A 57,487-nucleotide genomic window follows, 5' to 3' on the forward strand; every position below is an offset into this window, starting at 1 on the left:
CCGCTCGCTGCGGCGAAAGAGCTGGCGAGGGCGGCCGCCGAGGCTCCAGCGGAACTCGTCCGGACCATCAAGGCGACGATGCGGGCGACCGATGCAATGCACGACCACGCGGAGGCGGTCGAGACGGAACTGCGGCCACAGGTCGCTTCGATCGACACTCCAGAGTTCGCTGCGAGGCTTGCCGCGATGAAGGCTCGGATCAGCGGGCGGTAAGTGTTACCTTGGGTAACAGGTATCGAGGGTGACGTCTGCCGCATTCAGGTATCCGCTGGTGGTGGTGTGCTTACCGTTGAGTTAAGGACCCGTTGCGGCAGATGGGACAGTTCGTCTCGCCTGGTGGTACACGGCCCGTCTCGCAGGCGGTCCTGGCGACTACCCTCGTGGTGGGGCACGGCCACCCTTGGAGAGAGGTATCGGCGTAGGAATGAGCACTGAGACTCGCAAGCTGGATCGCGTTGTGATCCGCTTCGCCGGCGACTCCGGTGACGGCATGCAGCTCACCGGAGACCGGTTCACGTCGGAAGCGGCGGCGTTCGGCAACGACCTCGCCACCCAGCCCAACTTCCCCGCCGAGATCCGCGCACCACAGGGCACGCTGCCCGGTGTCTCGTCGTTCCAGCTGCACTTCGCCGACTACGACATCCTGACGCCCGGCGACCGTCCCGACGTTCTCGTCGCGATGAACCCCGCCGCGCTCAAGGCGAACGTCGTCGACCTGCCGGACGGCGGCATCCTGATCGTCAACACCGACGAGTTCTCGAAGCGGAACCTGACGAAGGTCGGGTACGACTCGAACCCGCTGGAAGACGACTCGCTCGAACGGTTCCAGGTCCACAAGGTCGCCATGGCGACGCTGACCATCGGCGCCCTCGAGGAGACCGGCCTCGGCAAGAAGGACGCCGAACGCGCGAAGAACATGTTCGCGCTCGGCCTGCTGTCCTGGATGTACCACCGGCCGACCGAAGGCACCGAACGGTTCCTGCGCGAGAAGTTCGCGAAGAAGCCGGACATCGCCGAGGCCAACGTCCTGGCGTTCCGCGCCGGCTTCTACTACGGCGAGACGACCGAGGCCTTCGCCGTCACCTACGAGGTGGCGCCCGCGAAGCTCAACGTCGGCACGTACCGCCAGATCACCGGCAACACGGCGACGGCGTACGGCATCGTCGCGGCGGCCCAGCTCTCGAAGCTGCCCGTCGTGCTCGGCACGTACCCGATCACGCCGGCGTCGGACATCCTGCACGAGCTGAGCAAGCACAAGAACTTCGACATCACCACGGTGCAGGCCGAGGACGAGATCGCGGGCATCGGCATCGCCCTCGGCGCGTCCTACGGCGGCGCGATCGGCGTGACGTCGACGTCCGGTCCCGGTATCGCGCTGAAGTCCGAGACCATCGGCCTCGGCGTGATGACCGAACTGCCGCTGCTCGTGATCGACGTGCAGCGCGGTGGCCCGTCCACCGGTCTGCCGACGAAGACCGAGCAGGCCGACCTGCTGCAGGCGATGTTCGGTCGCAACGGCGAGTCGCCGGTGCCGATCGTGGCGCCGCAGTCCCCCTCGGACTGCTTCGACGCCGTGGTCGACGCGACCAGGATCGCGCTGAAGTACCGCACGCCGGTGCTCTTCCTGTCCGACGGCGCGATCGCGAACGGCTCCGAGCCGTGGATGATCCCGGACGTCGAGACGCTGCCGGACCTCACGGTCGAGTTCGCGACGGACCCGGAGAACTTCCAGCCGTACTCGCGCGACCCGGAGACGCTCGCGCGTCCGTGGGCCGTGCCCGGCACTCCTGGCCTGCAGCACCGCATCGGCGGCCTGGAGAAGCAGGACATCACCGGCAACATCTCGTACGACCCGGAGAACCACGACAAGATGGTTCGCCTGCGCCAGGCCAAGATCGACGGCATCGAGGTGCCGGACGTCGTGGTCGAGGACCCGAGCGGCGAGGCCAAGGTCCTCGTCGTGGGCTGGGGTTCGTCCTACGGCCCGATCGGCGCGGCGGCACGCAGGGTCCGCAAGCTCGGCCTCCCGGTCGCGCACGCGCACCTGCGGCACCTCAACCCGTTCCCCAAGAACCTGGGTGACGTGCTGAAGTCGTACGAGAAGGTCATCGTGCCGGAAATGAACCTGGGGCAGCTGGCGTTGCTGCTGAGGGCGAAGTACCTGGTGGACGCTGTGTCGTACACCAAGGTGCAGGGCCTTCCCTTCAAGGCCGAAGAGCTTCAGGACGTGCTCGCTGACGTGATCAAGGGGGTGTCGGCGTGACCGCTATCGACATCGGACTCCCCGGCTTGACCGGGGTTCCCACGACCGACGAGAAGCAGTCGGCCAGGGACTACAAGTCGGACCAGGAAGTCCGCTGGTGCCCCGGCTGCGGTGACTACATCGTGCTCAACGCCGTGCAGTCGTTCCTGCCGACGCTGGGCCTCAAGCGCGAGAACATCGTGTTCGTCTCGGGCATCGGGTGTTCGTCCCGCTTCCCGTACTACATGAACACGTACGGCATGCACTCCATCCACGGCCGTGCGCCGGCCATCGCCACAGGTCTCGCCGTGGCACGGCCGGACCTGAGCGTGTGGGTGGTGACCGGTGACGGCGACGCGCTGTCCATCGGCGGCAACCACCTGATCCACACGTTGCGGCGCAACGTGAACCTCAAGATCCTGCTGTTCAACAACAGGATCTACGGCCTCACCAAGGGCCAGTACTCGCCGACGTCGGAACCGGGCAAGGTCACCAAGTCGACGCCGATCGGCTCGGTCGACCACCCGTTCAACCCGGTGTCGCTGGCACTGGGCGCGGAGGCCTCGTTCGTCGGTCGCGCGATGGACTCGGACAAGGCCGGGCTGACCTCGGTGCTGCGCCAGGCCGCGGAACACCGCGGTTCGGCACTCGTGGAGATCTACCAGAACTGCCCGATCTTCAACGACGGTGCGTTCGACGTGCTGAAGGACCCGGACGAGGCAGAGCGGCGGATCATCCACGTCGTCGACGGCGAGCCGATCCGGTTCGGCCGTGAGGGCGAGTACTGCGTGGTGCGCGAGGGCTTCGGGCTCGCGGTCGCGAAGTCCGCGGACGTGGACGCCGGCGAGATCGTCGTGCACGACGCGTCGGACCTGAACCTGTCGTTCGCGCTCTCGCGGCTCTCGACGCAGGACCTCACGCACACCGTCACGGGCGTTTTCCGGCGTGCGGACCGCACGACGTACGACGACGGCGTGCGCGCGCAGGTCAACGAGGCCAAGGCCTCGAAGGCAGCGAACCTGAGCAAGCTGTTGCACGGCAAGGACACCTGGACCGTGGTGGGCTAAAGACCCGGGACACGAAGAAGGCCCCCACCGAACGCGGTGGGGGCCTTCTTCGTGTGCGATCGATCAGGGTGCCGGGCGGAAGCCCGCCTTCTCCGCGTCGGCCTCGGTGCGGAACCACACGTCGGCACGCGTGTCACCGAAGTTCGCGGAGCCCTCGGAGTAGTAACGACGGCCGGTCAGCGTGGCCTTCACCGAGAAGTCCTCGGCCGGCGCGTGGCCGTCCGACTTCGGCAGCACCGAGCCGGGACCGAACGGCGAACGCGGGTTGAAGCCCTCCGGCTGCTGGAACCGCGCCGAGGACGGTGCGGCCGCGGGCGTGCCGTTCGGGCGGCCACCGGTGGACGGCGAGAAGCCGACCGGGCGTGGACGCTGCGGGAGCGCTGCGGCCGCCGCGGGCTGGGGCTCCTGCTTCGGGGACTCGAACGCCGAGAACGCCGGGAAGCTCTGCTGGCGCTGCGCTGTCGTGCGACGGGCCTCGCGGATCGGCAGGCCCGCCTCGGTCTGCCGCGGCGGCAGGTCGACGGGTTCGGGCTCGGGCTCCGGAGGGGCGGCGAGCAGGGGCTCGTCGCTCGGCACGAACTTCGGCACGAACGGCTGGTCGTTGCTCGTGTCCGGCAGCGTGCGGGTCTGCCCGAGGGCGGGCAACGGCTCGTCGGCCTCCAGCAGCGGCTCGAACAACGAGCGCCGCGTGTCCGCCACAGGCGCGGCAGGGGCAGCGGGAGCAGCGAGGGGGACCTCGATCCCGTGGGAGAAGGCAGCGCCGACGGTACGTGGCGTGCGCTCCGGCGTCTCCTCGGTCTCGACCCTCGGCTCGAACGCCGAGAACGGCGCGGGCGGCGGTGCACCGGGAGCCGTGAACGGCTGGGAGAACATCCCGGTGTACTCGGGCTCGACGAACTCCTCGTAGACCTGTTCGGGCTCGTAGGCCTGTTCAGGCTCGTAGGTCTGCTCGGCTTCCGCCTGCGCGGGCTGAGGTTCGACCTCGGGCTCCGCGAACAGCTCAGGCTCTTCGGCCAGCGTCGACTCGAAGACCCCGTTGCGCACGCTCGGCGCGTCCAGGTCGACCGGTTCGACGATCGGCTCGATCAGCCCGGTCTGCTCGGCCGGGGACTCCGGCTCCACCTCGGACGACGGCGCGGTGAACCCGTCGAGCTGACCGGAGATCTCGTCACGCAGGCCGGGGTACTCACCGGTGAGGTCGTTGTCCGGCCAGCTGCTCTCCTCGACGGCGATGAACGTCGTCTGCTCGGAGCGCGTGCCGGTGGGCTCGTCCTCCTGCTCGGCGGCCTCGTCGAGGTAGGTCTCCGGCTCGTCCTGCGACCAGACCTCACGCGGCTGGTAGATGAAGTCGTCGGCCTGCTCGTCGACCTCGGGGCCCGCGGTCGGCACGCGCGCCGGCGCACCGGGCTCGGCGACCGGTTCGACCGTGGGCACGTACGACGTCTGCTCGGCCGGGAGCTCCGGCTCGTCGTCGAAGTCCGCGGCCTCCAGGCCGGAGTTCGACAGGACCGTCGTCTGCTCGGCCGGGCTCTCCGGAGGGACCTCGCCGGGGCCGAGACGCTCGAACAGCGAACGCGGGCGGTCGTCCTCGGCGTCGGCCAGTGCCTTCTGCTCGGCCAGCTGCTCCTCGAAGCGGCGCTGGGCCTCCTCGGGCTCGAGGTACTGGCGAACCGGCGCGGCCGGCTCCTCCTCCACCTCGGGCTGGGCCTCGAACGTCGTCGTCTCGAACGACGACTGCTCGTGCTGAGCCTGGTCGTACGGCTCCTGCTCGTCCTGGAGCTGGCCGTACGACGACTGCTCGTACCGGGCGGGCTCGGGCTCCTCCACGACGGGAGGCGGCACCGGCACGACCGGGAGCGGCGGCGGCACGGGGGCCGGCGCGGGCTCACCGAAGTACGCGGGCGGCTCGACGTACGGCGCGGGTGCCGGCGGCAGCGCCGGAACGGGCGTGGGCGGCGTCAGCACCTCGTCGCTCAGCGACCGCGGTGGCGCGGCGTCCCACTCGTCCACCTCGAACTCGGCGGCGACAGCCGTCGCCCCGACCGGCGCGGCGGAACGACGCGCGTCGAGAAGTTGATCATCCAGGTCGGCGATCTGCTTTCGCGCGGGGCGCACCATCACCAACCAGGTGAGCAGCACTCCCGCAACGAAGGACAGCAGGCTCCACAGCCAGACCTGCCCGAAGATGTTCACGGGTAAGCCCCTTCTACGACCACACTCCGACCCCACTCACTCGGAAGGGTGAGCATGGCCAAACTACAGTGCCTTTGATGATGCTCCGTCACTACGCCGTTCAGCGCAAATAACGGGTGGAAAGCCCAGCGTAGAGTGGGATTTTGTGCCCCCTCTGACAACCTCGGCCATCACTTCGCCAGAAGTTCACACCCAGAGGCGAGGGATCACCTACGGCGCACTCGCCTACGTCCTTTGGGGCTTGTTCCCGGCGTACTGGCCACTCCTCGTACCCGCCCAGCCGATCGAGGTGCTGGCGCACCGGATCGTCTGGTCGTTCGTCACGCTCGCAATCGTCGTCATGATCCTCCGACGATGGCGACCTTTCCTCGAACTATCCGGAAAAGGCTGGCTGATCGTTACCGCAGCGGCCGTCTTGATCACGGTCAACTGGGGCACCTACATCTACGCGGTGAACAGCCACCACGTGGTCGAGTCGGCGCTCGGCTACTTCATCACGCCACTGGTGAGCGTGGCGCTCGGGATGATCTTCCTGAAGGAACGCGTGCGGCTGCCGCAGACCGTAGCGATCGCCGTGGTCGTCGTCGCTGTGATCGTGCTCACCGTCGACTACGGCAGGCTGCCGATCATCTCGCTGGTCCTCGGCTTCTCGTTCGGCGTCTACGGCCTGCTCAAGAAGAAGGTGCCGCTGGACTCCATCACCAGCCTCACCGCCGAGAGCGCCGTGATCGTCCCGTTCGCCGCGATCTACCTGTTCGTGCTCGGCAGTGCGAACACGTTCACCACCGAGGGCACCGGTCACACGTTGCTGATCCTGAGCACCGGCATCGTCACGGCGATCCCGCTGGTGCTCTTCGGGGCCGGCGCGCAACGGATCCCGCTGATCACGATGGGCATGCTGCAGTACCTCGCTCCGGTGCTGCAGTTCGCCTGGGGCGTGTTCGTGGTGCACGAACCGATGCCGGCCAGCAGGTGGATCGGGTTCGCCCTGGTCTGGCTGGCCCTGGCGATCTTCACGGTCGACGCGCTCAGGTCCCGGCGCAAGCAGCAGCTCGCGCCGGTCGGCTGAAACTCAGCGAGAACGCTCCACGACGTACGTGGCGAGCTCTTCGAGAGCGTCCCGTGCGGCGCACTCGGGCAGCTTGCCCAGCTCCGTGCGGGCGCGGTCCGCGTAGTCGTCCAGCGTCTCGCGGGCCTTGTCCATGCCGGACGACTTGCGCAGCAGGAGCAGTGCCTCCTCCACCAGGTCGTCGTCGGTGATCGGTCCCGCCAGCAGTTCAGCGAGCCGGGTCTCGGACGGGTCGGCCAGCGCGTAGAGCATCGGCAGCGTCTTCACGCCCTCGCGCAGGTCGGTGCCGGGGGTCTTGCCCGACTCGATCGACGGCGACGCGATGTCGATCACGTCGTCCGAGATCTGGAACGCGGCACCGATGACCTCGGCATAACGGCGCAGCGCGTCCGTCTGGTCGTCGGTCGCGTCGGAGAACATGCCACCGAACCTGGCCGCGGTGGCGATCAGGACGCCGGTCTTCTCCTCGATCACCCTGAGGTAGTGGGAGATCACGTCCTCGCCGGGCTGCGGGCCGACGGTCTCGCGCATCTGGCCGGTCACCAGGACCGAGAAGGTCTCCGCGATGATCCGGGCCGCGTCCGTCCCCAGGTCGGCGGTCAGCCGGGACGCGTGGGCGAACAGGAAGTCGCCCGTCAGGATCGCGATGCTGTTGTCCCACTTGACGTTCGCGGAGACCGCTCCGCGCCGCATGGTCGCCTCGTCCATGACGTCGTCGTGGTAGAGCGTCGCGAGGTGGGTGAGCTCGACCACAGTGGCCGCCTTGATGACCTTCTCCCGGTCCCAGTCGGCGCCGAACTGCGATGCGAGCAGTGTGAAGAGCGGGCGGATCCGCTTCCCGCCCGCCTCCACAAGGTGAAGCGAGGTTTCCGTGACCGGGTGGAACTCGCTCTGCACGACATCGTGCAGACAGCGCTCCACCTCGGCCAGGCCGTCCTGGACTACCTCGCTGAGCACGGGGTCCACCAACGCGAACCCCGGTCCCAAATGCTCGCTACTGGTCACACCAGCAGACTACGTACACCTAGCTGAGGAAGGTGCCGGTACCCGCCCAATCGAGCACGAACGTGGGCCACAAACCCAGCACCAACGTCACCACGGCACCCAACGTGATCGCGATCGTGGTGAACGCGCCGGGCACCGTCACGGTCGGGCCGTCCGGAGCCGGGTCGCTGAAGTACATCAGCACGATCACCCGCAGGTAGAAGAACGCCGCCACGGCCGAGGCCACGAGAGCGATCACCACGAGCGGCGTGAGACCGGCGTCGATCGCCGCGCTGAACACGACGAACTTGCCGATGAAGCCGGACGTCAGCGGGATGCCGGCCAGGGCCAGCAGCAGGAACGTGAAGGTGGCCGCCACGATCGGCGACCGCTTCGCGAGTCCCGCCCACTGCGACAGGTGCGTCGCCTCGCCGTCCGAGTTGCGGACCAGCGACACGATGCCGAACGCGGCGATCGTGGTGAAGCCGTACGCCAGCAGGTAGAACATGGTCGCGCTCACGCCCGGAGCGTCGCCTTCCGGCGTCAGGGCGATCGAGCCGATCAGCAGGAAGCCCGCGTGCGCCACCGAGGAGTACGCGATCATGCGCTTCACGTCGGTCTGGGTGAGGCCGAGGATCGCGCCGATCACCATCGAGACGACCGCGACGCCGTAGAGCACACCACGCCATTCCCACTGCGTGTTCTCGAACGCCACCGTGAGCACGCGCAGGATGCCGCCGAACGCGGCGACCTTCGTGCACGCGGCCATGAACGCCGTCACCGGCGTCGGCGCGCCCTGGTACACGTCCGGGGTCCACGCGTGGAACGGACCGACGGCGGCCTTGAACAGCAAGCCCACCACCAGCAGGCCGAAGCCCGCGAACAGCAGCGTGTCGGAACGGTCCGTGCCACCGGCAGCAGTCGCGATGGCCGAGAGCTTCACCGAACCGGCGTAGCCGTACAGCAGGGCCACGCCGTAGAGGAAGAACGCGGAGGCGAAAGCGCCGAGCAGGAAGTACTTCACAGCCGCTTCCTGCGAGAGCAGGCGACGGCGGCGAGCCAGGCCGCACAGCAGGTACAGCGGCAGCGACAGGACTTCCAGCGCGATGAACATCGTCAGCAGGTCGTTCGCCGCGACGAACGTCATCATGCCGCCGAGCGCGAACAGCGTGAGCGGGAAGACCTCGGTCTGCATGCCGGTCTTCGTCGCCTGTGCGCGGTCCTGCACGGTGCCGGGACGGATCGCGGCCTGCGCCACGAACGCGCCACCGGGCTCCACCGAGCGGTCGGCGATCAGCAGCACCGAGCCGAAGCCCAGCACCAGCAACGTGGCCCACAGGAAGAGCGACGGCGAGTCGACCGCGATCGCTCCCGCCAGCGTCGCCACGCCCTGCTCAGGACGGTCCGACGTCGCGTAGAGGATCAGCGTGCCGACGGCGGCGACCATCGACACGAGCGTCAGGACGAGCTGCACCGCCCACCGCTGGTGCTTGGGCAGCAACGCTTCCAGCAGCACGCTGATGCACGCGGCACCGAGCACGATCAGCAGCGGCGCGATGGCGCCGTAATCGATCTCCGGCGCCTCGATCGTCTGCGCCTGAGCGACGAGAAGGTTCACGTCACTTGCCTTCCTGCACGGTGACCGGGTCGGTCACGCCGACCTCGGTCAGCGTCGCCCCGACAGTCGGGGTGATGACGTCGAGCACCGGCTGCGGGTAGAACCCGAGGGCCAGCACGATGACAACGAGCGGTGCCAGCACGGCGATCTCGCGCTTGTCGAGGTCTCCGATGGTGGTCTTCTTCTCCGGGTCGCCCACGGCTCCCGGACCGGCTGCCGCCCCGATGAGCGCGTCGCCGCGCAGCGGGCCGGTCATGATCCGCTGGTAGAGCCACAGCACGTAGAGCGCCGCGAGCACCATGCCGACCGTCGCGATGATCGTGAACACCGGGCGGGTCGGGAACGAGCCGATCAGCACGAGGAACTCGGAGACGAACGAGTTCGTGCCCGGCAGCGACAGCGTGGTGAGACCCGACAGCAGCAGCATGCCCGCGAGCAGCGGGGCCACCTTCGACATGCCGCCGTAGTCGGAGATCAGCGACGAGCCACCGCGCGCGATCACCATGCCGACCACGAGGATCAGCATGCCGGTCGAGATCGAGTGGTTGAGCATGTACGACACCGAGCCCACGCCTGCCTGCGACGTGAACGAGAAAATGCCGAGCGCGATGAACCCGAAGTGGGCGATCGAGACGTAGGCGAGGAACCGCTTCATGTCCCGCTGTCCCGTGGCGAGCAGCGATCCATAAAGGACACCGGCCACGGCGAGCACCAGGACGTACGGCGCCAGGTTCTTCGACGCCTCCGGGAACATCGGCAGCAGGTAGCGCAGCATGCCGAACGTGCCGACCTTGTCCAGGATGCCGACGACGATCACCGTGACGCCGATGGGCGCCTCGGCGGCCGCGTCGGGCAGCCAGGTGTGGAACGGCACGAGCGGCGCCTTGATCGCGAACGCCAGGAAGAAGCCGAGGAACAGCCAGGTCTGCGTCGTCGAGTCGGCGTCGCTGACCACCTTCACCAGCGTGGCCCAGTCGAACGTGCCCTTGCCCAGCTCGTCCGACGCCATCGCGTACGCGCCGATGGCGGAGGCCAGCATGATCAGGCCGCCGAGGAACGAGTACAGGAAGAACTTGACCGCCGCGTACTGCCTGCGCGCGCCGCCGTAGCCGCCGATCAGGAAGTACATCGGGATCAGCATGACTTCGAAGAGCACGTAGAACAGGAAGACGTCGGTGGCGGCGAACACCGCGACCGTCACGGCCTCCTGGATCAGGATCAGCGAGAGGTAACCGCCCTGCGAACGACCGGCGGGCAGCTTCTCCGTCCAGCCGGCACCGATCACCAGCGGGATCAGCAGCGCGATGACCGCGATCATCACCAGCGCGATGCCGTCGATGCCGAACTGCAGCCGCACGCCGAACGCCGGGATCCAGTCCACGCCCGAGGCGAGCTGGATGCGGTCGCCGTCCGGGTCGTAGGCGAACCACAGCAGGGCGGCGAGCACGAGCTCGACGAGCGAGAACGCCAGCGCGACGAGCTTGGCCTTCTTGTCGTCCTTGCGCAGGAACGCCACCACCAGCGCGCCGACCAGCGGCACCACCAGCAGTGCGATCAGAACCCAGGTCACGAGAACCTCACCACCAGGAGCGCCCCGAGCACGAAGATCGAGCCCAGCAGCATGGACAGTGCGTAGGAGCGGACGAACCCGGTCTGCAGCCTGCGCAACCGGCCGGAGCTACCGCCGAGCAGCGCCGCGGTCCCGTTGACCAGACCGTCGACGCCCTTCAGGTCGAAGAACACCAGCGCGCGGGTGAGCCAGGTGCCCGGACGCGCGAAGAGTGCCTCGTTCAGTGCGTTGCCGTAGAGGTCCGCACGGGCCGCGCGCACCGGGAACGACACGCGCTCCGGCCGCTCGACCGGCTGCTTGCCGCGGGCGAAGAGCAGGAACGCGAGTCCGGCGCCGACGAGCGCGAGCACGACGGTCAGGATCCCGACCATGCCGTGCGAGATCACGCCGTGCTCCTCCTTCAGCTCGCCCAGCGAGGGCTCGAGCCACCCGGCGAGACGTCCGCCGGAGGAGAGGAACCAGCCGCCACCGATCGAGCCGACCGCCAGGATGATCATCGGAACGGTCATCGTGAGCGGGGACTCGTGCGGGTGGTACTCGCGGCCGTCCTCGGACTTCAGTTCCTTCCAGCGGGGCTTGCCCAGGAAGACGAGGATCAGCAGGCGCGTCATGTAGAACGCGGTCAGCGCGGCACCGAGCAGAGCGACGCCACCGAAGACCCACGGCCGCCAGCCCTCACCGGTGAACGCCGCCGCGATGATGGCGTCCTTCGAGAAGTAGCCGGCGAACGGCGGGATGCCGATCAGCGCGAGGTAGCCGAGCGTCCAGGTGACGAACGTGATCGGCAGGAACTTCGCGAGCCCGCCCATGCGGCGGATGTTGCCCTCGTCGTTCATGCCGTGCATGACCGAACCGGCACCGAGGAAGAGCCCGGCCTTGAAGAAGCCGTGCGTCAGCAGGTGCATGATGCCCAGCGCGTAGCCGATCGGGCCGAGGCCCACCGCGAGGATCATGTAGCCGATCTGCGAGACCGTCGAGTACGCCAGGACCTTCTTGAAGTCGTCGTAGGCGCAACCGATGATGCAGCCGATCAGCAGCGTGACCGCACCGATGATCATGACGACCAGGCGGCCGTCCTCGCTCAGGTTGTAGAGCGGGTTGGAGCGGGCGATGAGGTACACGCCCGCGGTGACCATCGTCGCCGCGTGGATCAGGGCGGACACCGGGGTCGGGCCGGCCATCGCGTCCGGCAACCAGGCCTGGAGCGGGAACTGACCCGACTTGCCGCAGGCGCCCAGGAGCAGCAGCAGCGTGATCGCGAGGACCTCGGCCGAGGAGAACTCGCTGACGCGGCTGAAGACCTCGGTGTACTGCGTCGTCCCGAGCCTGTTGAACATCAGGAAGATCGCGATCGCGAGGCCCAGGTCGCCGACGCGGTTCATCAGGAAGGCCTTCTTGGCCGCCGATGCCGCTTCCGGCTTGTACTGGTACCAGCCGATCAGCAGGTACGAGGCGAGACCGACGCCCTCCCAGCCGAAGTACAGGGTCACGAAACCGTTGCCCAGCACCAGCAGGAGCATCGCCGAGACGAAGAGGTTGAGGTAGGCGAAGAACTTCCGCCTGCCTTCCTCGTGCGCCATGTAGCCGATCGAGTAGATGTGGATCAGCGAGCCCACACCGGTGATCAGCAGCACGAACGTGAGCGACAGCGGGTCGATCCGCAGTCCGAACTCGACGGTCAGGGCGTTGACGTCGATCCAGTCCCACAGCTTCAGGTTCTGGACGCGTTCCTCGGGGTTCGAGACACCGAGGGTCGTGAAGAACAGCGCGAGCGCGTAGCCGAACGACGCCAGCAGCGTGGCGCTGCCGAGCAGGTGGCCCCACTTGTCAGCACGCCTGCCACTGACCAACAGCACCGCCGCACCGAACGCGGGCAGCGCGAGCAACAACCAGGCGAAGCTCGCGACCCCGCTGGCGACAACAGGTTCCGTCACCGGTGACCCCTCAGTACTTCAGCAGGTTCGAGTCGTCGACCGAGGCCGAGCGACGCGTCCGGAAGATAGACATGATGATCGCGAGGCCGACGACGACCTCCGCCGCGGCGACGACCATCACGAAGAACGCCATCACCTGACCGTCGAGCGAGCCGTTGATGCGCGCGAACGTCACGAGGCTCAGGTTGACCGCGTTGAGCATGAGCTCGACGCACATGAAGACCACGATGGCGTTGCGGCGCACCAGGACGCCGACGGCGCCGATGCTGAACAGCAGTGCCGACAGCAGCAGGTAGTAGGTGGGAGTCACGACTCACTTCCCTTGAGCGCGTGCGCGTCGGGCTCGTGCGCGGTGCCGGCCACCTCGGCGACGTCGTCCGAGAGCGTGGACCTGTCGGTCGCCTCGATGACGTCGAACAGAGACTCCTCCGCGACCGTGCCGTCGGGCAGCAGTGCGGGGGTGGCCACCGAGTTGGCGGTGGCGAAGACGCCGGGGCCGGGCAGCGAGCCGACCCGCTTGCCGTCCTGGAAGCGCTCTTCGACGAGTTCCTTCTGCGTCTTCTTGGCGGGCTTCCCGTCGCGGCCGACGAAGGCCAGGATCATCGCGCCGAGGGCGGCGGTGATCAGCAGGGCCGACGTGAGCTCGAACGCGAACAGGTACTCCGTGAAGAGCTTCGTGCCGATGTTGCCGACGTTGCCACCGTTGGTGGCGTTCGCCTCGGCGAGACCGGCGGGCTCGACGGAGGTCAGCGCGCGGCCGATGGAGCCGACCAGCAGCACGGCGAACCCGATGCCGAGCAACGCGGCCGCGAGTCGCTGGCCGCGGATGACCTCGACGACGGAGTCCGAACTGTCCCTGCCGACCATCATCAGCACGAACAGGAACAGCATCATGATCGCGCCGGTGTAGACGATGATCTGCACGAAGCCGAGGAACGGCGCCTGCTGGACCATGTACAGCACGCCGAGGCTGAGCATCGTCACGACGAGCCACAGCGCGGAGTGCACCGCGTTGCGCGCGAAGAGCATGCCGAGCGCGCCGGCCAGCGCGAGCGGGCCGAGGATCCAGAACGTGATCGCCTCGCCCGTGGTGACGGTGTCGACCACCTTCTGCACGGGTTCCGGCTGCTGGGCCAGGAAGCTGACGAGAAGGCTCACTTCTCGGCCCCCCTGCCCTCTTGGGCCGCCTTCTCCAGCTGCGGCCCGTTCACGTAGTAGTCCTGCTCGTTGTTCCCCAGCCGCATCGGGTGCGGCGGCTGCTCCATGCCGGGCAGCAGCGGGGCGAGCAGGTCCTCCTTGGTGAAGATCAGGTCCTGACGGTTGTCGTCGGCCAGCTCGTACTCGTTCGTCATCGTGAGCGAACGGGTCGGGCAGGCCTCGATGCACAGACCGCAGCCGATGCAGCGCAGGTAGTTGATCTGGTAGTCGGCACCGAAGCGCTCACCGGGCGAGAAGCGTGCCTCGTCGGTGTTGTCGCCGCCTTCGACGAAGATCGCGTCCGCGGGGCAGGCCCACGCGCACAGCTCGCAGCCGACGCACTTCTCCAGCCCGTCCGGGTGCCGGTTGAGCTGGTGACGGCCGTGGAACCGCGGCGCGGTCACCTTCTTGACCTCGGGGTACTCCTCCGTCACCACCTTCTTGAACATGGTGCCGAAGGTGACTCCGAAGCCTTTCAGGGACTCGAACATCCCTACTCAGCCTCCTTACCGGTGGTGACGGCTGCCTTGTCCGCGGGGATGTTGGCGACCTTGACCTTGCGCTTGGGCGCTGACTTGGGGACGACGAGGTCGAGCGGCGGCACGGGGAAGCCGGAGCCCGCGAGCGGAACGCCCTTGGTGTCCTGGACCTTCTTGTCCGGCAGCAGGAACGAGACCAGCAGCACGAGGCCGACGACCACGCCCAGTGCGATGAGCCGCTGCGCCGTGGAGAGCTGCTGGATCGCGCCGGTGCGGATGACCGCGACGGCCATGATCCAGACGAGGCTGGTCGGGACCAGCACCTTCCAGCCCAGCTTCATGAACTGGTCGTAGCGCAGGCGAGGAAGCGTGCCGCGCAGCCAGATGAAGAGGAACAGGAAGCTCAGCGTCTTGCCGACGAACCAGAGCAGGCCCCACCAGCCGGTGTTCATGAACTCGCCGCTCCACGGGGCGTGGTAGCCGCCGAGGAAGAGCGTGGTCGCGAGCGCCGAGACGGTCACCATGTTCACGTACTCGGCGAGGAAGAACAGCGCGAACTTCAGGGAGCTGTACTCCGTGTGGAAACCACCGACGAGCTCCGACTCGGCCTCGGGGAGGTCGAACGGGGCGCGGTTGGTCTCGCCGACCATCGACACGACGTAGATCGCGAAGCTGGGGAAGAGCAGGAGACCGAACCAGCCGGGCGCGAACCCGAGCACGGTGCTCGCCTGGGCGCCGACGATGTCACCGGTCGACATCGAGCCGGTGAACATGATCACCGCGACGATCGACAGGCCCATCGCGATCTCGTAGGAGATCACCTGTGCCGCAGCGCGCAGCGAGCTGAGCAGCGGGTAGGGCGAGCCGGAGGCCCAGCCGGACAGCACGATGCCGTAGACGCCGATCGAGGAGCAGGCGAGCACCACCAGCACGCCGACCGGGAGGTCGACGAGCTGCAGCGCGGTCTGCTCTCCGAACAGGTTGACCTCACCCGCGAGCGGGATCACCGAGAACGCGAGGAACGCGGGGATGCACGAGATCACCGGCGCGAGGAAGAAGACCCACTTGTCCGCGAGGACCGGGCGGATGTCCTCCTTGAACGCGAGCTTCAGACCGTCCGCGAGCGACTGCAACCAGCCGTTCGGGCCCACGCGGTTGGGGCCGGGACGCTGCTGCATCCGCCCCACGACCTTGCGCTCCCAGTTGATCATGAACAGAGTCATGACCACGAGGAACGCGAAGATCGCGACGACCTTGATCAGGATCAGCCAGAACGGGTCGTCCGCGAGCAGCTTCGCGGTCTCGCCGATCTCAGCCGCGTAGATGTGCTGGGTCATTACTTCACCCCACTGACGGAGACGATCGAACCGTGGTCCGCGCCGAGCGTGCGACGCACGGTCACGTCACCCGAGTTGGTGGGCAGCCAGATGACGCCCTCGGGCAGGTCGTCGGTCTCGACCGGGAGCGTGATCGCGCCGCGGTCGGTGGAGACCGTGACGGACCCGCCGGAGGTCAGGCCGAACTGCTGCGCGGTGGTCTCCGCGATCTTCGCGACGACCGGGCGGGCCGTCCCGGCGAGGTTCGGCTCGTCGACCTGCAGCGAGCCGTTGCCGATCAGGCGGTGCCAGGTGGCGAGCACGGCCTTGCCGGCACCGGCCGGGGACACCAGCGGCGCGGCGACGTTGAGCGACGAACCGCTCGGCGTGCCTTCACCGAGGCGGGCCAGGTCGGCGGCCGAGGCGGCGGGCGTCTGCGTGAACAGGTCCGCGTCCATCTCCACCGCGAGGGTGTCGAGCACGCGGCAGTCCGGCAGCGAGCCGGTGCCCTCGAGCGTGGTGCCGAACTCGCGGCGGCGGCCCTCCCAGTTGAGGTAGCTGCCGGCCTTCTCGACCGCCGGGGCGATCGGGAGCACGACGTCGGCGTACGCGGTGACCGCGCTCGGACGCAGCTCCAGGCTCACGATGAAACCGGCCCCCGCCAGCGCCTTCTCCGCGAGCCGCGGGTCGGGCAGGTCGAACGGGTCGACGCCGCCGACCACCAGGCCGGACAGCTCACCGTTCGCGGCGGCCTCGAGGATGCCCGTGGTGTCGCGGCCGGGCGTCGCGGGCAGCGAGCCCTCCTCGACGCCCCAGGTGCGCTCGACCTCGGTGCGCGCGGCGGCGTTCGCGACGTGGCGACCGCCGGGCAGCAGGTTCGGCGTGGCACCGACCGCGAGCGCGCCGCGCTCACCGGCACGGCGGGGAATCCACGCGACCTGGGCACCCGTGCGCTCGGCCAGCCGGGCGACCGCGGTGAACGCGCCGGGGATCACGGCGGCACGTTCGCCGACCAGGATCACCGCACCGGGCTTGCTCAGCAGCTCGACGACGTCGGAAGCGTGCTCCGGCAACGCGTTGATGGCGTTCGCCTCGGCACCGGGCACGCAGGCGAGCAGCGTGCCCAACGTCTTCTCCACGGCCGGGGTCGTGAACTGGCCGAGGTGGAAGACCTTCGTGCCCTTGCGGGCCGCCTTGCGCAGGCGCAGGAAGACGATCGGCGCCTCTTCCTCGGGCTCGAACGCGACCAGCAACGCGGCCGGTGACTTCTCGATGCCCTGGAAGGTGACGCCGTTGTCCGGGTTCGTGAACACCGTGGTGCCGGACAGGAACTCCAGCTCCTCGGCGCTGTGCGGCCGGGCGCGGAAGTCGATGTCGTTGGTGTGCAACGCGATGCGGGCGAACTTCGAGTACGCGTAGGCGTCCTCGACGGTCAGCCGGCCACCGGTGAGGACACCGACGCCGTTCGCTTCACGAGCCGCCGTCAGACCTGCGGCCGCGACCTGCAGGGCCTCGGTCCAGGACGACTCGCGCAGCTCGCCGCTCTCCTTGTCACGGACCAGAGGCCGCTTGATGCGGTCCCCGGTCGTGGCGTAGCGGAAGGCGAACCGGCCCTTGTCGCAGATCCACTCCTCGTTGACCTGCGGGTCGTCGCCGGCGAGCTTGCGCTGCACCTTGCCGCGCCGCCAGTCGGTGCGCTCGGCACAACCGGAGGAGCAGTGCTCGCAGACGCTCGGCGTCGACACGAGGTCGAACGGTCGGGCGCGGAAGCGGTAGGCCGCCGACGTGAGTGCGCCGACCGGGCAGATCTGGATGGTGTTGCCGGAGAAGTACGACTGGAACGGCTTGTCCTGCGCCACACCGATCTGCTGCTGCGAGCCACGCTCCAGCAGTTCGATGAACGGGTCGCCGGCGATCTGCGCGGAGAACCGCGTGCAGCGCTGGCAGAGCACACAACGCTCGCGGTCGAGCAACACCTGCGTGGAGATGTTGATCGGCTTCGGGAACGTCCGCTTGTGCTCGTGGAAGCGGGAGTCGCTGCGGCCGTGGGCGATCGCCTGGTTCTGCAGCGGGCACTCACCGCCCTTGTCGCAGATCGGGCAGTCCAGCGGGTGGTTGATGAGCAACAGCTCCATCACACCCTGCTGGGCCTTGTCCGCGACCGGCGAGGTCAGCTGGGTCTTCACGACCATGCCGTCCGCGACCGTCATCGTGCAGGAGGCCTGCGGCTTCGGCATCGGCCGGCCGCCCATCTCGACCTCGACGAGGCACTGGCGGCAGGCGCCCGCGGGCTCCAGCAGCGGGTGGTCGCAGAAGCGCGGGATGACCGTGCCGAGGCGCTCGGCCGTGCGGATCAGCAGCTCACCCTTGGGCGCGATGACCGTTTCGCCATCGATGACGAGCTTGACGTGACCTTCCGGTACGACAACCTCGGCTGCGATGGGCTTGTCAGGCGCGATGGTCATGCGTTCGCTCCAGCCAGGACCTTGGAGTTCTTGTCGCACAACGCGAGGAACTCGTCCTTGAAGTACTTGATGCCACTGGTGATCGGGCTGACCGCACCGTCACCCAGCGCGCAGAACGAGCGGCCGAGGATGTTGTCGCAGACGTCGAGCAACGTGTCGATGTCGCTCGCCGTGCCGTTGCCCGCCACCATCCGCTGCAGGATCTGCACGAGCCAGTACGTGCCCTCGCGGCACGGCGTGCACTTGCCGCACGACTCGTGCTTGTAGAACTCCGTCCACTTCATGACGGCCCACGGCACGGACACGGTCTCGTTGAAGATCTGCAGGGCGGTGGTGCCCAGCATCGAACCGGCCTCGGCGGCACCCTCGAAGTCCAGCGGCACGTCGAGGTGCTCCGCGGTGAACAGCGGGGTGGACGAGCCACCCGGCGTCCAGAACTTGATCGGGATGCCGTCCTTCATGCCGCCGGCCATGTCGAGGAGCTGCCGGAGCGTGGTGCCCATCGGCGCCTCGTACTGGCCGGGCCGCGTGACGTGGCCGGACAGCGAGTAGATCTTCGGACCGGGCGACCGGTCGCGACCCATCTCGCGGAACCAGTCCGCGCCACCGTTGACGATGAAGGGAACCGACGCGATGGTCTCGACGTTGTTCACCACGGTGGGCGACGCGTAGAGGCCCGAGGTCGCGGGGAACGGCGGCTTGAGTCGCGGCTGGCCACGACGGCCCTCCAGCGAGTCGAGCAGCGCGGTCTCCTCGCCGCAGATGTACGCGCCGGCGCCGGCGTGGATCACGACGTCGAGGTCGAACCCGCTGCCGAGGATGTTCTTGCCCAGGTAGCCCTTGGCGTACGCCTCGCGCACCGCCGCGTTGAGGCGGCGGATGCAGTGCAGGACCTCACCGCGGACGTAGATCGCCGCGAAGTTCGCGCGGATGGCGAACGACGTGATGATCACGCCCTCGATCAGCGAGTGCGGGTCCGCCATCATCGTGGGGATGTCCTTGCAGGTGCCCGGCTCGCCCTCGTCGGCGTTGATGACGAGGTAGTGCGGCTTGCCGTCGCCCTGCGGGATGAAGCCCCACTTCATGCCGGTGGGGAACCCCGCGCCGCCACGGCCGCGCAGTCCGGAGTCCTTGCACTGCTGGATGAGCTGGTCCGGGTGGGCCTTGAGCGCCTTGGGCAGGGCGGTGTAACCACCGGTGCGCTCGTAGGTCTCGATCGTCCAGGACCTGGGCTCGGTCCAGCGCTTGGTGAGAACGGGAGTCAGCGGGTCGACCATTGGTGATCCCCTACTTCTTTTCCGGCAGGGCGGGGAACTCGGCGTTGGCCGGCATGGCCGGCGCGTCCCAGCCGCGTTCCTGGGCGATCTGCGCACCGGCCAGCGTCTCCGGCGCCGCCGACGGGCCGTCGAGGTCGGCGTCGCGACCCTCGAAGAACCCGGCGAGCTGGAGCTCGGCCTGCTTGAAGTCGGTGAGCGGGGCACCGCGCGTCGGGGCGGGCTTCTCCCCCGACTGCAACGCCTTCACGAGTCCCAGGGCCTTGTTCTCGTCCTGGTTGTCGTAGAACTCGTAGTTGACCTGGAGCACCGGGCCGAGGTCGCACGCGGCGAGGCACTCGGCGTGCTCCAGCGTGATCGAACCCGGCGTGCCCGGCTCGCCCGCGGTCTCCTCGTGGCCCACACCGAGGTGGTCCTTGAGGGTCTTGTAGATCGCGTCGCCACCGAGCGCCGCGCACAGCGTGTTCGTGCACACGCTGACGAGGTGCTCGCCGCACGGCTTGCGCTTGTACATCGTGTAGAAGGTCGCGACGGCGCTGACCTCGGCCTCGGCCAGGTCGAGCTGTCCGGCGCAGAACCGGATGCCCTCCTGGGAGACGTAGCCCTCGACCGACTGCACGAGGTGCAGCATCGGCAGCAGCGCACTGCGGGCCTGCGGGTAGCGGGCGATGATCGCCTGCGCGCGGTCCACAGTGGACTGGTCGAAGGTCTGTTCTGGAGCCTGGGTCATCGGTCACACCCACCCATCACCGGGTCGATCGAGGCGACGGACGCGATGACGTCGGCGACCATGCCGCCCTCGCACATCGCGGGCATCGACTGGAGGTTCACGAAACTCGGTTCGCGCAGGTGCACGCGCATCGGCCTGGTGCCACCGTCGGAGACGACGTGGTAGCCCAGCTCGCCGCGCGGTGACTCGACCGGCACGTAGACCTGGCCCGCCGGAACCTTGAAGCCCTCGGTCACCAGCTTGAAGTGGTGGATGAGGGACTCCATGGACTGGCCCATGATCTTGCGGACGTGCTCGAGCGAGTTGCCCATGCCGTCGCTGCCGATCGTGAGCTGCGCCGGCCACGCGATCTTGGCGTCCTCGACCATGACCGGACCGGTCGGCAGGCTCTTCACGACCTGCTTGATGATCCGCAGCGACTGGTGCATCTCCTCGAGCCGCAGCAGGTACCGCGCGAAGCAGTCCGCCGCGTTCGAGGTGGGCACGTCGAACTGGTAGTTCTCGTAGCCGCTGTACGGCTCGATCTTGCGCAGGTCCCAGGCGAGGCCGGCGGAGCGCAGGATCGGGCCGGTGATGCCGAGCGCGAGGCACGCGTCGACGGGCAGGTAGCCCACTCCCGCGAGGCGGTTGCGCCAGATCGGCTGGCCGGTGAGCAGCTTGTCGTAGTCCGGCAGCCGCTTTTCCATGACCTTGACGAACGCGGTGATCTTCTCGACCGCGTCGTCCGGCAGGTCCTGCGCGAGACCGCCGGGACGGATGAACGCGTGGTTCATCCGGAGACCGGTGAGGTGCTCCAGCAGGTGCAGGGCCTCCTCGCGCTCGCGGAAGCCGGAGGTCATGCCGGTGAGGGCGCCGAGCTCCATGCCGCCGGTGGCGAGTGCGACGAGGTGCGAGCTGATCCGGTTGAGCTCCATCAGGAGGACGCGGATCGCCTCGGCCTTGTCCGGCACCTTGATGCCGAGCAGCTTCTCGACGCTCATGCAGTACGCCGCTTCGTGGTGCAGCGGCGCCAGGTAGTCGGTGCGCGTGATGAACGTGACGCCCTGCACCCAGTTCCGGTACTCGAGGTTCTTCTCGATGCCGGTGTGCAGGTAGCCGATCACGCTGCGGGCGTGGGTGACCGTCTCGCCCTCGAGCTCCAGGACCAGGCGGAGCACGCCGTGGGTCGAGGGGTGCTGCGGGCCGAGGTTCATGACGATGCGCTCGTCGTGCACCGCGTCCGCGAGCACCTCGTCCCAGTCGCCGCCGGTCACCGTGTAGACGGTGCCCTCGGTGGTCTTGCGGGAGTCCGCGACCTCGGGGGTCTCGGTGCGCGTGGTGACGTCGTCCGTGCTGTCGCTACCGGTCGCGCTGGTGTTCGTCCCGGTGGTGACGTCCGAAAGCCGCTCGGTCATGAGTACGACCGCCTCTGGTCCGGCGGAGGAATCTCCGCGCCCTTGTACTCGACCGGAATGCCGCCCAGCGGGTAGTCCTTGCGCTGAGGGTGGCCGTCCCAGTCGTCCGGCATGAGGATGCGGGTCAGTCCGGGGTGACCGTCGTAGATGATCCCGAACATGTCCCAGGTCTCGCGCTCCTGCCAGTCCGCCGTCGGGTAGACCTCGACGAGGCTCGGCACGTGCGGGTGCTCGACGTCGACGGCGACTTCCAGCCGCACGCGGCGGCGGTACGTCATCGACGTGAGGTGCGTGACCGAGTGCAGGCGCTGCGGCACGTCGGCGCCGTAGTCGACACCGGACACCGAGCTGCAGAGCTCGAAGCGCAGCGACGGGGTGTCGCGGAAGATCCGCGCGACCTCCAGCAGCGTCTCCGGCCTGAGGTAGAAGGTGATCTCGCCGCGGTCGACCGTCACCTGCTGCACCGTGTCGGCGGGCAGGTCCTTGTCGCCGATGGCGGCGAACAGCTCGTCCGCGACCTCGTCGAACCAGCCACCGAACGGGCGCTCGGCCGGAGCAGCCACGTGGGCGGGCAGGCGCAGGCCACCGAAGCCGGACGTGTCACCGGAGCCGGTGACGCCGAACAGACCCTGGCGCTCCTTGCCCGCGTGGATCGGCGCCTTGGCCTTGGCGTCTGTCGGGTTGGTCTTCTCGAGGTCCTCTCCCGCGCGGTTGACGCTGGAGTGCTCTCCCCCTGGCTCGGTCACTTCTTCCTCGCAAAACGCTCGGACGACGGGATGAGATCGGTGCGGTAGCCCGAGTCGGCGAGCGCCTTGGCGCGCACGGCGTTGAGCGGCTCGTCCATGATCTTGGCGTGGATCTTGAGGATCGCGTCGATGAGCATCTCCGGCCTGGGCGGGCAGCCCGGCAGGTACATGTCGACCGGCACGACGTGGTCGACGCCCTGCACCACCGCGTAGTTGTTGAACATGCCGCCACTGCTGGCGCACACGCCCATGGCCAGCACCCAGCGCGGCTCGGGCATCTGGTCGTAGATCTGCCGCAGCACCGGCGCCATCTTGTTGGTGACGCGGCCGGCCACGATCATCAGGTCCGCCTGGCGCGGTGAGGCGCGGAAGACCTCCATGCCGAAGCGGGCCAGGTCGTACCGCGGCGCACCCGTCGTCATCATCTCGATGGCGCAGCAGGCCAGGCCGAAGGTGGCAGGCCAGAGCGAGGACTTGCGGGTCCAGTTGACCAGCTTCTCGACGCTGACCAGCAGGATGCCGTTCGGGAGCTTCTCCTCGAGACCCATGACTTCCTCAGTTCCAGTCGAGGCCGCCGCGACGCCACACGTAGACGTACGCGAAGCCGACCGTGGCGACGAACAGGACGATCTCCACCAGCCCGAACAGGCCGAGCTTGTCGGCCGCTACGGCGAACGGGTAGAGGAAGACCATTTCGATGTCGAACAAGATGAACAGCATCGCCGTCAGGTAGTACGCGACGGGCATGCGCCCACCACCCACCACCGGCTGCGGGCTCGGCTCGATGCCGCACTCGTACGCGTCGAGCTTCGCCTTGTTGTAGCGGCGGGGTCCGATGTACGGCGCTGCGGTCACCGAGAACAGTGCGAACGCCCCGGCGAGCGCGAACATCAATACGAGGGGGAGGTAAGGGTCCAGCACGCTCCGTCGTCCTTTCCTCGCGGTCGACCGCACCCTAAGGGTGTTGTTCTGCGACCTATTTGTTAGGCGACCCTAACAAACGCTTGTGAAACAGTTCACAAGCTTGTGCACACTGTTGTGAAGTGATTCACAAGGTCGCTCGCCAGTGTAGAACGCCTGTAAATGACCTAGATCACAGGGTCTGACCTGGGGGTTTAACTTGGCTGACACATGCGAAACGGCACCGGCTCGTATTGAGCCGGTGCCGTCACCTATTCGGAGTAATTTACGCGCTGGGAGCGAGCTTCGTGGCGGCCACGATCAGCTTGTCCATTGAGTCGCCGTCCTTGGGGTCGTAGAGGCCCGCAAGCAGCTTGAGCACCAGTTTCATCAGGCGTTTCCGCGGCATTCCGTACTTCGTTGCGGTCCGCATGATCGCCGGATTACCGATGAGCTTCGAGAAGACGTTCCCGAGCCGGTAGTAACTGCCGAGGGCCTCTTCGATGCGGACCGGGTAGCCGTGCAGCGCACGTTCACGGTTGACGCCCGTCCGCGCAAGCGCTTGGACGATGGATTCGGACGCGATCTTGGCCGACTCCATGGCGTAGCCGATGCCCTCGCCGTTGAAGGGGTTGACCATGCCGCCGGCGTCCCCGACGAGCACCATCCCCGCGCGGTAGTGCGGCTTGCGGTTGAGACCCATGGGCAACGCCGCACCGCCGATCCGGCTGGTCGCGTTCTCCTCGCGGAAGCCCCACTCCTCCGGCGTCCCGTCGAGCCAGCTGCGGAGGAGCTGACGGTAGTCCGTCGTCCCGTAGGCCTTGGACGTGCTGAGAATGCCCAGGCCGACGTTCACGCTGCCGTCGCCCATGCCGAAGATCCAGCCGTAACCGGGCAGCAACTGCCCGTCCGGCGCCCAGAGTTCGAGGTGGCTTTCGAGGTAGTCGTCCTTGGTGCGCGGGCTGTTGTAGTACCGGCGGACCGCGACGCCCATGGGCTTGTCGTCGTCCTTCTGCAGCCCGATGCTGAGGGCCAGCCGCGCTGACACACCGTCACAACCGACGACGATGGGGGCTTTGTAGGTGACCGGGTTCTTTTCCGGTCCCTGCTTGGCCTCCACGCCCACCACACGGCCGTTCTCGACGATCGCCTTGGTGACGGTGGTGTGCTCGTGCATGCGCGCACCGGCGGCCTTCGCGGCGTTCGCGAGCATCTCGTCGAAGTCCATGCGAGGACGGACCACGCCGTAGTTCGGGAAGGTGGCCAGATCCGGCCAGTCCAGTTCCATCGTCACGCCGCCACCGACCACGCGGAGACCCTTGTTGTGGAGCCAGCCGTTGCTCTCGCGGGTGTCGATGCCCAGGTCGATGAGTTGCTTGACACCTCGCGGGGTGAGGCCGTCGCCGCAGACCTTCTCCCGCGGGAAGGTGCTCTTCTCCAGGAGGAGGACGTCGAGGCCCGCCCTGGCGAGGTAGGTGGCGGCGGTGGAACCCGCCGGTCCCGCGCCCACGACGATGACGTCGGCGTCCTCGTTGATCCCGCGCCTGCTCATCCAGACTCCCTGCGTGTACCGGTCACAGCTTCTGCTGGCGACTCTAACCGGAGATTGCTGAGGGTTCCGGGGGGTCTGGGGTCGCGCGGGTCGGCTTGAGTTCGTTCGTCGCGTTCCAGCGGGGTTGGTCGCGTTCGGTTGGGTCGGTCGCCTTGCGAGGGTGGTCCCGCAGGTCCAGACGTATCAAGGGCTGGCGATTGGGGCTTGACCTCGAGCCTCTGGCGGGATGCATGACGGCCGGAAAAGGCCGGGCTGAAAAGCGCCCGGCCGTGCCCGAGAAGGTGGCATCCCGCCCACTCAAGGTAAAGCCCCAATCGCCAAGAGCGGGGTGTATCGCTACCCAGAGCACGAGGTTCACACGGCTCGCTGCGCATCGCCACGCCAGGCCCGTAGGTGGCTGGCCTGCGTTTGTGGCTGTCCGGTTGGCACCGCGCGCCGAGCCGCGGCCTTGCGTTCGCGAGTGCCGTCGGCGCTGGGTGTTCTCACGCCTCGGCGGGCTCGTCCGCCTTCGGCTTCGGCTTCGTCGCGCGGTGCAGCGCGACCATGCCGCCGGTCAGGTTGAACCAGGCCACGTCCTCCCAGCCCGCCTGCGAGATGAGCTCGCCGAGCGTGCGCTGGTCCGGCCAGCTGGCCATGGATTCGGACAGGTAGGAGTACGCGGCGGGGTTGCTCGACACGAACTTCGCGATCAGCGGGAGGAGCTTCAGGAGGTAGCGCATGTAGACGAAGCGGAACGGCTTGAAGACCGGCGTGGAGACCTCGCAGATGACCATGCGGCCACCTGGTTTGGTGACGCGCGCCATCTCGCGGAGGGCCACGACGGTGTCGTTGAAGTTCCGGATGCCGAAGGACACCGTCACGGCGTCGAACGAGTTGTCCCTGAAGGGGAGGCGCAGGGCGTCTGCCGCGACCTTGGGGACTCTGCGGTGGGCTCCTGAGGCGAGCATGCCCACGGAGAAGTCGGCTGCCACGCACCAGGCACCTGACGCGGCGTACTCGACGGTGGAGACCGCGGTGCCCGCGGCGAGGTCCAGGACCTTCTCACCGGGGCGCGCGTCGAGGACTCGCCTGCTCCACTCCCGCCAGCGGCGGTCGAAGCCCAGCGTCATGACCGAGTTCGTGCGGTCGTAGCCCTTGGCCACGCCGTCGAACATCTCGGCTACCTCGCGGGGGTTCTTGTCCAGGCCGGCTCGCGACATGTCTAGAGACTAGGTCAGGGGTGCTGAGATCTTCTTCAGGGCACCTTCAGCGCGGTGAGCATGCCGCCCACCGCCGCGTGCCACGGGTACTGCTCGGCTCGGGCCCTCGCGGCCTCCCGTGAGCCCGACTCCAGCAGGTGCTGAGCAGCACGCGCGAAGGCCTCGGCGTGGTCCGGGACCGCCGCTCCGCAGGACGGCTGGACGATCTCCTTCAGGGCGCTGCTCCGGCTGACCACGACCGGGGTGCCGCTGGCCAGTGCCTCCAGGGCCGCCAGGCCGAACGTCTCGTGCGGGCCCGGTGCCAGGGAGAGGTCCGCCGAGGCCAGGAGCGCGGCAACGTCCAAACGCGACTTCACGAAGCCCAGGAACGTCACGGGCAGGTTCGCCGCCCGCTTCTCCAGGGAGGTGCGTCTCGGGCCGTCGCCCGCGATGACCAGGCGGGCGGAGTGGCCCTGTTCGTGGAGTTCGGCGAGGGTGTCCACGGAGCGTTCGACGTGTTTCTCGGGCGAGAGGCGTCCACAGTGGATCAGCAGGTTCTCCTTGCCCTGCAACAGGTCACGTCTCAGGTCTGCCGAGTGACGGCTCGGCGTGAAGGTGGCGAGGTCCACGCCGAGGGGTACCTGGGCCACGTTCGTCGCGCCGATCCGGTCGAACTCCTCGCGGGCGAACGCCGTCGTGCAGACGACGGTGTCGTAGGAGGCGGCCATGCGGCGGTTCGCCCAGTCCGCGCCCCGTTCGGCTGGAGTGCTGGGGAGCACGAACCGGAGCAGGCGGTCCAGGCGTTCGTGGGAGATGACGACGTTCGGGATGTCGCGTTCGCTCGCCCAGGCGCCCATGCCCCGCAGCGTGAGGCGGTCGGACACCTCCAGGCGATCGGGCTTCAGCTGCTCCACCAACGATTTCACGCGCCACGGGTCGACCACCCGATAGCCGCCGGTGTACGGGATCTTGAGCGCGGGCAATGTGATCCGGCGGACACCACCCGGTAGTTCCTCGTCCGCGCGGTGGGCGCCCGGTACGACGAGCACCACCTCGTGGCCCAGCTGTGCGTAGCCGGTGCCCAGGTGGTGCAGCGCCGTGCGGAGACCGCCGGACTTGGGGCCGTAGAAGTTGGCCAGTTGCACGATCCTCAAGCGGCCGCCTGGTGCGTTAGTCCGATGACCGCGGCGTAGTGGCCCATCAGTTCGTCGCAGATCGCGGGCCAGGTGCGGGTCAGGACGGACTTGCGCGCGGCCAGGCCGAAGCGCTTGCGCAGCAGCGGGTCGCGCAGGAGGTCCACGTACTGCGCGATGTCGTCCTCGAAGAGGTAGCCGGTGCGGCCGTGGCGGACCAGGTCGCGGGGGCCGCCCGCGTTCGGGGCGAGCACCGGCAGGCCGGTGGCGAGGGCTTCCTGGACGGCCTGGCAGAACGTCTCGTGCGGGCCGGTGTGGACGAAGACGTCGAGGGAGGCGTAGGCCTCGGCCAGTTCCTGGCCGGTGCGGAAGCCCAGGAACTCGGCGTCGGGCATGTCCTTCTCGAGCTGCTCGCGGTCCGGGCCGTCGCCGACGATGCGGAGCTTCACGCCGGGCAGGTCGTGGAGTTCACGGAGTCGGGAGACCTGCTTCTCCGGGGCCAGGCGGCCGACGTAGCCGATGGTGAGCTCGTCGTTGTGCCCGGGGCGCGGGTGGAAGAGGTCGATGTCGACGCCTCTGCCCCACCTGTGCACGCGCGGGACGCCGTGGTGTTCCAGCGCCTGCACCGCTGAGCTGGACGGGGCGAGGGTGCGGTCCGCCAGCGAGTGGAGGCGTCTGGTCCAGCGCCACGCGGCTCGTTTGGTGAGGCCCAGGCCGTAGCTGCCGGCGAACCCGGCCACGTCGGTCTGGTAGACCGCGACGGTCGGGACGTCGAGCTTGCGGGCCGCTCTGAGGCCGTAGGCGCCGAGCACGAACGGCGAGGCGAGGTGCACAACGTCCGGCTGGAAGTCGGCCAGCGCGTGCAGCACTCTCGGGCTCGGCACGCCGATGGGGAGACTCGTCACCCTGGGCACGTCGACCGTCGACACTCTGACGACCGGCGTGCCGTGGTGCTCGTCGGCACCCGCGCCCGGCGCAACGACCATCGCCTGATGTCCGTTGCGGCGCAGGTGCTCCAGGACCCGGAGCACCGAGTTGGTGACTCCGTTGACCTGGGGCAGGAAGCTCTCGGTCACGATCGCTACGCGCACAGGGACACCATGGGGTGCCCGCATGAAGTCCGCGTGACCTCAGATTTGACGCGGACGGAACACCTCACGTCGTGGCCAGGTGATCGTCGATTCGTCATCTGCGCTTCGGTTTCCGGACACACGGCGCGGTGAAACTAGGCCAGCATGACCGTCTTGTCGTCCCGCCCCGCGCAGCCGGTAGACCCCGGACTGGTGTCCATCGCGCTGGAAGTCGCCGGCCGCCTGGCGAACGACGCCTCGGACGTCATCATGGCCACCGCCGGCCGCGGCGTGCGTCCCGACTCCGGCGAGTCCCCGTTCGACTGGGTCACCGACACCGACCGCACCCTCGAACGCCACACCCGGCGCGTGCTCACCGCCGAGTTCCCCTCGATCCCCGTGTTCTGCGAGAACTCCGACGACGGGGACACCCCGAGCGACTCCGAGTTCCGCTGGGTCGTCGACCCCGTCGACGGCACCGCGAACTACACCGCGGGCATGCCGTGGTGCGCCTACAGCCTGGCGTTGGTGGACCGCTGGGGCCCCGTCGTCGGTGTCGTCGCCGATCCGTACCGCTCGCAGATCTACGCCGCCGCTCGTGGCCGTGGCATGCGCGCGAACGGCACGCCGGTTCGTCTGACCGAACGCCAAGGCGACTCTCTTGTCGTGTGCACCGAGATGACGCGCACCGGGCCGTGGCCTGGCATGGGCGAGTTCATCTCCAAGGCCGCGATAGCCGGTACGGGCGTTCGCGTGCTCGGCTCGAAGTGTCTCGCCGTCGCACAAGTGGCGCTGGGACACGTTGCAGCTGCTGTCCTGCACGGCTACCACGAGTGGGACGTCGCTGGTGCGGTGTCACTGGCCGTGGAGTCGGGAGCGGTCGTGCTCGACCGACGCGGCGAGGGCGCCCAACTGCCCGTGGACGGACTTCTGGTGGCCGCTCCCGAAGCAGCGGACGAGGTGCTGGGCTGGTGGCAGTCGGCGCTTCAGGTCGACAGCTGAGGAAGCTGGTTCTCCAGCATCTCGAGGTGCGTGCGGGCCTCGTCCAACTCCGGGTGGTCGAACATCTGCAGCGCCACCCGTCCGACCTCGTTCTCGAACGCGTGGAAGTCGTGCGTGGCCTTGAGCAGCCGCTGGTAGACGGGGTGCTGCCGGTCGACGGCCCCCAGCGCCCTGCCGAGCTGGGCGATGCCGCGCACGTCGTCGAGCTCCGCGGCGAGCTGCCCGCTGATGCGCTGCAGCCAGTCCTTGGCGGGTGAGTTCGGCACGGTCTGGACCGCCGCGGCGACCCTGCGTGTCGACTCGGAACAGCGTTCGACCAGGTCGGACCACATGTCGAAGGGCTGCTGCGGGAACGGCGGGTGCATCGGCAGCGGCTGCCGGCGCGGCCGCTGGACCGAGCTGCGGATGGCGCCCACGACGGTGCCGACGACGGTTCCCGGGATGCCGCCCAGCAGGACGGCGACGAAGGCGATCGCGAAGAAGGTGATGACGGGCGAGGACGGCGGCTTGTCACTGGGGACGGACGCGTCCATGACCGCGGTGAGGACGCCCATGAGCAGGGTGCCGATCAGGGCACCCCAGAGAGCCGAACGGACGACCACCATGACGTCGATCGTGCCATGTTCATCGGCCGTTCGTGCGGAAACTCAGGCGTCGAAGTCAACCGTGACGCACTCGCTGGTCGGCAGGGCCTGACAGGTCAGCACGAACCCGGCAGCCACCTCCGACTCGTCGAGGGCGTAGTTGCGCCGCATCTCGACGGTGCCCTCGGTGACGAGCGCCCGGCACGTGCCGCAGACCCCGCCCTTGCAGGCGAACGGCAGGTCGGCGCGGACGCGTTGGGCGGCGTCCAGGATCGGCTCGTCGGCGGGCAGCGGCAGGGTGGTCGTCTTGCCGTCCAGCACGACCGTGACGGAGGCTGCCGCGTCGATGACGGCTTCCGTGCGGCGCGGAGGGGGCGGCGGCTCGTCCACGTAGAAGAGCTCGTGATGCACGCGATCCGTCGGCACGCCACGATCGCGCAGCACGGCTGTGGCGTCCTGCACCATCTCGTAGGGGCCGCACAGCCACCACTCGTCGATGGCGTCGAACGGAACGACGCTGCCGAACAGCGCCGTCAGCTTCTCGGCGGTCAGGCGGCCGGTGAACAGTTCGACGTCGCGCGGTTCGCGGGACAGCACGTGGATCAGCTGGAACGTGGCCGGGTAGCGGTCCTTCAGGTCGGCCAGCTCGTCCGCGAACATCACCGTGTTCGTGCTGCGGTTGCCGTACATCAGGGTCACGCGGGCGCCCGTCGCGAGGACGGTCGCGGCGATCGACAGGGCCGGGGTGATGCCCGACCCCGCGACGACCAGGCCGTGGTGCGTGCCGGTGCCGGACGGCGTGAACTTGCCCAGCGGCGGCAGGACCTCCAGCACGTCACCGGGGGCGACGCGGTCGACCAGCCAGGTCGAGAACTGGCCGCCGTCGACGCGGCGCACGCCGATGCGCGGGGCGGCGCCGGTGGGAGCGCAGATCGAGTACGAGCGGCGTTCGTCGCCCTGGCGCACGGTCAGGTACTGGCCGGCGGTGAAGGCGAACTCCTCCGACACGTCCTCGGGCACGTCGAACGTGACGGCCACGGCGTCGTCGCAGAGGCGGTCGACGCGGGCGACCGTCAGCTTGTGGAAGGCAGCCCCTCGCTTCCCATTCTTGGGCGCCACTCAGATCTCCTTGACGTGCTCGAACGGTTCGGCGCAGGCGTGGCAGCGGCGCAGCGCCTTGCACGCGGTCGAGCCGAACCGTGAAATCTCCTGGGTGTTCAGCGAGCCGCACTGCGGGCAGGCGACCTGGCGTGACGGCGGCACCAGGTTCAGCGGGACCGGGCCCGCGGCGACGGGGCCGATGCGCGACGGTGGCGCGATGCCGGCGGCGGCCAGCTTCTCCCGGCCTTCCTCGCTGATCCAGTCCGTGGTCCAGGCCGGGGAGAGCGACAGGCGCACCTCGACGTCCTCGAAGCCCGCCCCGACGAGCGATCGGCGCAGGTCAGCGCCCATCTCGTCGATCGCGGGGCAGCCCGAGTAGGTCGGGGTGATGGTGACGACGACGCGACCGTCCTGAACGGAGACCTCGCGGAGCACGCCGAGGTCCGCGAGCGTGAGGACCGGGAGTTCCGGGTCCCGCACGGCCGACGCGACCTCCAGTGCCGTCGTCACCAGACCGCTCCGGGCAGCGAGCGGTGCAGGTGCTGCATCTCGGCCAGCAGGTAACCCATGGTCTCGGTGTGCACGCCGTCGCGACCGGCCATGCCGGCGACGCGGGCGGCCTTCGTATCCGTCGGGCGGGTGAGGCCGGCGGCGCTCAGCACCGCTTCCAGCACGCCGTCCACTTCGGACCTCAGGGACGCGGGGTCGACGGCGACGCCCTGGAGGACGACTTCGACCTGGTGCGTCGCGAACAGCTCGTCCACGAACGGCCACACGCGATCGAGGCCCGCCTGCATGCGGCGGTGGGACTCGTCGGTCCCGTCGCCGAGCCTGACGACCCACTGGGCGGCGTGGTCGCGGTGGTAGGCCAGCTCCTTGAGGCCCTTCTCGGCGATCGCCTTGAGGACCGGGTCGGCCGAGCCGCGCAAACGTGAGAACAGGGCGAGCCGCCACGACGAGAACACCAGCAGGCGCGCGATGGTCGCCGCGAAGTCACCGCCGGGACCGGGACCGCAGTCGATCTCGGCCAGGTGCACGTTGCGGAACTCGCGTTCGTCGCGCAGGTAGGCGAGCTCGTCCTCGGTCCTGCCCAGCACCTCACCGGCGCGCGTGAGCAGCATGCGGGCCTGGCCCAGCAGGTCGAGGGCGATGTTGGCGAGCGCGATGTCCTCTTCCAGCTCGGGAGCGCGCGAGCACCACTCCGAGAGCCGCTGCGAGTAGATCAGCGCGTCGTCGCCGAGCATCAGGCAGTACGCGGCGAGGGCGTCCTTGTCGACGCCGGCCGGGAACTCGCGGTTCACACCGGTCAGGGCCTCCGAGAAGCCCGTGCCGAACGCCCAGTGCGCGTCCTCGCCACCCAGCAAGGACTCGTATGCGTTGTCGAAGCTCATCAGGCCGACCAATCGCGGGGTGAGGCGTTGTCACTGTGTTTTGCGGGACACCCGCACCCGAGTTTCATAGGTGCGGCACGTCCTCGGGAATCGCGTAGAACGTCGGGTGCCGGTAGACCTTGTCCCCCGCCGGCGCGAAGAACGGGTCCTTCTCGTCCGGCGACGAGGCGGTGATCTCCGTGGCGGGCACGACCCAGATCGACACGCCCTCGTTGCGGCGCGTGTAGACGTCACGGGCGTTGCGCAGTGCCATCTCGGCGTCCGGCGCGTGCAGCGAACCGACGTGCACGTGGTTCAGCCCGCGCTTGCCGCGCACGAACACTTCCCACAGCGGCCAAGACGTGCTCACGCGGCACCTTCCTTACGTGCGTGCTTCGCGGCGTGCGCGGCCGCGGCATCGCGGACCCACGCACCGTCCTCGTGCGCCTTGCGACGGTGGGCGATGCGCTGCTCGTTGCAGACCCCGCCACCCTTGACGACCTGCCAGAACTCGTCCCAGTCCGGCTGGCCGAAGTCGTACTCCCCGCGCTCCTCGTTCCACTTGATGTCCGGGTCGGGGAAGGTCACGCCGAGCGCCGCGGCCTGCGGCATGCTCATGTTCACGAACTTCTGCCGCAGCTCGTCGTTGGTGTCGCGCTTGATCCGCCACGCCATGGACTGCTCGGTGTTCGTGGACTCCGAGTCCGGCGGGCCGAACATCATCAGCGCCGGCCACCACCAGCGGTTCACCGAGTCCTGGACCATGTCCTTCTGCTGCTGGGTGCCGCGCATCATCGTCATCAGGAGCTCGTAGCCCTGACGCTGATGGAACGACTCCTCCTTGCAGATGCGGATCATGGCGCGCGCGTACGGCCCGTAGGACGTGCGGCACAGAGGCACCTGGTTGCAGATCGCGGCACCGTCAACGAGCCACCCGATGACGCCGACGTCGGCGAACGTGAGCGTCGGGTAGTTGAAGATCGAGGAGTACTTCTGACGGCCCTCGATGAGCTTGGTCGTCAGGTCCTCGCGGTCGGCGCCGAGCGTCTCGGTCGCCGAGTAGAGGTACAGCCCGTGGCCCGCCTCGTCCTGCACCTTCGCCAGGAGGATCGCCTTGCGGCGCAGCGAGGGAGCGCGGCTGATCCAGTTGCCCTCCGGCTGCATCCCGATGATCTCGGAGTGCGCGTGCTGGGCGATCTGCCTGATCAGGGTCTTGCGGTAGCCGTCGGGCATCCAGTCACGCGGCTCGATGCGCGCTTCGGACTGCACGGTGCGCTCGAAGCGCAGCTCCAGGTCATCCGCCATGCCCCGATGTTACACCCGAGTGCCGAATCTGCGTAGAACTGTCACAACCGCTGCGATGACGATCCAGACGGACACGAGGAAGGTTCCGACGGGAAGCAAGCTCAGCACCGCCGTGCGTCCGGCGACGCGCGTCAGTTCGGGGTTCGTCTGGTCGTACTCGACCCGCACGTTGTCCCCGACGTTGAGCCCCGCCGGGTACAGCACGCCCTGGGACGGGATGATCACGCGCCCGTCCGGTGTGGCGTAGCGCACAACGGTGCGGTTGAAGGACACGGAGTCGACCTGAGCGACCGCCTGCCCCATCGACCGCTCGATGGCCACGTCGTCACGCCAACAGGCGATGGGCAGGAGCACGCACACGAGCGTGATCACGCCACCGACGACGAACAAGGCCTTGCAGACCGCACGGCGGACGCGCACACCGCGGGGCGACTTGGTCACTGCGTCCTCCACCACAACTGAGAAGTCTAGAGGCGGGCGGATGCCGCGCTTTCAGGTTCGTTTCCATAAAGTCGGAGCGTGACCTCAGCACCGACATCGCGAGCACGGCAGCGAATCCGCGTCCGGTCCCGGCGCGACACCGCCGGTGACCTGCTCGGACTGCTGCCGGACCCCGAGCGCGCGCTCGCCTGGGTGCGGGACGGGTCCGGTCTGGTCGGCTGGGGCGAGGCAGCGCGACTCGAGGTCAGCGGCCCGGACCGGTTCGCGCAGGCGGACAAGTGGTGGCGGGAGTTCTGCGCCCACCTCGACGTCGACGACACGCTGGACGTCCCGGGCAGCGGCCCCGTGGCGTTCGTCTCGATGGCCTTCGCGGACTCGCCGGGCGACTCGGTGCTGATCGTGCCCGAGGTGGTCGTGGGCCGCCGCAACGGCGAGCAGTGGATCACCACGATCGGCGCTTCCGACACCGCGCCGCTGGTAGCGCCGCTCTCACGACCTTCTTCGGTCCGGTACTCGAACGGGCAACTGCCGGTCACGCAGTACCGCGAGGCCGTGCGCAGGGCAGTGCGGCGGATGCGCGGCGGCGACCTGGACAAGGTGGTGCTGGCGCACGACCTCATCGCCGTGACCGACCGTCGGCTGGACCAGCGGTTCGTGCTGCAAGGTCTCGCACGGCGTTATCCCGAGTGCTGGACTTATGCGGTGGACGGGCTCGTCGGGGCCACGCCGGAGCTCCTGCTGCGCCGGACCGGGTCGGTCGTGGACTCGCGCGTGCTCGCCGGCACGACCTGGCCGCACGACGGCGTTTCGGACGAGGAACTCGCGGCGGCGTTGATGTCGTCGGAGAAGAACCTGGAAGAGCACGACTACGCGATCACCTCTCTCGCGGAGACGTTGCGGCCCTTTTGCACGACCATGTCCGTCGAGGGACCTTCGATTTTGAGGCTGCCCAACGTTTCGCATCTGTCTTCGGACGTGATCGGGACTCTGGAGGCGCCGACCTCGTTGCTGCGCCTTGGTGAGGCCGTGCATCCGACCGCCGCTGTGGGCGGGACGCCCCGGCTGGACGCCACTCAGCTGATCTCCCAGCTGGAGGGGATGGATCGCGGGCGGTACGCCGGGCCGGTCGGGTGGATCGACGGGAACGGGGACGGAGAGCTCGGGATCGCGTTGCGGTGCGCGCAGATCTCCGGGTCCACGGCCCGGTTGTTCGCCGGGTGCGGGCTCGTCGCCGACTCGGATCCGGACATCGAGGTCCAGGAGGCGCACGCCAAGATGCGGCCTATGCGTGAGGCCCTCGAAGGGCTTTAGTCACGAAGGCGCGCCAGGCGGTGGTGCCCCTCACCGGCCGCAGTAGGCGATCGGCATCGCCTTCTCGTACTCCCAGAGCAGGATCGACACTCGACCATCGCGACTGTGCGCAGATTTCCCGAATACGGGCTCGTTCGGGCGAAAACGGTGAACCGGGTCAGCCGTGCGGCCCGCCACTGACGTAGATGACCTGGCCCGTCACGTAGTCGGCGTCCTCCGCCGCGAAGAACAACACGGCGCGTGCGATGTCGTGGGGCGTGCCGACGCGACCGCGTGGAATCGACTTCCGCTGCACCTCGACGTGCTCGTCGAGCGTGCGCCCGGCACGGGCCGCGGACACCTTGGTCATCTCCGTCACGATCACGCCGGGGCCGATCGCGTTCACGGTGATGCCGAACGGGGCGAGGTCCAGTGCCGTCGCACGGGTGAAGCCCTCCAGACCCGCCTTGGCCGCGACGTAGTTGGCGCGGTCGTCGTCGACCAGGGCGGAGATGCTGGAGATGTTGACGATGCGGCCCCAGCCTGCGTCGCGCATGGCCGGCGCGGTGGCCTTGAGCATCAGGAAGCTGCCGCGCAGGTGGGTGTCGATCACGGCGTCCCAGTCGGCGAGCGGCATGTCGAGGACCATGTTGTCCCTGGCGAAACCGGCGTTGTTGACCAGGATCTCCACCGGTCCCAGCCGGGTCGTCACCTCGTCGACGGCTCTGGTCACGGCGTCGGGGTCGCTGATGTCGGCGAGCACCGCCAGGGCCGTGCCACCAGAGTCGGTGATCTCGCCGGCGACGTGCGCGCGGTCGGTGAGATCGACCACGGCCACGTGATGACCTTGGGCTGCCAGGGCTTTGGCCGTTCCGGCGCCGATTCCGGAGCCGGCGCCGGTGACGAGCGCGACGCGAGGGTTCACTCGTCGATCGTGCTCGTCACCGGCGTCGTGCGCTACCGACTTACTTGTGCGCGTCCAGCAGTTCGTGCGTCAGCTGGATCTTGGCGCGCGACTTCGGCTCCGCGGCCTTGGCGACCGACAGCGACTTCGAGGCGACGTCGGCCGAACGGCCCGGTGCCTCCGCCGGCTTGCCCTTCGTGAAGAGCCACGTCTGGAACAGCTGGTCGAGCTGCTGGCCCGAGACCCGCTCCGCGGTGGCGATGAACTCCTCGATCGTCGCGTCCGAGTACTTCTTCTCCGCGACCCAGGTCTTCAGGATCTCGAAGAACTTCTCGTCGCCCACGGCCACGCGCAGGGCGTGCACGGCCAGGGCGCCGCGGTCGTAGACAGCGCCGTCGAAGACCGCGCCGGCACCGGGGTCGCCGGGCAGGACGTTCCAGAACTCGCTGTCCGCCGGGTACAGGTCGTAGGTGTAGTCGGCGTTCTCTTGTGCCGTGCCCTCACCGACGTGCTCGGACCACAGGAACTCCGCGTACGAGGCGAAGCCCTCGTTCAGCCAGATGTCGCGCCAGTGGTGCACGGACACGGAGTCGCCGAACCACTGGTGGCCCAGCTCGTGCGCGACCACGTAGGTGTTGGCGCCACGGCGGAAGAAGCCCGTGTCGTAGGTCGGGCGGGTCTGGTTCTCCAGGGCGTAGCCCAGGTTCGGAGTCACGACGCCGCCCTGCGCTTCGAACGGGTACGGGCCGAAGTTCTCCTCCAGGAACTCGACCACCTCGGGCGTGCGCTCGATGCTCGCGCGTGCCGCGTCGGCGTTGTCGCCCAGGCGCTCGGAGTACGCGTTGACGTACGGCTGGCCCGAAGGGGTGGTGCCCTGACGGAGCTCGAACTGGCCGATCGTCAGGAACGTCAGGTACGTCGCCTGCGGCTTGGTGCTGCGCCAGTTCCAGCGCGTGTAGCCGTTGATCTGGCGGGTCTGGCCGACGAAGGTGCCGTTCGAGATCGCCTCGACGCCGTTCGGCACCGCGACGTTGACGTCGAAGGTGGCCTTGTCGGTGGGGTGGTCGTTGGACGGGAACCACCAGGAGGCGATCTCCGGTTCGCCGATGGCCAGGGCGCCGTCGACGGTCCTCGTCCAGGCCGTGAAGCCGTTGCGGTCCTTCACCGTGGACGGGGTGTCCGCGTAGGTGACGACGATCGTCAGGTCCTGGCCCTTGCGGACGCCGCCGCGCGGGGTGAGCGTCAGCTCGCCGTTGTCGGAGACGAACGACGACGCCACGTTGTTGACCCGGACCGACTTCACCTTGAGCAGGAAGTCCAGGTTGAACTGCGTGAGGTCCTCGGTCGCCTTGGCGAGGATCGTGGTCGTGCCCGAGAGCAGGTCGCCGGTCGGGTTGTAGCTGAGCCTGATGTCGTAGTGGGAGACGTCGTACCCGCCGTTCCCGTAGGTCGGGAAGTACGGGTCACCGGCGCCGGGGGCACCTGGAGACGCCGCCAGCGCCGTCCCCGCGAAGAGCGTCATCGCGGCCGCGGACGCCACCGCGGCCGTCGCCTTGGATCTGATCGGCATGCGGCGGACGCTAACCAGACGATCTTGAGGGAGCCACCGACTTACGTATGTTTCCTATCTGGTGAAAACGTTTGACACAGTCGCCTTGAGACGCTGGTGCAGTGCGCGCAGTTCGTCACGTTTTGCCTGCACTTCGACCACTTGGAGGCCTTTCGGTGACGCAATCGCGCTACGGAACTCCTCCTGGTCGTCCACTGTGGAGTGCGGAATTCGGTAGCCCGCGCACAAAGCGGTCAGATCAGCCCCGTGCGGGGTGCCGAAAATCCTTTCGAAACTGCTGCCGTACTCCGGGGCGCCCTGTTCCAGCAATGAAAAGATTCCGCCGCCGTCGTCGTTCAGCACGACGATCGTGAGGTCCGGCAGGCGGTCGGCGAGCAGGCCGTTGCTGTCGTGCAGGAACGTCAGGTCGCCCATCAGCGCGTACGCCGGTCCCTCGTGCTGCCACGCGAGCCCGATGGCCGTGGACACGCTCCCGTCGATGCCCGCGGCACCCCGGTTGGCGTGCACGACGACGTCCGGACGGCGTTCCGCGGCGAAGTCGACGTCGCGGATCGGGTTGGACGAGCCCACGAACAGCAGCGACCCCGACGGCATCGCCTGCACCAGGTCGCGCGCGACCTGCAGGCCGGTCGGCCACGGCGCGGCGTCCAGCAGGTCGTCGACGGCCACGCTGACGTTCTTCACCGCGCTCTGCCACGCCTGCAGCCACTCGCCGTCCACGAAAGCGGGTTCAGGCAGCCAGGTGGACGCGCGGGTGGCGGTGAACTGGACGTCCGGCCACTGCGCCTGATCACCCACGGCGTGGACGATTGGAGTGGCTCCCAGGACGGCCTGCTGACCCCTCGACAGGGTGACGCGCCCCACGACGAGCACGGCTTCGGGCCGCAGGTGCTCCGGCAGGCCCACGTTGAGCAGCAACGACCCGTGACGCAGACCACCCGGAGCGGTCGGCTCGGCGATCACCGGCCAGCCGAGCCGCGACGCCGCCAGCAGCCGCTCCGGACGGTCGTCACCGAGCAGCACCAGCGTGCGGGCGGGCAGGTCGGAGGGGCGGGACTCGACGGTGAACGTGCGATCCGTCTCCGTCCACGGACCACGCTCGGACGACGGCCAGGCGTCGTCCGAGGGCGTCAGCGGCGGTCGGAAAGGCACGTTGACGTGCGACGGACCGTCCGTGGCGATGGCACGGCAGATCAACGACCGCGTCACGGCCTCCTCGGCACCCTCCGGCATGTGCAGCGTCGGGATGCCGAGCACGTCGTGCTGGTTGATCGTCTGGCTGGAGCCGGTGCGGTAGAGGTCGACCGGGCGGTCGGCGGTCAGCGCGATCAACGGCACGTTCGTGAGCTGCGCCTCGATCACGGCCGGGTGCAGGTTCGCGACGGCGGTACCGCTGGTGCACGTCACCACGGCCGGCTCACCGGTCTTCGCGAGGCCCAGCGCGAGGAATCCGCCGCTGCGCTCGTCGATGCGCACGTGCACCGTGAGCAGGCCTTTTTGCTCGGCCTGGTGCAGCGCGAACGACAGCGGGGCGTTGCGCGAACCGGGGCACAGAACGACGTGACGCACGCCGTTGCGCACCAGTTCGTCGACGATCACCCTCGCCTGCGTCGTGGACGGGTTCATCCCTCAATTGTCACCGGGACACCTGAGAGGTCGCCCGCTGGTCTCAGCCTCCGGCGCTTAGAGTCTCCCGCGTGGCAGATCAGGAGCTCTTCGACCCGTCGTTGTGGAAGCCGATCGAGGGCTTCGACTTCACCGACATCACCTACCACCGCGCGCTCGACCAGGGCACCGTCCGCATCGCGTTCAACCGGCCCGAGGTGCGCAACGCGTTCCGGCCGCACACCGTGGACGAGCTGTACCGGGCGCTGGACCACGCGCGGATGTCGTCCGACGTCGGGTGCGTGCTGCTGACCGGCAACGGCCCCAGCGAGAAGGACGGCGGCTGGGCCTTCTGCAGTGGCGGTGACCAGCGGATTCGCGGGCGCAGCGGCTACCAGTACGCCTCCGGTGAGACGGCCGAGAGCGTCGACCCGGCACGCGCGGGGCGGCTGCACATCCTGGAGTGCCAGCGCCTGATCAGGTTCATGCCCAAGGTCGTCATCGCGGTCGTGCCGGGGTGGGCCGCGGGTGGCGGGCACAGCCTGCACGTGGTGTGCGACCTCACGATCGCGAGCGCCGAGCACGCGAAGTTCAAGCAGACCGACGCGGACGTCGGCTCCTTCGACGGCGGCTACGGCTCCGCCTACCTGGCACGGCAGGTCGGGCAGAAGTTCGCCCGCGAGATCTTCTTCCTCGGCCGCACGTACTCCGCCGAGGACATGTACAAGATGGGCGCGGTCAACGAGGTCGTGCCGCACGCCGAGCTCGAGACGACGGCCCTGCAGTGGGCGCGCGAGATCAACGGCAAGTCGCCCACCGCGCAGCGCATGCTCAAGTACGCGTTCAACCTGATCGACGACGGTCTGGTGGGACAGCAGATCTTCGCCGGCGAGACGACCAGGCTCGCGTACATGACCGACGAGGCCGTCGAGGGCAGGGACTCCTTCCTCGAGAAGCGCGATCCCGACTGGTCGAACTACCCGTACTACTTCTGATCCCTACGATTTCTGGGCAGGTGCCCGTGCTCGACGAACTGCGCGCTGCGCTTCACGGCGGCGAACCCCTGGTCGACGGCCCTCTCGACGGCTGGGAGAAGCGGGCCGTGCTCGGCGTGCCGACCTCCGGGTCGACGGGCGAGCCGAAGACGGTGCTGCTCGACGCGGACGCGCTGACGACGTCCGCGGAAGCCACCCACGAGCGGCTCGGCGGGCCCGGCACGTGGCTGCTGGCGCTGCCCACGAGCCACATCGCGGGTGTCCAGGTGCTGGTGCGGTCGATCGTCGCCGGCACCACGCCCGGCGTGCTCGACATGTCAGGCGGTTTCCGCGCCATGGGTTTCGCGCTGGCCGCCCGGCCGGTGCTGGCCCAGCCCGGCCGCCACTACACCGCACTGGTGCCGACCCAGCTCTCGCGGCTCGTCATCAGCGAGGGACCGGGGCTGGAGGCGCTGCGGCAGTTCGACGGCGTGCTGATCGGCGGGGCCGCGACCCCGCCGAGGCTCCTGCAGCAGGCGCGCGCTCTGGGCGTGCAGGTCGTCACGACGTACGGCATGAGCGAGACGTCCGGCGGGTGCGTGTACGACGGCTCGCCGTTGCGTGACGTGTCGTTGCGCACCGACGACCTGATCGAGATCAGTGGGCCGGTGCTGGCGCTTGGGTACCGCGGCAGCGCGGAACCGTTCGGAGAGTGGTTCCGCACCGGCGACCTCGGGCGGCTGCGCGACGGGCGGCTGGAGGTGCTGGGGCGCGCTGACGACGTGATCGTCACCGGCGGCGAGAAGGTGCCCCCGGTGCTGGTGGAACGGGCCCTGGCGACCGTTGAGGGCGTGCTGGAGGCGTGTGTGGTCGGCGTGCCGGACGACGAGTGGGGCCAGGTCGTGGCCGCCGCTGTCGTCACGCGCGGTGTGGAGCCCTCGGTCGAGGAACTGAAGGCGGTCGTGGCCGAGGCCGTGGGGCGGGTGGCGACGCCCAAGCTGGTGCGGTTCGTGCACGAACTGCCGTTGCGCGGGCCCGGCAAAGTCGACAGGACGGCCGTGGTCGCCTCATTTAGGTGAACCTTTACCGCTGAGGACAACCCTCGCCGCGAAGCGCGCGGAAACTCTGGCCGCGTGCGTTAGCGATGGGGGTTTCTTCATGCGCTACCTGTTACCGCTGGTCGCGGGCGCCGCATTGGCGGCCGGACTGGCGTCTCCCGCCCAGGCGGCCCCGGCCTCGAACGAGTGGGCCGCCGACGTGAGCGGCCGTGCCGTCACGTGGGGCGGTTCGCCTCGCACGGGCCTGATCGAGCTCGGCACGCACAGACTCGCGCAACCCGCCAACGCGGTCACGGCGGCGGTGACCGGCGATGGTGTGGTCGACGTGCGCGGTCTGCGCGCGGACGGGCAGTGGACCGAGTGGCTGGAGGCGCCGGCGACGTTGCCGGTGACCACGTCCACGATCGAGACGCGCGTGGTTTTGAGCGGCGGCAAAGCATCGCGGGTGAAGCTGACGGCGACGCAGGCACCCGTGACCGTGGCGGCGGACGACATCTCCGTTGCCGCTGCTGGACGTTCGTACCGGGTGTACGCGACGCGCGAGGGACTTGTCGGCGGCACCACGGCGAACGGGCACGTGATCCGGTCGCGCGACCACTTCGTGGCGTTGCCGTCGCGGCGTGGGCTGGCGAACAAGAACTCCGGCAACTACAGCGTGCAGGTGTGCGCGTCGAACGGCCGTTGCGAGTGGGCGCCGGTGTGGGACGTCGGCCCGTGGAACACCAAGGACGACTACTGGAACCCGTCCGCCACTCGCGAGATGTGGAAGGACCTGCCGCAGGGCAAGCCCGAGGCGCAGGCCGCGTACGAGGACGGCTACAACGGCGGCAAGGACCAGTTCGGCCGCAAGCCCGCGAACCCGGCCGGCATCGACCTCGCCGACGGCACGTTCTGGGACGGTCTCAAGCTGACCAACAACGCGTGGGTGACCGTGACGTACCTGTGGACCGGTTCCGGTCCTCTGGGGACGGTGCGCACGGCTGCGGCCAACGGCACGGTGAACGTCCGCAGCGGCGCGAACTCCTCGTCCTCGCAGGTGGGGCTGGCCGCGAACTACGCGCAGGTCAGGGTGACGTGCCAGCTCACCGGCGAGTCGGTGTCGGGCACCCAGGGCACGTCGAACGTCTGGTACCGCATCGCGTCCGGCAAGCACATCGCGAAGGCGTACGTGGCGGGCGTCTCGGGCGCCACTGCCTGCTGATACACCCCTTCGGCGGGTCCTCAGGCGTCATACCGGAGGATGTGGGGCATGGCCTCAGTCGTCCAGTGGATCCAGGGGACCCGCCCGCGCACGCTGCCGAACTCGATCGCCCCGGTCGTGGTCGGAGCGGCTGCGGCGCACCACATCGACGAGTTCAACGCGCTCTACACGGTGCTGGCGCTCGTCGTGTCGGTGGCGTTCCAGGTGGGCGTGAACTACGCGAACGACTACTCCGACGGCATCCGCGGCACGGACGACAACCGGGTGGGGCCGTTCCGCCTCACCGGTTCCGGTGCCGCGGAACCCGCGAAGGTGCGGCTGGCGGCGTTCATCTCGCTCGGCGTCGGCGCGCTGGCCGGCGTGGTGCTGGTGGCGTTGTCCGGGTACTGGTGGCTGCTCGGGTTCGGTGCCGTGTGCATCGCCGGGGCGTGGTTCTACACGGGCGGCAAGCGTCCGTACGGCTACGCGGGCCTCGGCGAGATCGCGGTGTTCCTCTTCTTCGGCCCGGCCGCGGTGCTGGGCACGCTGTACGTGCAGACCGGGGAGATCACCGGCATCGGCATCGGGGCGTCCATCGCGATGGGCGCGATCTCGGCCGCGGTGCTGGTGGCGAACAACCTGCGCGACATCCCGACGGACTCCGTGACGGGCAAGCGGACGCTGGCCGTGGTGCTGGGCGACAAGGACACCCGCCGGCTGTACCTGGCGCTGATCGCGGTGCCGTTCCTGATCGCGCTGGGCATGGTCGTGCGGGTGCCGTACGCGCTGCTCGGGTTCCTCGCGGCGCCGATCCTGCTGCCCGCCGTGCGCCGGGTGGCCGCCGGGCGTGGCGGCAAGGACCTGATCCCGGTGCTGCAGTTCACCGGGATCGCGATGCTGGCGTGGGCCGTGCTGGTCAGCGTCGCTCTGGTGCTGGACTGAGGGCTACCAGGCGTCTTCGGTGAACTGCAGGGGCTCGTCGTCGTCCGTCCTGACGGGCTTGCGCGGAGGTGGCGGCGGGGCCGTCTCACCCTTGATCAGCTCGTCGAGGCGGGCGCGGTCGGCGTCGAGTGCCTGGCGCACCAGCGGGTCGTGGGCCGCCTCGCCGGTCAGGACCTGACGCCAGCTGAGGCCGGCGCCGCGTGCGATGCGGTCCGCGAGCTGACGCATCGCCGGTGAGGCGTCGCTCGACTTCGCGAACTGCATCACCCTGCGGATGTCCTCAGTGGACGGTTCCTTGCCCCTGAGGCCCTGCTGAGCGGTCTTCATCGCGCGATCCGTCTCGGCGACGGCGTTGCGCAGGAAGTCCTCCGCCGCGAAGATGTCCGGTGTCCGCCAGGCCGTCATCACCACTTGTCCTCCGTGAAGATGTCCGGGTCGAGCTGGTCGTCGTCGCCTCCACCACGGCGCGGCCGCTGCGCGTCCATGATCTCCTCGGCGGTCATGCCCTCCTGCAGCATCTGGAACGCCTGCTTCATCTTGTTGACGTTCTCCTGCTGCATGGCCTGCACGTCGGGGTCCTGCGCGGCCTTGCCGGAGACGACGTCCTCCCAGGTGAACTCGCCCGCGTCGACCTTGCGCTTCAACGCCTTGAGCTGTTCGGGGGCGTCCCGCTCCTGCGCGGCTCGTTCGACCTGCTGCGCGATCGCCTTGAAGTCGACGGGCGGGACGGGCGGCAGCGGCGTGTCCTTGAGGCGGTTCGCGAGGTCCTGCGCCTCCTTGAAACGCGCGTCGACCTGAGCCTCGGCGGCGCGCAGTTCCGCGGACTTCCAGCTGTCGTTCGGGGTGGTCATCTCAGTTCTCCCTGGCGAAGAGCCCGCGCTGGATCGGCCTGGCGTCACCGCGGATGTCGGTCACCTCGCTGCGCTGCGCGACGGTCCGCCACTGCCGGAAGTCCACTTCGGACAGACCGAGTGCCTGGGCCGTCTCGTAGTTCTCGCCGACGAAGTGCAGCACGGCCTGGTCGCCGAGGACACCGACGATCTCGAACTCCGCGTCGCGGTACGTGCAGAGCGTGCGGACCAGCTGGAGGTCCTCGACGACCGCGTTGGGCACCTCGAGGAACTGGGCGCCGTTCTCCTCGGTGAAGTCCGGCGGAGCGGGGTGGCCGGCGAGCGGGTGCAGCAGGACGTTCCCGGGCGCGGGCCCGAAGTCGACGTCGAAGTCCTGGCCCCGGTAGCGGCCGATCAGTCCACGACGGACGGTCGGCCGGTGCGGAACCGGTGCCTGCCAGTACCTTCCGGGACCGAAGCCCACGTCGGAGGTGGGGATCCACCCGACCTGGCGGTGGAGGTACTTGCCGACGCTGCGGCCGGTGCCGTCCGGTTCGAAGCGCCAGAGTTCCGTGCCCGCCGGGAGTTCGGCGAGCTCCATGACGTACTCGGGGATGGGGTTCGCGCTCGGCGTGTAGCCGGTGCCGGTGAACGGGACCGGGTAGACGCGGGTGGTGCCCATCTTCTGCGCGCCGTCGAGCGTCGGCCCGCCGAAGCTCGTGTCGAAGAGTTCGGTGGTGTGGGCGAGGAAGCGCAGCAGGTACTGCGTGCCGCTCGGCCAGTCCGCGACCTTGTCGACGCCGAACGCCTCCGCGAACTGGTCGGAGGTGCCCTGCGGGAAGTCCTGCCCGCGCGTCACGAACCCGGCGGCCCGGTGCGGCTCGAACTTGCCGGGCACCACGACGTTGCCCAGGTAGAGCTGCGCGATCGCGGGGTGGACGATCTTCTGCAGGATCGTCTCCGGCCCGATGCCGGCCGCCTTGCGCACGGCCTGTGGGGTGCTCATCCCGGGTTCTTCTCCTTCCACCGCGCCAGGAAGTCGGTGCGGTCGACCTGCACGTTCTCGAGCTCGTCTGCGTCTAGCGTGGCCCGGTAGCCGTTGTACTGGTCGCCTTCGAGCCCGTTCTGCGCGGCCCAGACGTACTCGCCGCCCGCGTAGCCCGCCTCGGCCTTGCCGTCGTTCGTGGCGACGACGTTGAACGGCTGGCCGCGCCACGTCGCCGTGCAGGTCTCCCGATACCAGGCGTCCAGGTCTCGTACGGCAACCGTCTTGAGCTCACGGTTGCCGTACGTCTGAAAGCCGTCGTTCTGCTCGTAGGCGACGCCCGGGACCTTGCGGATCCAGACGTGGTCCTCGCCCTCGGCACCGGCGAAGAACGTCTCGCCCCGGTACTCGGCCATCTCCTGGGAGTACTGGGTCATCAGAGCTTCGTCCAGCCGAACTTGCGGTCGTACACGGCGTGCAGTTTCTCAGAGCCGTCCGCGTTGACCTGCCAGATCTCGGCACGATCGGGCAACGGTGTGCCGCCGTCGACGCGCCACTCCGGCATGCCACCCATCGTCGAGCCGGTGCCGGTGAACGGGTCGAAGCCGTCATAGGGCTTCGACGCACCGCCCGCCGCGGCCATCTGCTGCTGCGACGCCTCGTAGTGCGCCTTCTCCTGCGGCGACTGGTACTCGTTCGCCCCGTACGGCCCGGGCTGGGTGAAGTCCGGCGTGTCCTTCTTCGGCCCGCCGAACGGCACGTTGTGCGCCGCTTCGTTCTGGGGGGTGACCTCGTACCGGAGCTGCATCGCCTCCTGCGCGCCCGCGGGGATCGGGGTCCAGCCCTGGCCCTTGTCGTCGAGCGCGAGGCTGTCCCGCAGGCCCTGCGGGGTGTTGACGTCGACCACGTCCTGACCGCGGGCGACCGAGCCGCCCATCTGGTTCTGCCAGGTCTCCTTCTGGCTGCCGGCCGCGTGCGGGGTGTCGGGCAGGTAGGTGCTGACCGCGCTCGGGTTGAGGGCCTTGGTGACGATGTCGCCGCTGCCGACCGTGATCTGGTTGCGGACGTCGGCGACGTGCTGGGCCTCTTGCGGGCTGAGGTTGGTGGAGAGCTCCTGGCTCAGCGCGACGTAGCGGTCGCGGTCGGCCTGGTTGGGCAGGATCTGCTCCAGCTGATGCTGGTAGCCCTGACCCTGCGCCGCCATCGCCGCCGCGTCGAAGTGACCCTTGAGGTCGGGCGCGGTGGGTGGTGGCGTGGACTCGCCGCTCTCGGTGTGGCCGGGGGTGGCGTCGTCGTTGCCGGGCTTGGGGTCGGTGTCGTGGGGGGCCGGGGTGTCGTGGTCCGGCTGGGGGTCGTGGGGCCGGGCGTCCTCGGCACCGCTCGGGTCGGTGTCGTGGGGCTTGGCGTCTTCGGGCCGCGTGTCGGTGTCGTGCGGCTTGGGGTCGGCGTCGTGCGACGGCGTCGCGTCGTGGGGCCGGGTGTCGCTGTCGTGCGGCTGGGTGGACGCGTCGTGCGGCTTGGTGCCGGGGTCGCTCGGCGTCGTGTCGTGGGGCTTGGTGCTGTCCGGCGCGTCGTGGGGCTTGGTGTCGGTCGAGCCCGTGGGCGTGGGGTCGTGCGGACGCGTGCCGCCGTCGTGCGAGGGCGTCGTGTCGTGGGGGCGCGGGGTCGACGGGTCCGTCGGGGTGGTGCTGGACGGCGTCGAGTGGTCCGTGCCGCTGGGGCTCGGGTGTCCCGGAGGCGACGGCAGGCCACCATCGGTGCTGGGCGCGGGGTGGCCGGGAGGCGACGGCAAGCCGCCGCCCGCGCTCGGGGTCGGGTGGCCGGGAGGCGAGGGAAGACCGCCGCCGCTGGGTGGGGCCGTCGCCGTGCCGGAGCCGGCGGTCGGGTGGTCCGGGGTCGGGTGCGTGCCGGGGCTGGACGGAGGCGTGGGCAGGCCGGAGCCGCCGGAGTTCGGAGGCGTGGGCAGGCCCGAGCCACCCGAGTTCGGAGGCGTGGGCAGGCCCGAGCCACCCGAGTTCGGCGGGGTCGGCAAGCCGGAGCCACCGGAGTTCGGCGGGGTCGGCAGGCCCGAGCCACCGGGGTGCGTGCCCCCAGCGCCCGGAGTCGGGTGCGTGGAACCCGGAGTCTGGTGCGAACCCGGCGTGGGGTGCGAACCCGAGGCCGGGTGCGAGCCTGGCGCCGGGTGCGAGCCCGCCCCGGACGGCGGTGTCGGCAGGCCCGTGCTCGGCCGGCCACCGGTGCCGGCGGGCGGTGTGCCCTGGCTGGACGGCGTGCCCTGGCTCGGCGGGGTCGGGAGGCCCGCGCCGGGAGGTGACGGCAGGCCGGTGGGCTTCGCGGTACCGGCCGGGGTGCCCGCGCTCGGGAAGGCCGGGACGCCGCCGGCGCCAGGACGGGAGCCGGAGCTCCTGGTCTGGTCGCCGCCACCTGCTCCTGGAGCCATCGGGGCGCCCATCGGCATCGCGCCGCCCATGGGGGTCTGGCTCGTCGACGGCGGGGCTGCGGCGGGGGCCGCGCCTGCCGTGTGCGTGGTGGTGTCCGGGCGGGGCGGGGCACCGCCGGAACCGGGGTTGCCACCCACGGGCGCGCCGCCGGAAGCCGTGTGAGGCACTCCGCCGCCTCCGCCGCCGCCCAGCGAGGGCGGGGCCGCGGCGGTGGGGCCTGCGGCGGCCGCCGTGTGGGTGGTTGGGGCGTCGGGTGCGGCGGGCAGCGTCGGAGGAGGTGCCACGGGGGCGCCGCCGGGTGTCACGGCGGAGACTGCCGCCGGTTTGGTGTCCTCGGTGCCGCCGGGCGGGGTGTAGACCTCGCGGACCTGTGAGCCGATGTCACGGCCTCGGTCGGCGATCTCGGTGGCCGACTCCTTGATGGAGCCGAAGTCGTCGTGGATGTCGTTGACGGCGTTGCGGACGTCTCGGCCCGCCTCGGCCACCTCCTGGGTGGCGTTCATCGCCTCGGCCAGGGAGTCGGCGTCCTTCAGCTTGCCGATGGCGGAGAAGACGCGGCCGACGGCGTCGAAGAGCGCCTTCACGTCGGAGATGAGCTTCTGGACCGTCTCGATGATGTCCATGACGCGCCGGTAGATCTGGTAGGCGTTCCAGACCATCTCGGCGGCCTTGATCCAGCCCGCGACCGGGATCCAGACGGTGGCGGCGGCTTCCAGCAGCTTGTTGACCAGGTAGTCGAGCAGGCGCGCGGCCTGCTTGCCCAGGGCCTCGGCGCCGGACGCGACGGTGTCGAAGCCCTTCGCGATCAGCTGGGCCACGCCCATCTCGGCGAGCAGGCCGGCCTTCCAGCCGAGCGCGATGTACTTCTCGTGGGCGCGGGCCGCGTCACCGTCCCAGTGGTCGCGCACCTTGCCCACGGCGTCCGTGAGGTTGTACGAGACGTCGTTCATGGCGTTGCCGACCATGCGCCACGCGTCGCCGTCGGCACGGATCTTCGACCAGTCGCCGGTGATCGGCGTGATGATCGCGGACACCAGCGATTCGCCGGTCACGGCCTCGAACACCCAGTTGACCGCCTGGACGCCCCACCCCTGGTCGCGCAGGACGTCGTTCAACGACGCCGTGTCGACGTCGGGCTGCTTCAGCGACGCGCTGACCGGACGCGGCGCGTGGTACGCCGTGGTCACTTCAGCAGCCCGTCGAAGATCCGCCGCTGAGCGGCGTCGATGTCCTCGTAGACCTTCGCCGACGCGTCCACCGCCGTCGCCGCGCCCTCGAGCTTCGACGTGCCGAAGTCGAGGGTCTCGTCGAACAACGCCCTCACGACGTCCACGCCCGGCTGCAGCAACGCGAGCAGGCCCGTGAAGCCCGCCTTGTCGCACGCCGTGGCGTGGACGTACTTGCGGATCGTGTCGAACTCTTTGGCCTCTGTGCGCAGGTACTCGGCGTACGCGCGCAGTTCGGCCGCGTCGGTGAACAGCGACGTCACAGCGTCCCCCCTGCGGACTCAGGTGCTCAGGTCACGCTGTGACGCACGGCTCTCGTCACCAGTTCCCCGAGCGGTGGAAGTTGTTCAGGCGTTCAAGGCACGGATCGAGGTGCATGCCCTGCGTGGCTACCCATGTGTCGTCGTAATAGGTGTTCGCGTAACGCTCGCCGCCGTCGCACAGCAAAGTCACCACGCTCCCGCGCGCACGAGACTGCCGCATCTCGGCCACGATCTGGAACGCTCCCCAGAGGTTCGTCCCGGTGGACCCGCCGACCCGCCGACCGAGCAGGTCCTCCACGTACCGGATCGTCGCGATGGACGACGCGTCCGGCACTTTGATCATCCGGTCGATGACCTCGCCGATGAACGACGGCTCCACGCGTGGCCGCCCGATGCCCTCGATGCCCGAGCCGCGCGTCGCCACCAGGTCGCGGTTGCCGTCGCGCCACGCGTCGAAGAAGACCGAGTGCTCGGGATCGACGACGGCGAGACGCGTGTCGAGCTTCTGGTAGTGGATGTACCGGCCGATCGTGGCCGAGGTGCCACCGGTTCCGGCGCCGACGACGATCCAGTCCGGCGTGGGCGACGGCTCCAGCTTCATCTGCTCGAAGATCGACTCGGCGATGTTGTTGTTGCCCCGCCAGTCCGTCGCGCGCTCGGCGTGCGTGAACTGGTCCATGAAGTGGCCGCCGAGCTCGGACGCCAGCCGCCGCGACTCGTCGTAGAGCGCCGACGGCTCGTCGATGAAGTGGCACTTGCCGCCCTGGCGCTCGATCAGCGCGACCTTCTCCGCCGAGGTCGAGCGGGGCATCACCGCGATGAACGGCAGCCCGAGCAGTCGCGCGAAGTAGGCCTCGGACACCGCCGTCGAACCGGAGGAGGCCTCGATCACGGGCGTACCGCCGGTGATCCAGCCGTTGCAGATCGCGTAGAGGAACAACGAGCGCGCCAACCGGTGCTTCAACGACCCCGTCGGGTGCGTCGACTCGTCCTTCAGGTAGAGGTCGATGCCCCACTCGAGCGGCAACGGGTAGCGCAGGAGGTGCGTGTCAGCGCTGCGGTTCGCGTCCGCCTCGATGATCCCGACGGCCTCGCACACCCAGTGCCTGGTCCTGCTGCAAACACGGTCAACGGAGGTACTCACAGCCCGCACGATAACCGGGCAGACGTCCTACGCCTGGGTGAGAGGACCTTCGTCACCACGCAGTTCGGAGCGCAGCTTGTCGCGCTCGGCCCTGCGCGTCGCCTGGTGGGCGTCCAGACCCGTCGCGACCCGCTGCCGCAGCCCCTTGAAGATGAACAACGAGGCCGGCAACGCCACGACCACGCCGACGGCGAGGGCGGGCAGCAAAGGAACCTTGACCAACATGAGCGCGCCCATCACCACGACCACGAGGCCGAGGCGGGCGAGGACGTAGAGCGTCACATCACGAGCGAGCACCCGTTCAGGTTACGTCGCCTTCTTCGTCGCCGGTGTTCGGGCGCCCCTCGAATCGTGTGGAGAGCACCACGGTCGTACGCGTGCGTGCCACACCGTGGATGCGGCGCAACCGCCCGAGCGCGCGCTCCAGATCGTCGACCGTCGCCACCCGGACCTTGACGATGAACGACTCGTCCCCCGCGACCCGGTAGCAGGACTCGACCTCGTGGAGCTCGCCCAACGCGACCGCGACCTCGTTGTCGTCCGCGATGTCGGTGGGGTGGATGCCGATCAACGCGGTCACGCCCAGACCGACGGCGCTGGGGTCCACGACGGCGTGGTACCCGACGATCACGCCGCTCGACTCGAGCTTCCCGACCCGCTCGTGCACGGCGGACGCGGACAGGCCGACCTGCCTGCCGAGGTCGGCGTAGGTGGCACGACCGTTGGCACGCAGTGCGGCGATGATCTGTCGATCAAGAGCATCCACCGCGACACCTTATGCCCCACGTGTGCGCTCGGGCACCAGCGGTTGCATGTCCGAATCGCGCCGGTCGTCCCTTACTACCTCTTTACCAAAAAACAAGCGTTCGAGTACCTGATGGGTCAGATGCCACGATCAGACCGGAACGTCTGATCTGAGGAGGACGAGTGACTGCAGCCACCGAGCGGCTCTTGACGCCTGGGGAAGTCGCCAATCTGTTCCGGGTCGACCCGAAGACCGTGACCCGATGGGCCACCGCAGGTCGCATCGGATCGATCCGCACGCCAGGAGGACATCGCAGGTTCCGTGAGACCGAGGTGAAGCAGCTTCTTTCGGAGCTGACGACCGAGGCGACTGAACCCGTCCGCCACTGAAACCGTAGTTACCCCTGTGCCGCGGGTAACCTCGTGGCAAAGGGAGGTGGCGACACGATGATCTACCTGCTGGCGGTGATCGGTGCGCTCACCGTGGCTGTGCTCGTGTGGCGAGCTTTCGCCCCGCAGCACTCGGAGTACACCCCAGGCCGCAAGGTGATCGCGCCCGACGACGACCCGGAGTTCCTGCGCAAGCTCGACGAGCAGCGCAAGCGCGACGAGTGAACGGAAAAGGGGCCCTGATCCCAGGACCCCTTTCCGCCACTGTCCGTTACCCGTTCAGGAGTGCGGGAAGTCGTCCGCGACCACTGCGGCGAGTTCCAGCAAGGCCAGACGGGTCTCCGGCGCGAGCTGGTCCAGTGCGATCTCGGCGCCCTCTTCGAGGTGCGTGTCGAACGGCAGGCGGACCACGGCCCGGCATCGCTGCTGGAAGTGCGCGGCGAGCTTGTCGAGGTCGACCTTGCCCGACTTCGGACGCACCGAGTTGATCACGCACACGGACTTCGCGACCAGGTCGCGGTAGCCGTGCGCCTCCAGCCAGTCGAGCGTCGCGGCCGAGGTCTGCGCGCCGTCGACAGAGCCGGACGACACCAGGACCAGCGAGTCCGCCTCGTCCAGCACGCCCTTCATGGCGGAGTGCATCAAACCGGTGCCGCAGTCGGTGAGCACGATGTTGTAGAAGTGCTCCAGCAACGCCACCGTGCGCCGGTAGTCCTCCTCGCTGAACGCCTCCGACACGGCCGGGTCCTGTTCGGACGCCAGCACCTCGAGGCGTGCGGGTGACTGCGAGGTGTACGCGCGCACATCGCTGTACTTCGTGATCCGCGGAGCGTCGCGCAGCAGGTGACGCACGGTCGCCGTGGTCTCGCGCGGGATCTTCAACGCCAGCGTGCCGCGGTCGGGGTTCGCGTCGACCGCGACGACCCGGTCGCCGCGCAGTGACGAGAACGTCGAACCGAGCGTCGTGGTCGTCGTGGTCTTGCCGACGCCGCCCTTGAGCGACAGCATCGCGATCTTGTAGCACCCGCGCAGGGGCTGGTTGATCCGTGCGATCAGCTCACGCCGCCGCACGTCGGCCGGGCTCTCACCCAGGTTGATCGTGCCGCCGGACAGCGAGTGCAGGGACTTGCGCCAGCCGGACGTCGGCGGGCGCTTCTCCTTCTTGATCAGCTGCTGCGACGAGACTTCCTGTGCCTGCGAGCGGTACTGCTGCTGCGGGAAGTTGTTCGGGTACTGCTGGCCGGCGAAGTGGCCGTACTGCGCGGTGTTGTCGGTGTTGTGCGGCCCGGACTGGCCACCGCCCACCGAGTGGGCACCCGACTGGCCGCCGCCCACCTGGTACGCGCCGGACTGCGAGCCGGGCACCGGGTAGGGACCGGACGCGTTGCCGGGAACCTGGTACGGACCGGACGCGGTGCCGGGCACCGGGTAGGGACCGGAGGCGTTACCGGGAACCTGGTAGGGCCCTGACTGGCCGGCCAGGTTGTACGGGCCTGATTGGCTACCGCTGACGTGCTGCGGGCCGGACTGCTGCGGGTCGAGGTAGGCCGCCGCCTGCGGGTCGACGTACTGCGGGCCGGAGCCCTGTTCCTCACCCGGTGGTTGCCATGTCACCGCTGTGGCCCTCCCTGAGCAAGAGGGACCGAGACTTCCCCGACCCCCAGGTTGCGACGGTACGCAACCGGCAACGGTTCCATCGACCTGGGGGCTTAACTCGTTAGAGACCCGCGTACGAATGCAACCCGCTGGTGACCAAGTTGATGAAGAACAGGTTGAACACGTTCAGGGCAAAGCCCCCGACGTTGATCCATGCGGCCCCACGGCCACGCCAACCGGCCGTCGCGCGTGCGTGCAGATACGCCGCGTAGACGACCCACGTGACGAACGCGACCGTCTCCTTCGGGTCCCAGCCCCAGAACCGGCCCCACGCCGCTTCGGCCCAGATCGCGCCGAGGATGATCCCGGCCGTGAACAGCGGGAACGCCAGGACGGTGGTCCGGTACGACATGCGGTCGAGCACGTCGGCGGACGGCAGCTTCGGGAAGCGGTCGGCCTTGCTGTCCTTGAGCAGGTAGAGGATCGAGGTCACGCCGGGGATCAGCAGCACGCCGGACGAGATCGAGATGACCGATACGTGGATCACCAGCCAGTACGACCGCAGCGCCGGCTGAACGGGCGCGGACTCGGCGTAGAGCACGGTGCCGCCGATGAACAGCAGGACCAGGATCGGCGTGAGCACGAACACGCCGAGGCGGCGGATCGGGAACTTGGCCATCAGCACGATCCACGTCACCACGGCCGCGAGGCACAGCAGCGACATGTACTCGTACATGTTGCCCCAGGGCGCGCGCCCGGCCGACAGACCGCGCATGACCAATGAGCCGAGGTGCAGCACCGCACCGAGGACAGTCATCGCGGCACCCATGCGCCCGATGCGCTCGGAACGCGTCAGCTCGGACTTGGGCGCATCCGTGAGGATGTCCGGCCCACCGGATCCGACCAGCGCTTCCGCCTTGCGCGGCGCACGGGAGAAGGCCTGCTCCACGCCGTAGAGCAGGATCGCGAAGAAGTAGACGCCCAGCGCACTGCGGTACAGCCAGTCGCTGTAGGTCGCGAACGTCTCGTTGACCGGCATCAGGACTTCTCCTCGTTCAGCACCGCGCGGGCCAGCCGCGTGAACTCCTCGCCGTATCCTGCCTGGTCAGTACGGGCGAGCCCGCCGACCTCGACCAACGTACGCCCGTCTTCCAAACGGGTCGCACGCACCCACACCCTGCGGCGCTTGACGGTCAGCGAGACCCCCAGGCCGAGGATGATCAGGATGGCGAACGCCAGCACGTAACCCTGGGTCGGGTCGTGCGAAACCTGTAGGGACACCCAGTCGTTCACGGCGTCGAACCGCACCTTGGTGCCGTCGTCGAGCGCGATCTCCTCGCCCAGCGCGAGGTTCTTGCGCGCGACCTTCTGCAGCCGGCCCTGGTCGACCATCTTCTGGTCGATCGAGAAGATCGACTGGCCGCGTCCGTCGTCCACGCCGAGGTCGCCGCGGTACACGTCGACGGCGACCATCGGGTCGTTGAGCGCCGGGAACTTCGAGTTCAGGATGTTGCCGTGCAGCAACGGCGTCGGCGCCAGCAGACCCGTCACGGCGATCTGGTTCTTGCGCCGCGTCTCGGAGTCCGTGATGCCGGGCGGGTCGAACTTCGTGGCACCCTCCGAGGCCAGCGTGAGCTGGTCGGTCGGCAGCCACTGGATGCCCTGCGTGCGCTTCTCGCCGTTGGGGAACGTCACCGTGAACGTCGGCGTGTACCCGTGGCCGAGCAGGTAGACCCGGTCGCCCTCGGTGCGCAACGGGTGGTTGACCTGCAGCGCGTACGGCCGCCACGTGTTCGACGTGAGGTCGTCGCCCGACTGGTACCTGATGTCGGCCTTGAAGCCGACGGGCTGGCCGTTGTCGAGGTACTCGGCGGAGAACTTGCCGATCTCGACGCAGAACGGCGTGAGGTCCGTGCCGTCGACCCGCAGACCGGGCCGGAACTGGTCGTAGTTGAAGATGCCGCCGTTGCAGAACTGGCCGCCGTCGGCCTGGACGATGACCTGGCCCTCGTAGTTGAACATCTTGCCCAGCGCGAACGAGACCAGCAGCCCCAGCAACGCGAAGTGGAAGACCAGGTTGCCGGTCTCGCGCAGGAACCCGCGCTCGGCGCTGACCGTGCCCTCGCCGGTCTCCATCCGCCAGCCGCGCATGGCCTTCTTCGCCCGCCCGAGCGCCTCGTCCGGCGTGACGTCCAACTCGGCCTGCGCGTGGTGCGGCATCCGCGAGAGGTTGCGCGGCGTCAGAACGGGCTTCGCGCCCATCTGCTTGAAGTACTCCCACGTGCGGGGCAGCAGACACCCGACGAGGGACGTGAACAGCAGCAGGTAGATCGCGGCGAACCAAGGCGTGGCATACACCTCGAAGAACCCGAGCTTGAGCAGCAACTGCCCCCACCAGCCGCGCTGGGCGACGTACTCGTCGACCTTGGCCGCGTTGAGCGACAGCTGCGGCAACAACGCACCGGGCATGGCCGCGAGCGCGAGCAGGAACAGCAGTGTCAGCGCGGTCCTCATGGAGGTGAGCCCGCGCCACGTGTTGCGGAGGAAGGCGATCACTAGAGCGGCAACCTCACGACGTCGACGAACGAGTAGCGCAGCCACCCGACGAACTCACCCCAGAGCCCGGTGACCAGCGCGATCCCGACCAGGATCAACAGCACGCCGCCGAAGATCTGCACGTGCCGAGCGTGCGTGCGCAGCCACTTCGTCACGCCCAACGCCCACCGGGCCCCGAGCGCCAGCACCACGAACGGCAACCCGAGACCCAGGCAGTAGGCAAGCACCAGCACGGCCCCACGAGCAGTGGACGACCCGACCTCGGTACTACGCGCAACGGCGAGAACCCCGGCCAGCGTCGGCCCAAGACAGGGCGTCCACCCCAACGCGAACACGGCCCCGAGCACCGGAGCCCCGAACAGCCCGGCGTTGGGCTTGGTGTGGAACCGCACGTCCTTCTGCAGCGCCGGAACGAGCCCGAGGAACACCAGCCCCATCAGGATCGTGACGACCCCACCGATGCGCTGGAACAGATCAGCGTTGAGGAACAACGCGTCCGAAGCCCCAAGGATCGCCATGGACGCCAACGCGAAGACCACGGTGAACCCGAGCACGAACAGCAACGACGCCCCGGCCACCCGCCAACGCCCCTGCCTGGCGGGCTCGTCGGCCTCGACCCGAGGAGCCTCGGCACCGACCAGCCCAGCGAGGTAGGCCAGGTACCCGGGCACCAACGGCACCACGCACGGCGACGCGAAGGAGATAAATCCCGCGAGCAAGGCAACCCCGGTGGCCAGCAGCAACGGCCCGGAGATCGCCAGATCGGTGGGGTTCACAACCCTCAGAGTAGGTAGTTGCCCAGATCACGCCACGACCGGGCATGACCTTTCCGCCCAACACAACGGTTGGGCCAAAAGTACCGACAATTGCCGCTTGTGGGTGACATCACGCTTGCTTAGCGTCAACACATGCGACGCACCCGGCTGGTCCTCCCAGCGCTGACGATGGCAGCGCTGGCACTGTTCGCACAGGTACCGGTCGGCGGCGCGGCCCCGGCGATGGAGTGGCGTGAAGTCTTCAACGAAGACGGCACCATCACCCAAGCCCAGACCCCGAAGGCCCCCAGGGAGAAGTCGGCGGACTTCCGCACCCTGGCAGCGGCAGACGTGGTCCCGGTCCAGGTGACAGGCGACTCCTCAGACCGCTTCGACCTGGTCTTCGTAGGAGACGGCTACACAACAGAGGACCTGGCAACCTACACAGCAAACGTGAAGAGCAAGTGGGAAGAGCTCTCAGCCGTAGAGCCCTTCGCAAGCTACAAGGAGTACTTCAACGTCTGGCAGGTCAACGTGATCTCGCCAGAGTCAGGCGTAGACCACGACCCGACCAAGGGCCTGCTCAAAAACACGGCCCTGGACATGGGATTCTGGTGCCAAGGCCGAGACGCGAACACAGAACGCCTCCTCTGCGTGAACGAGACCAAGGCCAAGGAATTCGCGGCCCTGGCCCCCCAGTACGACCAGGTGATCGCCCTGGGCAACACCTCGAAGTACGGCGGAGCAGGCGGCTCGGTAGCCACCGCATCCGGCTCGAACGCACAAGCGGGCCAAATCGCAATCCACGAGCTGGGCCACTCGATCGGCGGCCTGGCAGACGAATACGACTACCCGTACATCACCTACACGGGCGCAGAACCACGAGAAATCAACGTGACCAAGGACCCCACAGGCGCAAAGTGGGGCGACTACCTGGGCCAGCCTTCCCCAGACGGCGGCGTGATCGCCCCGGTAGAGGGTGCCCGCTACTACAAGAGCGGCCTCTACCGCCCCACCGGCAACTCAATCATGCGAACCCTGGGCAAGCAGTTCAACTCCATCGGCAGGGACGCCATGATCAAGGCCTTCAAGGCCAAAATCCCATCCCTGAACCAGCCGG

General features: G+C 68.7%; 56 protein-coding genes (2 of these 56 cut by a window edge). 13 read left to right on the plus strand and 43 right to left on the minus strand.

Annotated features, from left to right (window positions below; all coding sequences use genetic code 11):
* From PV646_RS08010 to PV646_RS08020, 3 genes are all read left to right on the plus strand, one after another.
* Positions 1-213, plus strand: the final stretch of a protein-coding gene (locus tag PV646_RS08010; protein WP_500340801.1) for an enoyl-CoA hydratase. The gene continues 528 nt to the left of window position 1, outside the view; only the last 213 of its 741 coding nucleotides appear in the window; the start codon falls outside the window, past its left edge; its stop codon occupies positions 211-213.
* Positions 214-424: 211 nt separating this feature from the next.
* Entirely contained in the window at positions 425-2,263 is a 1,839-nt protein-coding gene (locus PV646_RS08015; protein ID WP_500340802.1) for a 2-oxoacid:acceptor oxidoreductase subunit alpha, read from the plus strand.
* Positions 2,260-3,309 (plus strand): 2-oxoacid:ferredoxin oxidoreductase subunit beta, encoded by a 1,050-nt coding sequence (locus tag PV646_RS08020; protein ID WP_500340803.1) that lies wholly within the window; start codon positions 2,260-2,262, stop codon positions 3,307-3,309. Before PV646_RS08015 ends, PV646_RS08020 begins: the two co-directional genes overlap by 4 nt.
* Before the next feature lie 63 nt (positions 3,310-3,372).
* Here the strand turns inward: PV646_RS08020 and PV646_RS08025 are convergent, their stop codons facing one another.
* On the minus strand, positions 3,373-5,502 hold the full coding sequence (locus PV646_RS08025; protein WP_500340804.1) for a sunset domain-containing protein: 2,130 nt from the start codon (positions 5,500-5,502) through the stop codon (positions 3,373-3,375).
* Positions 5,503-5,743: 241 nt separating this feature from the next.
* On the opposite strand from PV646_RS08025, the gene rarD reads away from it, so the two are divergent.
* Positions 5,744-6,571 carry an EamA family transporter RarD gene (rarD, locus tag PV646_RS08030; protein ID WP_500340805.1) on the plus strand — a complete coding sequence of 276 codons (828 nt, stop codon included), beginning with the start codon at positions 5,744-5,746 and terminating at the stop codon, positions 6,569-6,571.
* A 3-nt stretch (positions 6,572-6,574) separates the two neighbouring features.
* Here rarD and PV646_RS08035 read toward each other — a convergent pair whose 3' ends face one another.
* From PV646_RS08035 to PV646_RS08125, 19 genes are all read right to left on the minus strand, one after another.
* Positions 6,575-7,576, minus strand: a complete 1,002-nt coding sequence (locus tag PV646_RS08035; RefSeq protein WP_500340806.1) for a polyprenyl synthetase family protein — start codon at positions 7,574-7,576, stop codon at positions 6,575-6,577.
* A gap of 19 nt (positions 7,577-7,595) precedes the next feature.
* A complete protein-coding gene (gene nuoN / locus PV646_RS08040; RefSeq protein WP_500340807.1) occupies positions 7,596-9,173 on the minus strand; it encodes an NADH-quinone oxidoreductase subunit NuoN in 1,578 nt (525 codons plus the stop codon).
* Between the two features lies 1 nt (position 9,174).
* Positions 9,175-10,743: an NADH-quinone oxidoreductase subunit M gene (locus PV646_RS08045; protein ID WP_500340808.1), complete on the minus strand. Its 1,569-nt coding sequence runs from the start codon at positions 10,741-10,743 to the stop codon at positions 9,175-9,177.
* On the minus strand, positions 10,740-12,677 hold the full coding sequence (gene nuoL, locus PV646_RS08050; protein WP_500340809.1) for an NADH-quinone oxidoreductase subunit L: 1,938 nt from the start codon (positions 12,675-12,677) through the stop codon (positions 10,740-10,742). The genes PV646_RS08045 and nuoL overlap by 4 nt, the downstream gene beginning before the upstream one ends.
* Before the next feature lie 10 nt (positions 12,678-12,687).
* Positions 12,688-12,987, minus strand: a complete 300-nt coding sequence (gene nuoK / locus PV646_RS08055) for an NADH-quinone oxidoreductase subunit NuoK (protein WP_030473209.1) — start codon at positions 12,985-12,987, stop codon at positions 12,688-12,690.
* On the minus strand, positions 12,984-13,835 hold the full coding sequence (locus PV646_RS08060; RefSeq protein WP_500340810.1) for an NADH-quinone oxidoreductase subunit J: 852 nt from the start codon (positions 13,833-13,835) through the stop codon (positions 12,984-12,986). The genes nuoK and PV646_RS08060 overlap by 4 nt, the downstream gene beginning before the upstream one ends.
* The gene (gene nuoI / locus PV646_RS08065) at positions 13,832-14,365 is read right to left on the minus strand and encodes an NADH-quinone oxidoreductase subunit NuoI (protein WP_500340811.1); all 534 of its coding nucleotides are present in this window, start codon (positions 14,363-14,365) and stop codon (positions 13,832-13,834) included. Before nuoI ends, PV646_RS08060 begins: the two co-directional genes overlap by 4 nt.
* A 2-nt stretch (positions 14,366-14,367) precedes the next feature.
* The gene (nuoH, locus tag PV646_RS08070; RefSeq protein ID WP_500340812.1) at positions 14,368-15,690 is read right to left on the minus strand and encodes an NADH-quinone oxidoreductase subunit NuoH; all 1,323 of its coding nucleotides are present in this window, start codon (positions 15,688-15,690) and stop codon (positions 14,368-14,370) included.
* On the minus strand, positions 15,690-18,134 hold the full coding sequence (locus tag PV646_RS08075) for an NADH-quinone oxidoreductase subunit G (protein ID WP_500340813.1): 2,445 nt from the start codon (positions 18,132-18,134) through the stop codon (positions 15,690-15,692). The genes nuoH and PV646_RS08075 overlap by 1 nt, the downstream gene beginning before the upstream one ends.
* Positions 18,131-19,411, minus strand: a complete 1,281-nt coding sequence (gene nuoF / locus PV646_RS08080) for an NADH-quinone oxidoreductase subunit NuoF (protein WP_500340814.1) — start codon at positions 19,409-19,411, stop codon at positions 18,131-18,133. The genes PV646_RS08075 and nuoF overlap by 4 nt, the downstream gene beginning before the upstream one ends.
* A 10-nt stretch (positions 19,412-19,421) precedes the next feature.
* A complete protein-coding gene (gene nuoE / locus PV646_RS08085; protein WP_500340815.1) occupies positions 19,422-20,138 on the minus strand; it encodes an NADH-quinone oxidoreductase subunit NuoE in 717 nt (238 codons plus the stop codon).
* Complete coding sequence (locus PV646_RS08090) at positions 20,135-21,532, minus strand: NADH-quinone oxidoreductase subunit D (protein ID WP_500340816.1); 1,398 nt, start codon at positions 21,530-21,532, stop codon at positions 20,135-20,137. Before PV646_RS08090 ends, nuoE begins: the two co-directional genes overlap by 4 nt.
* Positions 21,529-22,185: an NADH-quinone oxidoreductase subunit C gene (locus tag PV646_RS08095; RefSeq protein WP_500342325.1), complete on the minus strand. Its 657-nt coding sequence runs from the start codon at positions 22,183-22,185 to the stop codon at positions 21,529-21,531. The genes PV646_RS08090 and PV646_RS08095 overlap by 4 nt, the downstream gene beginning before the upstream one ends.
* Positions 22,186-22,274: 89 nt before the next feature.
* Positions 22,275-22,826, minus strand: coding sequence for a NuoB/complex I 20 kDa subunit family protein (locus tag PV646_RS08100; RefSeq protein ID WP_500340817.1), 552 nt, complete (start codon positions 22,824-22,826; stop codon positions 22,275-22,277).
* A gap of 7 nt (positions 22,827-22,833) precedes the next feature.
* A complete protein-coding gene (locus tag PV646_RS08105) occupies positions 22,834-23,196 on the minus strand; it encodes an NADH-quinone oxidoreductase subunit A (protein WP_500342326.1) in 363 nt (120 codons plus the stop codon).
* A 268-nt stretch (positions 23,197-23,464) separates the two neighbouring features.
* Positions 23,465-24,730, minus strand: coding sequence for a geranylgeranyl reductase family protein (locus tag PV646_RS08110; RefSeq protein WP_500340818.1), 1,266 nt, complete (start codon positions 24,728-24,730; stop codon positions 23,465-23,467).
* 482 nt (positions 24,731-25,212) lie between these two features.
* Positions 25,213-25,929, minus strand: coding sequence for a demethylmenaquinone methyltransferase (locus PV646_RS08115; RefSeq protein ID WP_500340819.1), 717 nt, complete (start codon positions 25,927-25,929; stop codon positions 25,213-25,215).
* 35 nt (positions 25,930-25,964) lie between these two features.
* Positions 25,965-27,053, minus strand: coding sequence for a glycosyltransferase family 4 protein (locus tag PV646_RS08120; RefSeq protein WP_500342327.1), 1,089 nt, complete (start codon positions 27,051-27,053; stop codon positions 25,965-25,967).
* Between the two features lie 5 nt (positions 27,054-27,058).
* Complete coding sequence (locus PV646_RS08125; protein ID WP_500340820.1) at positions 27,059-28,132, minus strand: glycosyltransferase family 4 protein; 1,074 nt, start codon at positions 28,130-28,132, stop codon at positions 27,059-27,061.
* A gap of 144 nt (positions 28,133-28,276) precedes the next feature.
* Here PV646_RS08125 and PV646_RS08130 point away from each other — a divergent pair, with 144 nt between their 5' ends.
* The gene (locus tag PV646_RS08130; RefSeq protein WP_500340821.1) at positions 28,277-29,113 is read left to right on the plus strand and encodes an inositol monophosphatase family protein; all 837 of its coding nucleotides are present in this window, start codon (positions 28,277-28,279) and stop codon (positions 29,111-29,113) included.
* Here the strand turns inward: PV646_RS08130 and PV646_RS08135 are convergent.
* The 7 genes from PV646_RS08135 to PV646_RS08165 form a co-directional block, all read right to left on the minus strand.
* On the minus strand, positions 29,098-29,718 hold the full coding sequence (locus PV646_RS08135; RefSeq protein WP_500340822.1) for a YrzE family protein: 621 nt from the start codon (positions 29,716-29,718) through the stop codon (positions 29,098-29,100). The genes PV646_RS08130 and PV646_RS08135 overlap by 16 nt on opposite strands.
* A 42-nt stretch (positions 29,719-29,760) precedes the next feature.
* Positions 29,761-30,816, minus strand: a complete 1,056-nt coding sequence (paaE, locus tag PV646_RS08140) for a 1,2-phenylacetyl-CoA epoxidase subunit PaaE (RefSeq protein ID WP_500340823.1) — start codon at positions 30,814-30,816, stop codon at positions 29,761-29,763.
* Positions 30,817-31,311 (minus strand): 1,2-phenylacetyl-CoA epoxidase subunit PaaD, encoded by a 495-nt coding sequence (gene paaD, locus PV646_RS08145; protein WP_500342328.1) that lies wholly within the window; start codon positions 31,309-31,311, stop codon positions 30,817-30,819. It lies immediately after the preceding gene.
* Positions 31,305-32,189, minus strand: coding sequence for a 1,2-phenylacetyl-CoA epoxidase subunit PaaC (paaC, locus tag PV646_RS08150; protein ID WP_500340824.1), 885 nt, complete (start codon positions 32,187-32,189; stop codon positions 31,305-31,307). Before paaC ends, paaD begins: the two co-directional genes overlap by 7 nt.
* Before the next feature lie 64 nt (positions 32,190-32,253).
* Positions 32,254-32,538 (minus strand): 1,2-phenylacetyl-CoA epoxidase subunit PaaB, encoded by a 285-nt coding sequence (paaB, locus tag PV646_RS08155; RefSeq protein ID WP_090065945.1) that lies wholly within the window; start codon positions 32,536-32,538, stop codon positions 32,254-32,256.
* On the minus strand, positions 32,535-33,473 hold the full coding sequence (paaA, locus tag PV646_RS08160) for a 1,2-phenylacetyl-CoA epoxidase subunit PaaA (RefSeq protein ID WP_500340825.1): 939 nt from the start codon (positions 33,471-33,473) through the stop codon (positions 32,535-32,537). Before paaA ends, paaB begins: the two co-directional genes overlap by 4 nt.
* 9 nt (positions 33,474-33,482) lie before the next feature.
* Positions 33,483-33,914, minus strand: coding sequence for a DUF3592 domain-containing protein (locus tag PV646_RS08165; RefSeq protein WP_500340826.1), 432 nt, complete (start codon positions 33,912-33,914; stop codon positions 33,483-33,485).
* Between the two features lie 78 nt (positions 33,915-33,992).
* On the opposite strand from PV646_RS08165, the gene PV646_RS08170 reads away from it, so the two are divergent.
* On the plus strand, positions 33,993-35,225 hold the full coding sequence (locus PV646_RS08170; RefSeq protein WP_500340827.1) for an isochorismate synthase: 1,233 nt from the start codon (positions 33,993-33,995) through the stop codon (positions 35,223-35,225).
* Between the two features lie 157 nt (positions 35,226-35,382).
* Here PV646_RS08170 and PV646_RS08175 read toward each other — a convergent pair whose 3' ends face one another.
* Genes PV646_RS08175 through menD form a run of 3 tightly spaced genes read right to left on the minus strand, consistent with a single transcriptional unit; the run spans position 35,383 to position 39,304 of the window.
* Positions 35,383-36,129 carry an SDR family NAD(P)-dependent oxidoreductase gene (locus PV646_RS08175; protein ID WP_500340828.1) on the minus strand — a complete coding sequence of 249 codons (747 nt, stop codon included), beginning with the start codon at positions 36,127-36,129 and terminating at the stop codon, positions 35,383-35,385.
* Positions 36,130-36,169: 40 nt separating this feature from the next.
* The gene (locus PV646_RS08180; protein WP_500340829.1) at positions 36,170-37,678 is read right to left on the minus strand and encodes a M1 family metallopeptidase; all 1,509 of its coding nucleotides are present in this window, start codon (positions 37,676-37,678) and stop codon (positions 36,170-36,172) included.
* Between the two features lie 54 nt (positions 37,679-37,732).
* Entirely contained in the window at positions 37,733-39,304 is a 1,572-nt protein-coding gene (gene menD / locus PV646_RS08185) for a 2-succinyl-5-enolpyruvyl-6-hydroxy-3-cyclohexene-1-carboxylic-acid synthase (RefSeq protein WP_500340830.1), read from the minus strand.
* A 71-nt stretch (positions 39,305-39,375) separates the two neighbouring features.
* Between menD and PV646_RS08190 the strand changes: the two genes are divergently transcribed.
* The 4 genes from PV646_RS08190 (at position 39,376) to PV646_RS08205 (ending at position 43,437) form a co-directional block, all read left to right on the plus strand.
* Positions 39,376-40,278 carry a 1,4-dihydroxy-2-naphthoyl-CoA synthase gene (locus PV646_RS08190; RefSeq protein ID WP_500340831.1) on the plus strand — a complete coding sequence of 301 codons (903 nt, stop codon included), beginning with the start codon at positions 39,376-39,378 and terminating at the stop codon, positions 40,276-40,278.
* A gap of 26 nt (positions 40,279-40,304) precedes the next feature.
* Positions 40,305-41,336, plus strand: coding sequence for an o-succinylbenzoate--CoA ligase (gene menE, locus PV646_RS08195; protein WP_500340832.1), 1,032 nt, complete (start codon positions 40,305-40,307; stop codon positions 41,334-41,336).
* 79 nt (positions 41,337-41,415) lie between these two features.
* A complete protein-coding gene (locus tag PV646_RS08200; protein WP_500340833.1) occupies positions 41,416-42,516 on the plus strand; it encodes a DUF8814 domain-containing protein in 1,101 nt (366 codons plus the stop codon).
* A gap of 48 nt (positions 42,517-42,564) precedes the next feature.
* Positions 42,565-43,437: a 1,4-dihydroxy-2-naphthoate polyprenyltransferase gene (locus PV646_RS08205; RefSeq protein WP_500340834.1), complete on the plus strand. Its 873-nt coding sequence runs from the start codon at positions 42,565-42,567 to the stop codon at positions 43,435-43,437.
* A 3-nt stretch (positions 43,438-43,440) separates the two neighbouring features.
* Here the strand turns inward: PV646_RS08205 and PV646_RS08210 are convergent, their stop codons facing one another.
* From PV646_RS08210 to PV646_RS08250, 9 genes are read right to left on the minus strand one after another with little or no spacing between them, the layout of a single operon-like run.
* Positions 43,441-43,842, minus strand: coding sequence for a hypothetical protein (locus tag PV646_RS08210; protein ID WP_500340835.1), 402 nt, complete (start codon positions 43,840-43,842; stop codon positions 43,441-43,443).
* Positions 43,842-44,288 (minus strand): hypothetical protein, encoded by a 447-nt coding sequence (locus PV646_RS08215; protein WP_500340836.1) that lies wholly within the window; start codon positions 44,286-44,288, stop codon positions 43,842-43,844. Before PV646_RS08215 ends, PV646_RS08210 begins: the two co-directional genes overlap by 1 nt.
* Before the next feature lies 1 nt (position 44,289).
* Positions 44,290-45,273, minus strand: coding sequence for a hypothetical protein (locus PV646_RS08220; RefSeq protein ID WP_500340837.1), 984 nt, complete (start codon positions 45,271-45,273; stop codon positions 44,290-44,292).
* Positions 45,270-45,689 (minus strand): hypothetical protein, encoded by a 420-nt coding sequence (locus PV646_RS08225; protein ID WP_500340838.1) that lies wholly within the window; start codon positions 45,687-45,689, stop codon positions 45,270-45,272. The genes PV646_RS08220 and PV646_RS08225 overlap by 4 nt, the downstream gene beginning before the upstream one ends.
* Positions 45,689-48,880 (minus strand): hypothetical protein, encoded by a 3,192-nt coding sequence (locus tag PV646_RS08230; RefSeq protein ID WP_500340839.1) that lies wholly within the window; start codon positions 48,878-48,880, stop codon positions 45,689-45,691. Before PV646_RS08230 ends, PV646_RS08225 begins: the two co-directional genes overlap by 1 nt.
* Positions 48,877-49,182 carry a hypothetical protein gene (locus tag PV646_RS08235; protein ID WP_500340840.1) on the minus strand — a complete coding sequence of 102 codons (306 nt, stop codon included), beginning with the start codon at positions 49,180-49,182 and terminating at the stop codon, positions 48,877-48,879. The genes PV646_RS08230 and PV646_RS08235 overlap by 4 nt, the downstream gene beginning before the upstream one ends.
* Before the next feature lie 55 nt (positions 49,183-49,237).
* Positions 49,238-50,335 (minus strand): L-cysteine desulfhydrase Cds1, encoded by a 1,098-nt coding sequence (cds1, locus tag PV646_RS08240; protein ID WP_500340841.1) that lies wholly within the window; start codon positions 50,333-50,335, stop codon positions 49,238-49,240.
* A gap of 18 nt (positions 50,336-50,353) precedes the next feature.
* On the minus strand, positions 50,354-50,623 hold the full coding sequence (locus PV646_RS08245; protein ID WP_229694027.1) for a DUF4229 domain-containing protein: 270 nt from the start codon (positions 50,621-50,623) through the stop codon (positions 50,354-50,356).
* A 4-nt stretch (positions 50,624-50,627) separates the two neighbouring features.
* Positions 50,628-51,092 carry an Lrp/AsnC family transcriptional regulator gene (locus PV646_RS08250; RefSeq protein ID WP_500340842.1) on the minus strand — a complete coding sequence of 155 codons (465 nt, stop codon included), beginning with the start codon at positions 51,090-51,092 and terminating at the stop codon, positions 50,628-50,630.
* Between the two features lie 161 nt (positions 51,093-51,253).
* On the opposite strand from PV646_RS08250, the gene PV646_RS08255 reads away from it, so the two are divergent.
* On the plus strand, positions 51,254-51,460 hold the full coding sequence (locus PV646_RS08255) for a BldC family transcriptional regulator (RefSeq protein WP_089915625.1): 207 nt from the start codon (positions 51,254-51,256) through the stop codon (positions 51,458-51,460).
* A 57-nt stretch (positions 51,461-51,517) separates the two neighbouring features.
* Positions 51,518-51,685 carry a hypothetical protein gene (locus PV646_RS08260; protein ID WP_086667950.1) on the plus strand — a complete coding sequence of 56 codons (168 nt, stop codon included), beginning with the start codon at positions 51,518-51,520 and terminating at the stop codon, positions 51,683-51,685.
* A gap of 54 nt (positions 51,686-51,739) precedes the next feature.
* On the opposite strand, the gene PV646_RS08265 is transcribed toward PV646_RS08260, so the two are convergent.
* The 4 genes from PV646_RS08265 to PV646_RS08280 all read right to left on the minus strand — a co-directional run bounded on the left by PV646_RS08265 (position 51,740) and on the right by PV646_RS08280 (position 56,388).
* A complete protein-coding gene (locus PV646_RS08265) occupies positions 51,740-53,074 on the minus strand; it encodes a MinD/ParA family ATP-binding protein (RefSeq protein ID WP_500340843.1) in 1,335 nt (444 codons plus the stop codon).
* Between the two features lie 103 nt (positions 53,075-53,177).
* A complete protein-coding gene (gene ccsB / locus PV646_RS08270) occupies positions 53,178-54,095 on the minus strand; it encodes a c-type cytochrome biogenesis protein CcsB (protein WP_500340844.1) in 918 nt (305 codons plus the stop codon).
* Positions 54,095-55,612 carry a cytochrome c biogenesis protein ResB gene (resB, locus tag PV646_RS08275; RefSeq protein ID WP_500340845.1) on the minus strand — a complete coding sequence of 506 codons (1,518 nt, stop codon included), beginning with the start codon at positions 55,610-55,612 and terminating at the stop codon, positions 54,095-54,097. The genes ccsB and resB overlap by 1 nt, the downstream gene beginning before the upstream one ends.
* On the minus strand, positions 55,612-56,388 hold the full coding sequence (locus tag PV646_RS08280) for a cytochrome c biogenesis CcdA family protein (protein WP_500340846.1): 777 nt from the start codon (positions 56,386-56,388) through the stop codon (positions 55,612-55,614). Before PV646_RS08280 ends, resB begins: the two co-directional genes overlap by 1 nt.
* 132 nt (positions 56,389-56,520) lie before the next feature.
* On the opposite strand from PV646_RS08280, the gene PV646_RS08285 reads away from it, so the two are divergent.
* A protein-coding gene (locus PV646_RS08285; protein WP_500340847.1) for a M64 family metallopeptidase crosses the window boundary here: on the plus strand, positions 56,521-57,487 show its 5' portion. Its footprint extends 20 nt past the window's final position; only the first 967 of its 987 coding nucleotides appear in the window; the start codon lies at positions 56,521-56,523; the stop codon falls past the right edge of the window.

Source organism: Streptomyces sp. ID05-26A (assembly GCF_033794685.1).
Lineage (GTDB): Bacteria > Actinomycetota > Actinomycetes > Mycobacteriales > Pseudonocardiaceae > Lentzea.

What these genes read in the sequence shown, in the direction of transcription:
- PV646_RS08180 (WP_500340829.1), bottom strand. Translation starts at nt 37,678, where the DNA reads ATGCCGATCAGATCCAAGGCGACGGCCGCGGTGGCGTCCGCGGCCGCG.
- paaA (WP_500340825.1), bottom strand. Translation starts at nt 33,473, where the DNA reads ATGGCGGATGACCTGGAGCTGCGCTTCGAGCGCACCGTGCAGTCCGAA.
- PV646_RS08215 (WP_500340836.1), bottom strand. Translation starts at nt 44,288, where the DNA reads ATGACCACCCCGAACGACAGCTGGAAGTCCGCGGAACTGCGCGCCGCC.
- nuoI (WP_500340811.1), bottom strand. Translation starts at nt 14,365, where the DNA reads ATGTTCGAGTCCCTGAAAGGCTTCGGAGTCACCTTCGGCACCATGTTC.
- PV646_RS08135 (WP_500340822.1), bottom strand. Translation starts at nt 29,718, where the DNA reads ATGGTGGTCGTCCGTTCGGCTCTCTGGGGTGCCCTGATCGGCACCCTG.
- nuoE (WP_500340815.1), bottom strand. Translation starts at nt 20,138, where the DNA reads ATGACCCAGGCTCCAGAACAGACCTTCGACCAGTCCACTGTGGACCGC.
- PV646_RS08075 (WP_500340813.1), bottom strand. Translation starts at nt 18,134, where the DNA reads ATGACCATCGCGCCTGACAAGCCCATCGCAGCCGAGGTTGTCGTACCG.
- PV646_RS08260 (WP_086667950.1), top strand. Translation starts at nt 51,518, where the DNA reads ATGATCTACCTGCTGGCGGTGATCGGTGCGCTCACCGTGGCTGTGCTC.
- PV646_RS08130 (WP_500340821.1), top strand. Translation starts at nt 28,277, where the DNA reads ATGACCGTCTTGTCGTCCCGCCCCGCGCAGCCGGTAGACCCCGGACTG.
- paaC (WP_500340824.1), bottom strand. Translation starts at nt 32,189, where the DNA reads ATGAGCTTCGACAACGCATACGAGTCCTTGCTGGGTGGCGAGGACGCG.
- PV646_RS08115 (WP_500340819.1), bottom strand. Translation starts at nt 25,929, where the DNA reads ATGTCGCGAGCCGGCCTGGACAAGAACCCCCGCGAGGTAGCCGAGATG.
- ccsB (WP_500340844.1), bottom strand. Translation starts at nt 54,095, where the DNA reads ATGCCGGTCAACGAGACGTTCGCGACCTACAGCGACTGGCTGTACCGC.
- PV646_RS08110 (WP_500340818.1), bottom strand. Translation starts at nt 24,730, where the DNA reads ATGAGCAGGCGCGGGATCAACGAGGACGCCGACGTCATCGTCGTGGGC.
- menD (WP_500340830.1), bottom strand. Translation starts at nt 39,304, where the DNA reads ATGAACCCGTCCACGACGCAGGCGAGGGTGATCGTCGACGAACTGGTG.
- PV646_RS08225 (WP_500340838.1), bottom strand. Translation starts at nt 45,689, where the DNA reads ATGACCCAGTACTCCCAGGAGATGGCCGAGTACCGGGGCGAGACGTTC.
- PV646_RS08210 (WP_500340835.1), bottom strand. Translation starts at nt 43,842, where the DNA reads ATGACGGCCTGGCGGACACCGGACATCTTCGCGGCGGAGGACTTCCTG.
- PV646_RS08015 (WP_500340802.1), top strand. Translation starts at nt 425, where the DNA reads ATGAGCACTGAGACTCGCAAGCTGGATCGCGTTGTGATCCGCTTCGCC.
- nuoH (WP_500340812.1), bottom strand. Translation starts at nt 15,690, where the DNA reads ATGACCCAGCACATCTACGCGGCTGAGATCGGCGAGACCGCGAAGCTG.
- PV646_RS08205 (WP_500340834.1), top strand. Translation starts at nt 42,565, where the DNA reads ATGGCCTCAGTCGTCCAGTGGATCCAGGGGACCCGCCCGCGCACGCTG.
- PV646_RS08220 (WP_500340837.1), bottom strand. Translation starts at nt 45,273, where the DNA reads ATGAGCACCCCACAGGCCGTGCGCAAGGCGGCCGGCATCGGGCCGGAG.
- PV646_RS08100 (WP_500340817.1), bottom strand. Translation starts at nt 22,826, where the DNA reads ATGGGTCTCGAGGAGAAGCTCCCGAACGGCATCCTGCTGGTCAGCGTC.
- PV646_RS08200 (WP_500340833.1), top strand. Translation starts at nt 41,416, where the DNA reads ATGCGCTACCTGTTACCGCTGGTCGCGGGCGCCGCATTGGCGGCCGGA.
- PV646_RS08090 (WP_500340816.1), bottom strand. Translation starts at nt 21,532, where the DNA reads ATGACCGAGCGGCTTTCGGACGTCACCACCGGGACGAACACCAGCGCG.
- nuoF (WP_500340814.1), bottom strand. Translation starts at nt 19,411, where the DNA reads ATGGTCGACCCGCTGACTCCCGTTCTCACCAAGCGCTGGACCGAGCCC.